The organism is Glaciimonas immobilis (genome assembly GCF_011947285.1).
Classification (GTDB): Bacteria; Pseudomonadota; Gammaproteobacteria; order Burkholderiales; family Burkholderiaceae_D; genus Glaciimonas; species Glaciimonas immobilis.
The window spans coordinates 1-57,671 of sequence record NZ_JAAOZT010000005.1; the positions used below are offsets into that span (position 1 = coordinate 1).

The 57,671-nt window shown below is 49.5% G+C and carries 49 protein-coding genes (1 of these 49 running past the window's edge); 8 read left to right on the top strand and 41 right to left on the bottom strand.

The annotated features are described in order from the left end of the window. From HAV38_RS08575 to HAV38_RS08585, 3 genes are all read right to left on the bottom strand, one after another. Positions 1 to 600: Rossmann-fold NAD(P)-binding domain-containing protein (locus tag HAV38_RS08575; protein ID WP_483413861.1), on the bottom strand; the 600-nt coding region annotated here is incomplete at its 3' end. 11 nt (positions 601 to 611) lie between these two features. Then, complete coding sequence (epsL, locus tag HAV38_RS08580; RefSeq protein ID WP_245182277.1) at positions 612 to 1,898, bottom strand: XrtB/PEP-CTERM-associated polysaccharide biosynthesis outer membrane protein EpsL; 1,287 nt, start codon at positions 1,896 to 1,898, stop codon at positions 612 to 614. Between the two features lie 2,375 nt (positions 1,899 to 4,273). After that, on the bottom strand, positions 4,274 to 5,401 hold the full coding sequence (locus HAV38_RS08585; RefSeq protein ID WP_168054441.1) for an acyltransferase family protein: 1,128 nt from the start codon (positions 5,399 to 5,401) through the stop codon (positions 4,274 to 4,276). A 1,566-nt stretch (positions 5,402 to 6,967) separates the two neighbouring features. Here HAV38_RS08585 and HAV38_RS08590 point away from each other — a divergent pair. After that, the gene (locus tag HAV38_RS08590) at positions 6,968 to 8,248 is read left to right on the top strand and encodes a TIGR03862 family flavoprotein (RefSeq protein ID WP_168054443.1); all 1,281 of its coding nucleotides are present in this window, start codon (positions 6,968 to 6,970) and stop codon (positions 8,246 to 8,248) included. Positions 8,249 to 8,823: 575 nt separating this feature from the next. Here the strand turns inward: HAV38_RS08590 and HAV38_RS08595 are convergent. The 3 genes from HAV38_RS08595 to HAV38_RS08605 form a co-directional block, all read right to left on the bottom strand. After that, on the bottom strand, positions 8,824 to 9,063 hold the full coding sequence (locus HAV38_RS08595; protein ID WP_168054445.1) for a hypothetical protein: 240 nt from the start codon (positions 9,061 to 9,063) through the stop codon (positions 8,824 to 8,826). A gap of 80 nt (positions 9,064 to 9,143) precedes the next feature. Continuing rightward, a complete protein-coding gene (locus tag HAV38_RS08600) occupies positions 9,144 to 9,770 on the bottom strand; it encodes a hypothetical protein (protein WP_168054447.1) in 627 nt (208 codons plus the stop codon). A gap of 11 nt (positions 9,771 to 9,781) precedes the next feature. Beyond that, complete coding sequence (locus HAV38_RS08605; protein ID WP_168054449.1) at positions 9,782 to 10,036, bottom strand: hypothetical protein; 255 nt, start codon at positions 10,034 to 10,036, stop codon at positions 9,782 to 9,784. Between the two features lie 480 nt (positions 10,037 to 10,516). On the opposite strand from HAV38_RS08605, the gene mutS reads away from it, so the two are divergent. Both mutS and HAV38_RS08615 read left to right on the top strand, forming a co-directional pair. Next, complete coding sequence (gene mutS, locus HAV38_RS08610; protein WP_168054451.1) at positions 10,517 to 13,387, top strand: DNA mismatch repair protein MutS; 2,871 nt, start codon at positions 10,517 to 10,519, stop codon at positions 13,385 to 13,387. A 77-nt stretch (positions 13,388 to 13,464) separates the two neighbouring features. Then, positions 13,465 to 14,385 (top strand): hypothetical protein, encoded by a 921-nt coding sequence (locus HAV38_RS08615; RefSeq protein ID WP_209216681.1) that lies wholly within the window; start codon positions 13,465 to 13,467, stop codon positions 14,383 to 14,385. 533 nt (positions 14,386 to 14,918) lie between these two features. Here the strand turns inward: HAV38_RS08615 and HAV38_RS08620 are convergent. Then, complete coding sequence (locus HAV38_RS08620) at positions 14,919 to 15,458, bottom strand: FKBP-type peptidyl-prolyl cis-trans isomerase (RefSeq protein WP_168054455.1); 540 nt, start codon at positions 15,456 to 15,458, stop codon at positions 14,919 to 14,921. Between the two features lie 189 nt (positions 15,459 to 15,647). Between HAV38_RS08620 and HAV38_RS08625 the strand changes: the two genes are divergently transcribed. Both HAV38_RS08625 and HAV38_RS08630 read left to right on the top strand, forming a co-directional pair. Continuing rightward, positions 15,648 to 16,769 (top strand): cupin domain-containing protein, encoded by a 1,122-nt coding sequence (locus tag HAV38_RS08625; RefSeq protein ID WP_168054457.1) that lies wholly within the window; start codon positions 15,648 to 15,650, stop codon positions 16,767 to 16,769. A gap of 422 nt (positions 16,770 to 17,191) precedes the next feature. Further along, positions 17,192 to 17,440, top strand: coding sequence for a hypothetical protein (locus HAV38_RS08630; RefSeq protein ID WP_168054459.1), 249 nt, complete (start codon positions 17,192 to 17,194; stop codon positions 17,438 to 17,440). A gap of 183 nt (positions 17,441 to 17,623) precedes the next feature. Here HAV38_RS08630 and HAV38_RS08635 read toward each other — a convergent pair whose 3' ends face one another. The 10 genes from HAV38_RS08635 to HAV38_RS08680 all read right to left on the bottom strand — a co-directional run bounded on the left by HAV38_RS08635 (position 17,624) and on the right by HAV38_RS08680 (position 28,050). Further along, entirely contained in the window at positions 17,624 to 18,424 is an 801-nt protein-coding gene (locus HAV38_RS08635; RefSeq protein WP_168054461.1) for an MBL fold metallo-hydrolase, read from the bottom strand. Between the two features lie 182 nt (positions 18,425 to 18,606). Then, positions 18,607 to 19,779 (bottom strand): outer membrane protein assembly factor BamC, encoded by a 1,173-nt coding sequence (gene bamC / locus HAV38_RS08640; RefSeq protein WP_168054463.1) that lies wholly within the window; start codon positions 19,777 to 19,779, stop codon positions 18,607 to 18,609. A 58-nt stretch (positions 19,780 to 19,837) separates the two neighbouring features. Next, entirely contained in the window at positions 19,838 to 20,716 is an 879-nt protein-coding gene (gene dapA / locus HAV38_RS08645; RefSeq protein ID WP_168054465.1) for a 4-hydroxy-tetrahydrodipicolinate synthase, read from the bottom strand. Positions 20,717 to 21,020: 304 nt separating this feature from the next. Then, positions 21,021 to 21,626, bottom strand: a complete 606-nt coding sequence (locus HAV38_RS08650; protein WP_311734907.1) for a class I SAM-dependent methyltransferase — start codon at positions 21,624 to 21,626, stop codon at positions 21,021 to 21,023. 92 nt (positions 21,627 to 21,718) lie between these two features. Beyond that, a complete protein-coding gene (locus HAV38_RS08655; RefSeq protein ID WP_168054467.1) occupies positions 21,719 to 22,921 on the bottom strand; it encodes a tryptophan--tRNA ligase in 1,203 nt (400 codons plus the stop codon). 112 nt (positions 22,922 to 23,033) lie between these two features. Continuing rightward, positions 23,034 to 23,714 carry a site-2 protease family protein gene (locus HAV38_RS08660; protein WP_168054469.1) on the bottom strand — a complete coding sequence of 227 codons (681 nt, stop codon included), beginning with the start codon at positions 23,712 to 23,714 and terminating at the stop codon, positions 23,034 to 23,036. A 185-nt stretch (positions 23,715 to 23,899) separates the two neighbouring features. Continuing rightward, positions 23,900 to 24,523, bottom strand: coding sequence for an L-threonylcarbamoyladenylate synthase (locus HAV38_RS08665; protein ID WP_168054471.1), 624 nt, complete (start codon positions 24,521 to 24,523; stop codon positions 23,900 to 23,902). A gap of 154 nt (positions 24,524 to 24,677) precedes the next feature. Continuing rightward, complete coding sequence (gene htpX, locus HAV38_RS08670) at positions 24,678 to 25,562, bottom strand: protease HtpX (RefSeq protein WP_168054473.1); 885 nt, start codon at positions 25,560 to 25,562, stop codon at positions 24,678 to 24,680. A gap of 515 nt (positions 25,563 to 26,077) precedes the next feature. Continuing rightward, a complete protein-coding gene (locus tag HAV38_RS08675) occupies positions 26,078 to 26,914 on the bottom strand; it encodes a 3',5'-nucleoside bisphosphate phosphatase (RefSeq protein ID WP_168054475.1) in 837 nt (278 codons plus the stop codon). 245 nt (positions 26,915 to 27,159) lie between these two features. Then, positions 27,160 to 28,050, bottom strand: a complete 891-nt coding sequence (locus HAV38_RS08680; RefSeq protein ID WP_168054477.1) for an alpha/beta fold hydrolase — start codon at positions 28,048 to 28,050, stop codon at positions 27,160 to 27,162. A 347-nt stretch (positions 28,051 to 28,397) separates the two neighbouring features. Here HAV38_RS08680 and HAV38_RS08685 point away from each other — a divergent pair, with 347 nt between their 5' ends. The 3 genes from HAV38_RS08685 to HAV38_RS08695 all read left to right on the top strand — a co-directional run bounded on the left by HAV38_RS08685 (position 28,398) and on the right by HAV38_RS08695 (position 30,489). After that, complete coding sequence (locus tag HAV38_RS08685; protein ID WP_168054479.1) at positions 28,398 to 28,742, top strand: zinc ribbon domain-containing protein YjdM; 345 nt, start codon at positions 28,398 to 28,400, stop codon at positions 28,740 to 28,742. 424 nt (positions 28,743 to 29,166) lie between these two features. After that, on the top strand, positions 29,167 to 29,868 hold the full coding sequence (locus tag HAV38_RS08690) for a TetR/AcrR family transcriptional regulator (protein WP_168054481.1): 702 nt from the start codon (positions 29,167 to 29,169) through the stop codon (positions 29,866 to 29,868). 39 nt (positions 29,869 to 29,907) lie between these two features. Next, the gene (locus HAV38_RS08695; protein WP_168054483.1) at positions 29,908 to 30,489 is read left to right on the top strand and encodes an LOG family protein; all 582 of its coding nucleotides are present in this window, start codon (positions 29,908 to 29,910) and stop codon (positions 30,487 to 30,489) included. 50 nt (positions 30,490 to 30,539) lie between these two features. Here HAV38_RS08695 and bla read toward each other — a convergent pair whose 3' ends face one another. The 24 genes from bla to HAV38_RS08815 all read right to left on the bottom strand — a co-directional run. After that, the gene (gene bla, locus HAV38_RS08700; protein ID WP_168054485.1) at positions 30,540 to 31,433 is read right to left on the bottom strand and encodes a class A beta-lactamase; all 894 of its coding nucleotides are present in this window, start codon (positions 31,431 to 31,433) and stop codon (positions 30,540 to 30,542) included. A gap of 360 nt (positions 31,434 to 31,793) precedes the next feature. Then, positions 31,794 to 33,044, bottom strand: coding sequence for a cystathionine gamma-synthase family protein (locus HAV38_RS08705; RefSeq protein WP_168054487.1), 1,251 nt, complete (start codon positions 33,042 to 33,044; stop codon positions 31,794 to 31,796). A 154-nt stretch (positions 33,045 to 33,198) separates the two neighbouring features. Further along, positions 33,199 to 34,710 (bottom strand): amidophosphoribosyltransferase, encoded by a 1,512-nt coding sequence (gene purF, locus HAV38_RS08710; protein ID WP_168054489.1) that lies wholly within the window; start codon positions 34,708 to 34,710, stop codon positions 33,199 to 33,201. Positions 34,711 to 34,799: 89 nt separating this feature from the next. After that, positions 34,800 to 35,288: a CvpA family protein gene (locus tag HAV38_RS08715; protein WP_168054491.1), complete on the bottom strand. Its 489-nt coding sequence runs from the start codon at positions 35,286 to 35,288 to the stop codon at positions 34,800 to 34,802. Positions 35,289 to 35,494: 206 nt separating this feature from the next. Beyond that, positions 35,495 to 36,505 carry an SPOR domain-containing protein gene (locus HAV38_RS08720; protein ID WP_168054493.1) on the bottom strand — a complete coding sequence of 337 codons (1,011 nt, stop codon included), beginning with the start codon at positions 36,503 to 36,505 and terminating at the stop codon, positions 35,495 to 35,497. 73 nt (positions 36,506 to 36,578) lie between these two features. Next, on the bottom strand, positions 36,579 to 37,907 hold the full coding sequence (gene folC, locus HAV38_RS08725) for a bifunctional tetrahydrofolate synthase/dihydrofolate synthase (RefSeq protein ID WP_168054495.1): 1,329 nt from the start codon (positions 37,905 to 37,907) through the stop codon (positions 36,579 to 36,581). A 160-nt stretch (positions 37,908 to 38,067) separates the two neighbouring features. After that, positions 38,068 to 38,940 carry an acetyl-CoA carboxylase, carboxyltransferase subunit beta gene (gene accD, locus HAV38_RS08730; RefSeq protein ID WP_168054497.1) on the bottom strand — a complete coding sequence of 291 codons (873 nt, stop codon included), beginning with the start codon at positions 38,938 to 38,940 and terminating at the stop codon, positions 38,068 to 38,070. Positions 38,941 to 39,129: 189 nt separating this feature from the next. Next, complete coding sequence (trpA, locus tag HAV38_RS08735; RefSeq protein WP_168054499.1) at positions 39,130 to 39,927, bottom strand: tryptophan synthase subunit alpha; 798 nt, start codon at positions 39,925 to 39,927, stop codon at positions 39,130 to 39,132. A gap of 215 nt (positions 39,928 to 40,142) precedes the next feature. Continuing rightward, the gene (gene trpB / locus HAV38_RS08740) at positions 40,143 to 41,405 is read right to left on the bottom strand and encodes a tryptophan synthase subunit beta (RefSeq protein ID WP_168054501.1); all 1,263 of its coding nucleotides are present in this window, start codon (positions 41,403 to 41,405) and stop codon (positions 40,143 to 40,145) included. A gap of 163 nt (positions 41,406 to 41,568) precedes the next feature. After that, a complete protein-coding gene (locus HAV38_RS08745; RefSeq protein WP_168054503.1) occupies positions 41,569 to 42,237 on the bottom strand; it encodes a phosphoribosylanthranilate isomerase in 669 nt (222 codons plus the stop codon). A gap of 186 nt (positions 42,238 to 42,423) precedes the next feature. Continuing rightward, a complete protein-coding gene (gene truA, locus HAV38_RS08750; RefSeq protein ID WP_168054505.1) occupies positions 42,424 to 43,242 on the bottom strand; it encodes a tRNA pseudouridine(38-40) synthase TruA in 819 nt (272 codons plus the stop codon). 436 nt (positions 43,243 to 43,678) lie between these two features. Continuing rightward, positions 43,679 to 46,546 (bottom strand): motility hub landmark protein FimV, encoded by a 2,868-nt coding sequence (locus HAV38_RS08755; RefSeq protein ID WP_209216683.1) that lies wholly within the window; start codon positions 46,544 to 46,546, stop codon positions 43,679 to 43,681. Between the two features lie 377 nt (positions 46,547 to 46,923). Then, on the bottom strand, positions 46,924 to 48,057 hold the full coding sequence (gene asd / locus HAV38_RS08760; protein WP_168054509.1) for an aspartate-semialdehyde dehydrogenase: 1,134 nt from the start codon (positions 48,055 to 48,057) through the stop codon (positions 46,924 to 46,926). A 101-nt stretch (positions 48,058 to 48,158) separates the two neighbouring features. Further along, positions 48,159 to 49,229 (bottom strand): 3-isopropylmalate dehydrogenase, encoded by a 1,071-nt coding sequence (gene leuB / locus HAV38_RS08765; RefSeq protein ID WP_168054511.1) that lies wholly within the window; start codon positions 49,227 to 49,229, stop codon positions 48,159 to 48,161. A gap of 211 nt (positions 49,230 to 49,440) precedes the next feature. After that, on the bottom strand, positions 49,441 to 50,088 hold the full coding sequence (gene leuD / locus HAV38_RS08770) for a 3-isopropylmalate dehydratase small subunit (protein ID WP_168054513.1): 648 nt from the start codon (positions 50,086 to 50,088) through the stop codon (positions 49,441 to 49,443). A gap of 130 nt (positions 50,089 to 50,218) precedes the next feature. Continuing rightward, the gene (locus HAV38_RS08775) at positions 50,219 to 50,341 is read right to left on the bottom strand and encodes an entericidin A/B family lipoprotein (RefSeq protein WP_168054515.1); all 123 of its coding nucleotides are present in this window, start codon (positions 50,339 to 50,341) and stop codon (positions 50,219 to 50,221) included. 76 nt (positions 50,342 to 50,417) lie between these two features. After that, positions 50,418 to 51,818: a 3-isopropylmalate dehydratase large subunit gene (gene leuC, locus HAV38_RS08780; protein WP_168054517.1), complete on the bottom strand. Its 1,401-nt coding sequence runs from the start codon at positions 51,816 to 51,818 to the stop codon at positions 50,418 to 50,420. 298 nt (positions 51,819 to 52,116) lie between these two features. Beyond that, positions 52,117 to 52,821, bottom strand: a complete 705-nt coding sequence (locus HAV38_RS08785) for a response regulator (RefSeq protein ID WP_168054519.1) — start codon at positions 52,819 to 52,821, stop codon at positions 52,117 to 52,119. 294 nt (positions 52,822 to 53,115) lie between these two features. Then, positions 53,116 to 53,724 (bottom strand): type II secretion system protein, encoded by a 609-nt coding sequence (locus HAV38_RS08790; protein WP_168054521.1) that lies wholly within the window; start codon positions 53,722 to 53,724, stop codon positions 53,116 to 53,118. Continuing rightward, positions 53,711 to 54,091, bottom strand: a complete 381-nt coding sequence (locus HAV38_RS08795; protein ID WP_168054523.1) for a type II secretion system protein — start codon at positions 54,089 to 54,091, stop codon at positions 53,711 to 53,713. Before HAV38_RS08795 ends, HAV38_RS08790 begins: the two co-directional genes overlap by 14 nt. Continuing rightward, positions 54,066 to 54,590 (bottom strand): type II secretion system protein, encoded by a 525-nt coding sequence (locus HAV38_RS08800; RefSeq protein ID WP_184013456.1) that lies wholly within the window; start codon positions 54,588 to 54,590, stop codon positions 54,066 to 54,068. Before HAV38_RS08800 ends, HAV38_RS08795 begins: the two co-directional genes overlap by 26 nt. Further along, on the bottom strand, positions 54,575 to 56,746 hold the full coding sequence (locus tag HAV38_RS08805; protein WP_168054525.1) for a secretin N-terminal domain-containing protein: 2,172 nt from the start codon (positions 56,744 to 56,746) through the stop codon (positions 54,575 to 54,577). The genes HAV38_RS08800 and HAV38_RS08805 overlap by 16 nt, the downstream gene beginning before the upstream one ends. Positions 56,747 to 56,748: 2 nt before the next feature. Further along, positions 56,749 to 57,309 (bottom strand): hypothetical protein, encoded by a 561-nt coding sequence (locus tag HAV38_RS08810; protein ID WP_168054527.1) that lies wholly within the window; start codon positions 57,307 to 57,309, stop codon positions 56,749 to 56,751. Next, positions 57,306 to 57,671, bottom strand: partial view of a hypothetical protein gene (locus tag HAV38_RS08815; RefSeq protein WP_168054529.1) — the 3' portion only. The gene runs 486 nt beyond the window's last position; 366 of the gene's 852 nt are visible here — the last part of the coding sequence; the start codon falls outside the window, past its right edge; the stop codon is at positions 57,306 to 57,308. Before HAV38_RS08815 ends, HAV38_RS08810 begins: the two co-directional genes overlap by 4 nt.

Sequence of the window (57,671 nt, forward strand, 5' to 3'; positions counted from 1 at the left end):
CTTGATTTTTTGCGCCCGCACATAAGCACCGACGTCAGCGATCATGCCCAAATAGGGACGAGGGTGCGCCTGAATGCGATCGACGTGGTCGTCGAAAAAGCCGCGCATCTCAATACCTACGTTGGTGGCGGAGGCCAGACGCCGCAGAATATCTACGCCCGGACCATTTGAGCCAACGATCACTGCCGTGCGCACTTCACGGTCTTTACCAATGTTGAATGCCAGCCGATAAGCGGTCAGGCGACTCAATAAAAGCACAAATGGCGCGAGCGCAAACCAGGTCCATACCACGCGGTCCGAAAATTCATAGCGCAGTCCGGTTCCCTCACCAATTAAGGTCAGGATGGCCACGATGATCCCCCATCCGAGAAAAATATCTGCGGCAAATCCCAACCTGTTCCCAACATGCAAAGTGCGGTAAAGATCGATCTGTTCGTAAATAAAGGAAGAAATAAAGAAGGCAATGATCATCAGTGCCAAATAATTACCAGTGAACGTTTCGTTTTGGATAACGATGATCAGATACAGCAAACCCAGAATGATGGCCGGATCCAGCAAACGCTTGAAGAACGAAACGAGGGGGATATCATTCTCTGTCATTTTGTCCTCGCTTAAAATGTGTAGCGCGTGTTGAGCATGACGCCGTTGCTAACGTACCCACCGGAAGAATGGGCGAGAACTTGGGTACTGCGACGGCCTGATAGTTGCCATTGCCACTTCAGCGTTGGCTGGTAGATCAATGTCAATGCCGCGTCGCGCAGCACGTCATTCTGATCCAATGATCCTATGGTCCCCGATGCCGAGGATTGACTAAAATCTCGCTTTACATATTTGTATTGCCCGACCAAGCGCAATTTTTCGGCGTACTGCCAGCTCGATGCCACACTCGCCCCGTGATTTAATGAGTAGACCGTGGAGAGATCATCGACCGCACCAATCTCTCTCCACGCAGCGACAGTAAAATTGAGGCTTTCGGTAGGCAACCAGTCGGCAGAAATACGAGAATTGAGGCCTTTGAAATCCCGACTAGAAAACGCATCTTGCTTTCTGCCAACCCAACCACCCAAGAAGTGCAGACGTGTTTTGGCCGTTAGCAACCAATCTATTTTGGCCTTTATTTCGTCCTGGTTATATCCGTTGAAGACCGACAACGCGCCGTCCTGTTGAGGGTTCGGAAAATCGGCGCGCGTATGGCGCAATTGCAGGCCAACGGTACTTCCGCTGGCGGCAAGATAATCGATTCCGACTTCCGCTTGATTCTGTGTGTTATTACTCGTTTGCTGCGATGCCAGGTCGTACCATAATTTGCTATGTTCCAGACCGGCGCGCACGCGCCAACTGGGATGAAATAGCCATGATCCATTCACGTATGCGCTCTCTTGCGTACGAATATTGGCTTGCAGCAAATGAAAGTCGATAAAAGGCGTCAGACCTTGAGAATACGTAACACCGGCGTTGCCCTCAACGTGATTGCCAGCGTGCCAATTCCAATTGGCGGATGCATTTTTATCCAGATGGTTGAGTTGATCGAATCGTTCGTATTCGTTCTTCGCGACGTTCACATTAACGGTGAAATGTTGTTGACTAATACTTTTGTCCAACGCCAGGCCAAACTGCGCGCGACGAACGACATCGGATAGGTGACCACCTGCCCCCGCTTGCTGCGCGGCCGCCGAATTTTGCAATCTCAGCACATTATCGTCATAACTTACGCCATAACCGACATAAGGCGAAATCGCATCAGCGGGCGGCATGATGATATCGGGCAGCGGAATCACTTCGGTGGGCACCAGATCGCTAGTATCGGCCAGTGCAGTTAAGCAGGAGCACATGGGTAGCAAAAAAATGACTTGCCAGCGCGCCTGCATCAACCGAGAACGACGTTTAAATTTTTTCATTGCTTATCTTTCTTGACCGTCAAATTTTGTTCCGATTCAGCATCCATACCTTTTACTGGTAGCCCGCAAGAATTTATTGTGAATAGACGGCGGATCTGGCCGGGCCTACTGCAAAGGGTCCGTTGCTAGCATTGCTGGCAAGGAGCAATGCCGCAGAGAGGCGGATAGGACGGGCCAGATATCACAAGAAATTATTGGGCTATTTGGCTATTTACCGAGCTTAAGATGCGAGAGAAATAACTGTTACTGCTATTTATTTAGAAATCGAAGATTCTTTAGTCGAAACAGAAACATGGTTTTTAATATATTTTTTAATGTACATCGCACCAAAATTTAAAAATACAATTAAAATCACAATTAACAAACTTGATAAAAAGTCAGTAAAATACGTATCGATAAAATGTAAAACTTGATGATGGATAGACGAACAGAAAAGTTAAAACTACTGAAAGACAGCGCGGATTGAGGCAGTTATCGAGCATGTTGTGCATTCAAGGAATGCAGACAGTGCTAGACAAAATATTAAGTATGATGATGTATAAGAAACTGCCTTGTACTATTTTTAGGCACTAATTTAGTTATAATAAATATACAAGACGTTAACATAAAATCACATATAAATACTTCCAAAAATCCTCTCGCGACTATCTACTCTCACGGTCAATAGAAATAAAATTTTGAATTTTTTTAGTAATATAATAATGTTGTGCCACAGCATAATGACTCCTCATAATTCGGTAAGTTCACTAAAAATTTAACTTGTTACATTATTTTTTGCGTATTTTTTTGCTGTCTCCGATGAACGGTAAAAATATCGCGCCTAAAATAAAATATCATAATATTTCACCCCATGGATAAATAATTTAAAAGATGAGAGCCATGCTGGTAGCCGTTCCGTGGTTCGAAGACAAAAAATTAGCGAAAATAAAATTAACCAGAAAAAGATTTAAAAAACACTATTTTCCCATATTTTTTTGGCGGTTTTAATAGGTATCTCATAACCTCTATTTTAAATGCTCTCAAGTTGTGCGCCGCACCAATTTTTATCATTTATGCATAAATACTTGTTTTTTTGGGAGCGTTTAATATTTAAATTGGTAAATTTATGATCTTTATTATTAAAATCAACAATTTCAATTGTTACGCTTTTTATAAGTGGCAATACAAAAAAATCAATCAAATGTTTACCTTAAAAAATTATTTGATAAGGAAAGCCGGTTTTTTTAATTTTTCATTACCCAAGAAATTCGACCCGCAATGTGCAAATATCCCACTATAAATAATTGATTGAAACGTACGCTAGAAAATATTGCGGTTATATATCCTACCCACACATTGTCCTGGATATATGCTTTAACAATTAAAAAGGTCGATATTGAAAATCAATTCAGCAACGACATTCAACCTCTGGCGCAGCGAGTTTATAGCGGGCTGGGGCGCAGGAATGCGCAGCTACACCCCCGCGACTAGCCTTGTCGATAGGACGTAAAAGAGAAAGCAATTGCTAATCCGACCGACGCGCCATTGCTGGAACGCGCGCCTTACAATCTAGTGAAGGCTGCGCAGGCATGTGGCATGACATTACGCCAAAGCTACATGCAGGAAGCACCCACTGGAACCGCCGTTAGATCCATGCCAGAGAGTTCAAGCGCCTAAACGGTTTGCTGTGGCTTGCTTGCGTAAGCGGGTAAAACGCGTCCATCGCGCTGCTCAAGTCAACGCTCCGGCTATTGACGCAAAAACCGAAAGACAAAATAAGCTGTCTGCGCTCGATGCACGGGAACCCGCGTTCAGCAGGCAAGACCAGCAAGCGCTGTGAATCTGGCCTCAAAGTGTTGACTGTGACGACACAACGAACCTGATCGTTGATGCGCATTCCATACTTGGCAATCCGTATGACGGTCACACTTTATAGGAAGCATTGGCGCATGCAGCCATCGGGGTCGAGGTCCATGCAGAAATGCCGGTTGTTGACAGCGCCGACCAAAACGTGAACACAGATGATGTACAAGTTTGAAAATCAGGACAGCGTCGTGGCCTACATAAATTAAAGGCGATGATCAAGCGACGTAGCACCATTGCACCAACAATTGGTTGTATGAAAGCGAACGGCAAGCTCGACCTGAACTGGCTTAAAGGGCCGCGGGGGTGAGGCGATGCATGCGGTTTGTGCCATTTGTGCGATGCTAATCACAATTTACGGTTAATCTTTAGAAAGCGCCGGTTTTTATATACGCCTTTTCTGGACAATACATGGTGGCGGTTTCTCATATCGCGTCTGACAACCTGATCGATTTTTTATACACGGAATTATTCATCACTCATTCAAACCGAGGGTGCCTGAAATCCTGAGAAACCGAAGTTATAAAACAAAACTATTTATCATACTTGCAGCCGCCCTGCTGTGGTTTCCCGCCCCTGGTGCTGCCTCTCATGCGGCCAAAGCTCTCTTTCGGCAAGCGCAAGAGGCGTAACATATACACTGCGGGAACGCATAGGAGGATCGCGAAAATACTACTCATCAGACTCCACCCCAACCCATAGTGATATTCATGTGGAATCAAATGCAAAGAAGTAGCGACGCCTCGAATCAAGCTAAAAAAAATAAAGTGCAAAGGAAAAATGGTGAGTGTGTTGGCGGACAGCCATCTGGTTATCCTTGATGAAGGCAATAAACGCGAAATGGAGAACGTGGCAAAAATTCCTAACATAGCGGTGAGCAGGTAAAGTTTCGGAGATAACCCAAAATTCATACTTGCGAGATCTACTAATCCAGTTTTCGATACTGCATAGGCAAGTAACGCTAATGCTATTAAAAAACCGAAAATAAGATGTGCGCTCTTCAGACTGAGAAAATAGTTTTTCGTCCGAGCAGCTTGCCCAAGAGAATAAAACGCCAACGCTATGAGCATTGGCGATAACCCGAAAGGCAGCTGAGGGGATGTGGTTTTCCACAGCAATGAAATAGCAGCTGCCAGTACTACAAACAGCCAGGTTGAGATCGTCGTTGATAATAACTTACGCGACGCGTGATATACAATGACTGTGGAAATAAAGCAGGGAAAGAACCATAGCGGAGGGTCAACATATAAATCGGACACTAACCCCGTGAATAAACCCCAAACCGGAACATACCATGCTGTCCCCACATACATCAATGCCTTAGCACCAATACTGCGCGTACCGAGCCAATATATATACGCAACTATAAAAAATAGAACATAAGGTACCCCTGCGTATTGCAATACTTTTTTGGCATTATCTACTATGCTAGTCTCTAACTTATTAGATTTAATCAAAAAGCCAGAAATAAAAAAGAACAACGGCACGTGAAAGCCGAAGACTAAATGAGAGAGGTACTCAGGCAGTCCTTTGCTATGCCCAAGAACGATAAGTACAATGCCGATAGCTTTGGCATTGTCGATAAAGTCGTAGTGATTGACCACCGCCTTATCCAGTGACCCAAAGCTGGCGCTACGAGACCCTAATGCTATGGCACTCATGATGCTGACCTAGCATTCAAAAACGTACCTGGCACCAATAGCCCATCCACCATCTCAGACGAGATCAAATATATTTTTCCGAGGGGCAACCGGGCTGCCGCCACCGCCCCCCATGAAGCCAGCTGAATTTTATTTGCAAGGTTACTTAATGACTTGCGGAGGCCGGACTTGAACTGCGGCAGGAAATTGTAATGGCAAAAAAAAAGACTAATCGAGCCATATATTCTTAATTCGGCAACTATAAAATTTACGCTAGCGTAGTGGGGGGCCTTGTACCCGTGGGCAATTTTGATTAGGGATGGCATGCTTATGCTCCTTAAGTTAATTCCTGTTTATTGAAATCCCAACCCGGTCCGGAATGTATAAGGTACACAAAACTTGGTAACGCAGTGAGAGCGAAATCTAGTCAAAAGTTTCTTTGGTATATATATGTACCTCCTACAAAACCACAATATCGTCTTTGTTCCCATATCGTACGCATTATCATTATCCAACGTATACGGTCACGAGAATAAGTGAAAGACAGACTTACCTCTTGGGTAAATTTTTAACTTGCCTTACAAATAGGTTTAAAATCGTTTTACCGTCGCTTAACGGACTAGAAAAATTTCTCTTTTGAAATAAAATATCATAATACTTTAGATCACAGAAAATAATTTATAACGCCCAAAGAACGTGTTAATTTGTTATTTTTTTATCTTCAAAAAGTATAAGCCTATGATTAATAATGATTTCTTTTAACCCGCTTCCATTATTAATCGCTTTTATCTTCCCCGGCAGCCAAACGCGACCTCCGTGGCGACCTTTTATAAAAAATAAAATTAACCATAAAATTATTAATAAAATGAATTGTGTTAAAAATTTTGTTATAAGTGTTTAATTTACTTTGTATAAAGTAACTATTTATTATTTTTAGTGGATATATAATGCTATTAGCAAACCCATTAATATATAAAAAATAATAATGTATAATTTGGTTATCTTTTTAAAGTGTTATATTTATTTTATTTGCTGTTAACAGTGAAAATATTTAATAAATTTCACATTAACGACAATGCTTATAACTTTAAATATTGTCCATATACCAACTTAAATGCACCTAAGTAATTTTATATTTTTGTGGTATTTTTACAAATCCGGAAAACTTAAACGTTAATAAGAAACTTGAAAAAAGAGATAACCAGGCGGGCAACCATCCAGTCGCCATGAAGCCACATCGAATTTGATAAATGAACAAAAGGTTTTTGACTCCTGGCGCATGACCAATTCGGCAATTTCGGTCACGCCCTGCCTTCGGTATGAGCCACTCTTTTAAGAGGCGGCGTGCCACGTTCTAACGTGCTGTAGTGTTATGCGTTATGCAGACAGCGATTTATTGGATTTTCGGCTCGAAGCGGCAATCAGTCGCTCGTTGATAAGGAAACGATTTCGCGAATTCTGAAATAATCAGCGCCTTTTTAGTATTGAGGTTACTAAATTGCCGTAACTAATTGGCAGCCGACTTAGCGCAGCGTAGACTACGCCCTCTGTCTATTTTGCGACATCACTACTCACGCTCAAATTGCCATGCCTTCTTCGCCCATTTTCCGCTCCCCGATAGTCGCCGTTATTGGTGGTGGACCAGCTGGACTCATGGCGGCAGAAATATTGTCCTCCCAAGGGGTGCATGTCACTGTTTATGACGCGATGCCAACGGTCGGGCGTAAATTTTTGCTCGCTGGCAAAGGGGGTATGAACATTACCCATTCTGAACCGTATGCTGATTTTTTATCGCGCTACGCCTCGCGGGAGAGTAATCTGGCACCGCTGCTAAAGCAATTTGGTCCCGATTCACTACGCGACTGGATACACGCTTTAGGCATCGAGACATTTATCGGGTCATCGGGGCGCGTATTTCCGGTGGACATGAAAGCCGCACCACTCTTGCGCGCCTGGCTACATGGTCTGCGCATGACCGGCGTGCAGTTTCAAATGCGGCATCGGTGGACAGGATGGAACGATGCTGGCGCACTTACCTTCACATCACCTTCAGGCGAGCAGTCCATTGGTGCGGATGCCGTTGTATTAGCATTGGGCGGTGGTAGCTGGGCGCGCCTTGGTTCCGATGGTGCGTGGGTAGATTTACTCGCCAGGCGACAGGTTTCGGTGGCGCCGTTACTGCCGTCGAATTGCGGTTTCAATGTTGGCTGGAGCGCTTATTTTAAAGAACGCTTCGCCGGGCATCACTTAAAGTCTATCGCGATCACGCTACCGGATTTAAACATTACAAATGACGACAGGCCCGATAAACCGCAAACCTTCCGCAAGCAAGGCGAGTTTGTGATTAGTGCTGACGGAGTTGAAGGCAGTCTGATTTACGCAATTTCTGCACGCCTGCGAGATCACATAACACAGTACGGAAGCGTCCGGATTCACTTGGATTTATTGCCAGACTGGACTTTTGAACGAGTACTGCGTGAAGTGTCGCATCCGCGCGGGGCAAGGTCCTGGTCCAGTCATTTACAGAGCCGGCTGGGTCTTAAGGGGGTAAAAGTCGGTCTGCTCCGAGAGTTTGCAACGACTGCGTTCACCGAGCCGGCCAGCCTTGCCAACGCAATTAAAGCCCTTCCGATACCATTAATTGCTGCACGACCAATTGACGAGGCTATCAGCAGTGCTGGTGGCGTCAGGTTTAACGGACTTGATCAGCAGTTAATGCTACAAGCCCTCCCTGGGGTATTTTGCGCCGGCGAAATGCTGGATTGGGAGGCACCAACAGGCGGCTATTTGTTAACCGCATGTTTTGCATCCGGTCGAGCCGCGGGCTACGGCGCACTTGCGTGGCTAAAATCTTTGACCACGGCCTGATTGGTCCAAGAGCGTATTTTTAATCCACTGACTATATTAAATCCGGCGTTTCTACTGCGCTGTGTGTGAGCAATAACACCCCCTGCTGTAGCAGTCGCACCCTTGTCTAATCTAAACACGCTGCATCGTATAAGTGACCCAAATGCGATGTCGGAGTTGGGGTCGCTAATCTTTGTGTCCGAATTCTCGAAGTTTGACATGCTCCCATCGCTCGCGAGGCTTCTGTAAGGCGGGGCCTCATGCGCGCAAAAGCTACACTTTCAAAGCGACCGGACGCATAGATACCTGCTTGTGTCGCACCCTTGGAAAAGCCCAAGACGAGGTAATCAGGTTCGGATCCACCCAGGTACCGCATTCGTCGGACCCCATTATGGCTCCCCTATCTGCGGCTGGACGACGTCCGGTATGCCCTGTCCGGTATGCCCTCTATATCTGATAGATGATTTTCATCCAGCGTAGCCAAATACGACGTTCGGCAATACCTTGCTCACCGCCATTGATCGCCAGCGTAACCTTGTCCAGATTATCGTGATCGGCCTATTCGTGGCAGCCTTTTGCCCGCCAGACTGACGCGGCTACCGCCATGGCCCACAAGGCTGCGCGTGCAGCTGTTTGAGGTCCTGCATCAGTCCGATATGGGCATATTCAACCGGCAGCTGGGTGTTGGTCCAGTACTGGTGCGCACTGTCAATGCGGTAGATGACAGGACTATCGTCGCTTTGTGTTTCAATGCACTGCATGCCACTGAGTTGGGCGTTCATTGTCACGGCGACGATCAACCCATCGATCCTCCACTCCCGCCTGTTTAAGTCCATGATTTGCAGTCCTGTTTGCTGGTTCGTCGTTGTTTTTTAAGTGAGGAGCGAAGGCTAGAGCGCCCCTCACTTCACGGATATCAGCAGTACTTTTGCGAATCCAGTGTAAACACGAATGCGGTCGCCAACTGCCCCGTACCACCACCGGTCATAGAGATGTCAGCCGACTTCAGGCCCAGCAAGCTCAGTTTGGTAAGACTGCCCTGCACAGTGTCCGAATCCATGACGTCGCCTTCCACTACATCGACGCAGGTACCGATAAACAAATAAGGGAGTAATTCAAACAATGATTCATCGCCGGGTGTCACGCCGCTCTTCAGAGACAACTGCCGACTATCTTTATAAATGGCAATATCAATGGAGCCGATAGCGAGGTCATTGCGCACGGTGACCATGTTCGGGTCGCCAATTTCGCGCGTCTTACTCAGGATAGTTCCCGTCAAGCCCTTGGCGTCGGTCACGGAAAACACATCGCCATTATTAGCGTCTTGCAGTGGCGAATAGTTACCCCATAAGTCAATCACGCTGACCTGCTGCGTCAGTGGATAATCAAACGGATTAAAGTCCCCGATCCCGCAGTTCTCGATCACTTTCCAGGCAATAACGCTTTCATTGACCGATGCGCCTGTATTTTTCTGGAACATGACGATATTATTGTTCTTGACGTCTTGTGACTTATTGTAGAAGGTCAGCTTGATGGAACTCATAGAATATCCTTTTAGTGGTGGTGATAACGCGAGAGACGTTGGCTTTGCTGCAACAACAGTAAAATAATCGAGGCGTCTACGGCAATAGCGCTCAGATGGTTACGCATAACTATGGGGGCGCCAGGAACGACGCTGCGCAGGCGGTGGATGCGCGGGCGACTGCCACCGTGCTTGACCTCGAACGCCTCTCCGCCCTGTGCACGCACCAGCTTGGAATAGTTGCCGAATCCATCGCTCAGGCCGACATTGAAATCAGAGGTAAACATCAGTGGATGGAAATGCCGAAATCGGCAGTTGCGTATGACCTTCCAAATCAGCGTCGACTGGGGTACGACGAGTTCGACGGACTGCTGTGGGACGGCGGCTATCTTATTAGTAACCGAAACCGGTCGATCATAATGTATTGACGAGTAGTCGTTTTCTAAGTCCGCGAGCGGCCACAAATTCCGACTACACGGGATGAGGTTTCGTCACCGCAGTCCTGCCAGTTTATCCTTCCCACTGCCAGTTTACGGGTACAGCTACCCCTGTCCTGCTAAAACGTTTAAAATTCAACGGCCAGTCTGGATGAGAGCCTTAACTATTGGGACTTACAATAGGGCTTACGTAAAACCACTCAGCAACAACGTTGCGCCCTGCTGTCCAAGACAGCCGCCACGGCAATAGTAATCAATGAATTGTATTGAAAGTAGAAAAATGTTTAACCTATTGACCAATGTCCTCGACGACGCTCGAGTAGTGCACAAATGACCGTAGAAAAGCAAAAAATTTCCCCCGGCACAGCCCAATATCTCAACATTAAAGCAGATTATCCGACGACGCTTGTTTTCTTCCGGATGGGAGACTTCTACGAGCTATTCTTTGAGGATGCAGAAAAGGCTTCGCGCCTGCTAGGTATTACGCTGACTGCTCGCGGCACCTACAACGGCGCGCCTATCAAAATGTGCGGAATACCCTATCATGCCGCCGACCAATATCTTGCCAAACTAGTCAAGGTTGGCGAATCAGTGGCGCTGGCGGAGCAAATTGGCGATCCGGCCACTAGCAAAGGTATAGTAGAGCGCAAAGTAGTCCGCGTGATCACCCCAGGGACATTGTCCGACTCCAACCTGTTGCCGGAAAAATTGGAGCAACCTTTATTGGCGCTCTCTTTGACCCAGCATAAGCAACATAAGCAACGCCAGACCGGGACAGTCGGTTTAGCATGGCTGTCGATGGCGAGCGGCGCGCTAAAGCTGATGGAATTTAGCGGCGAAATCAAGTCTATCAACTTGCGTTTAAAACAAGAACTGGAGCGGATAGCCGCTGCCGAGGTGCTGATGGGCGAGCTTGCAGGCCCGTTGTTAAACACGTTGCAGGAACCCACCTTCCTTAATAAATCCACGACGGTTCCGGATTGGCATTTCGATATTCCTGCCGGCGAAAAAGCTTTGCACCTGCAGCTCTCTGTCAGCACCTTAAGCGGCTTCGGCGCAGAAGGCCTGAGCGCCGCTGTTGGCGCAGCGGGCGCACTGCTCCGCTATGCACAATCGACGCAAGGAAAAGGTTTGCAGCATGTCCGTGCGCTGACCGTAGAAACAGAAAACGAATTCATTGGTCTGGACGGTGCCACCCGTCGCAATCTGGAATTGACAGAAACGATCCGCGGCGAAGATTCGGCGTCCGGTGCACCAACCCTTTTCTCGCTACTGGATCATTGCCGCACGGCGATGGGATCGCGTTTGTTGCGCCATTGGTTGCATCATGCTAAGCGTGCGCAATCCGTGGCCCAAGGACGGCATGCCGCGATCGGCGCGCTAATCGCGGCGGATGCGGGGTCGGCCTTATCATCAACGCTCGCAGCCATACCGGATATCGAGCGCATCACGACAAGGATCGCGTTGCTTTCTGCGCGCCCTCGCGATCTCGCCGGACTGCGGGACGGCCTGCAGCAACTGGATGCTATCCGCGCCGATATCGCGCTTTGCAGTACTGCTAGCATCAATGACATCGCGCTTGACGAAGAAAATAATGCCGGTAGTCATCTGGTCCGCTTCAATGAAGTAAGTGCTGCAGCCATCGCGCATACTGATGTGGCACAGGCAGATAACGCATCACTACTACGTACGTTGCGCCACGCGTTGACAACCCCGGTTGTGTGCCTGACGTTAATCCAGCGCGCTATCGCGAGCGAGCCTGCGACGATGGTCCGCGATGGTGGCGTTATTGCGCACGGATACGATGCCGAGCTAGATGAATTGCGCGGACTGTCCGAGAACGCCGGGCAATTTTTAATCGACCTGGAGACCCGCGAACGTGCCAGAACCGGAATTACTAATCTGCGTGTCGAATACAATAAGGTGCACGGTTTTTATATTGAGGTCACGCACGGTCAAACCGATAAAGTACCGGATGACTATCGTCGTCGGCAGACCCTCAAAAACGCCGAGCGCTACATCACGCCAGAACTAAAAGCATTCGAAGATAAAGCGTTATCCGCTCAGGAACGCGCGCTTATAAGAGAAAAAGTATTGTACGAGCAATTACTTCTCGACCTTGCGCCACACATTCAAACCTTGCAATCTATTGCTCAGGCACTGGCACAAATCGATACATTGGTTGCATTGGCGCTGCATGCCGCACGCAACGACTGGCGGGCACCGCAACTGGTCGCAGAACCTGCGATTCAGATACAGCAGGGTCGACATCCTGTGGTGGAAAAGCAGATTGAACACTTTATCGCCAACGATTGCGCGCTATCGGCGGAGCATAAATTATTGTTGATCACCGGCCCGAACATGGGCGGAAAATCGACCTTTATGCGGCAGGTGGCATTGATCACTTTACTGGCTTACGTCGGTAGTTACGTGCCTGCTACTGGCGCAATCATCGGGCCGATTGACCGCATCTTTACCCGTATAGGCGCCGCTGACGACCTGGCTGGTGGTCGCTCTACTTTTATGGTGGAAATGACTGAGTCGGCCGCCATCCTGAACGGTGCTACCGAAAATTCGCTGGTGCTGATGGACGAAGTTGGGCGCGGCACTTCTACCTTCGATGGACTGGCGCTGGCTTGGGCGATCGCCAAACAATTGATTGAGGTAACGCGAAGCTTCACGCTGTTTGCCACCCACTATTTTGAGTTGACTCAATTACCGGATATTCACGCCTCGGCCACGAACGTCCATCTGTCCGCGGTGGAGCACAAGGACAGCATCGTGTTTCTGCATGCGGTTCAGCCCGGACCGGCCTCCCAGAGTTACGGCTTGCAAGTGGCCCAGTTAGCGGGCGTCCCTGCGGCCGTCATTAAAGCAGCGCGCAAACATCTTGCGTTATTAGAGTCGCAATCGGTACAGGCAACACCGCAGTTCGATTTGTTTGCTCCTCCATCAGCGCACTATGACGCGTCTCAGGAAAAAGCCGATTTTGGTGCGAATGCATCACCAGAAACTTCCACACTGGCAAGTGAATTAGTGGAGGCCCTAGCGTTGATTGATCCAGATACGCTCACGCCACGCGAGGCGCTGGAACACTTATATCACCTGAAGCAATTAAGTCTTCCGCCTGCGCCTACTATCACTGAAGCAGCGGTTCCGGCGACAAAAGCATTATCAGTAACGGCGGCGAAGGCCGCATGAGAGTCGCCTTCTTTAACAAGCCTCATTTAACCATTCGCGCAAAATTCTCTGGCAGACAATCCTACCTGAGGGCGGTAATGCTGTTGGCAATATTTCTCTTCGTTGCGCCATTATCCCCCGCCACGATTGCAACCGAACTGACGGATGCCGAGACGTTCAGTTTTGCGGTGATCGGGCACCCGTTTCGCACCGGGTCAGACGAGTTGGCATTGCGCACCGCGATTGCGCAGACGGATGACGAAAATTTAGCATTCGTCGTCGCAAACGGCATCAAGTCCGAGCTAGAACCTTGTTCGGACAGACTTTATCAGCGACGAAAAGCGCTTTTGAATGGTGCGAAAAATGGCCTGATTGTTTCTCCAGCCGGAAGCGACTGGGTAGGTTGTAAAAACGACGTTGGCCGCTCTACGTCGTTTGAACGATTAAATCGAATACGGGAATTATTTTTTGCGGATGAATTTTCATTAGGCGACACAAGAATTCCATTAAACCGCCAATCGACCTCTCCAAAATTTCGTGCCTACGTCGAAAATGCGCGCTGGGAAATCGGCAATATCATGTTTGCTACCCTCAATCTGCCGGGCCATAATAATCACTACAATGCTGAAGGGGGACGGAACAGCGAGTTTGAGGATCGTCTGATCGCTAATAAGGAATGGTTGCAGCGCATCTTCGTCATTGCCGGGCAGAAGAAATCGGATGGCATCGTTTTATTTTGCGATGGTGATCCGCTGGCCGTGCAGCGTCGACGCGTATTTGATTTCAACGTAAAACGCGATGGTTTTGTCGAAATGCGTCGCGCCATTAATGCACTGGCGTCTACATTTCCGGGCAAAGTGTTGCTGATACATGGGCCGCCTGCGAACACTGCGTCGGCCGTGACCGAAGTTGTGTGGAAGAAAAACGTGGGGGATATGGAGATTGCTTCGTCTTGGGCTAAAGTGACTGTTGATGAGCGTACGGCTAATTATTTTTTTATTGATAAGCAGCGTAATTAACTGGCGTGCTTGTTTAACCACTGTCGTTATGGCCTTTGCATCAGGGCGTCAACCGGGTGGTTTAGTCGTATCAATGTCAAAAAACCGTAAGCATGGATAAATGACGATTACGATTTTTTTGATCTGACGTTCGATATTTTAAACTGGATGCGCTCCGTGGATGCTGGTCGGGAGTGGGCGACAGCGTGTTACTTGGTTCTTGCTTCGGCTATGCGCAGTAAAAGTAACCAAGTAGAAGGTGACCGCAGAAGCGTGGCCCGCCGTTAGCGGGTCCCCAGTTATTTCGACTATCAGTCGGATCGAAATACTAAGTCGCTAACGCTTAAACGTGTATTCCGACAATTCCCGAATGACAGCCAAAATAACCAGCAACACCTATGACGTGATAGGTCAACTTAAACTACCACAGCCACTTTAACTACTCCTACTAATTTAACGGCCACTGCGTTTATCGTTGATGTAATTCAGTTTTTAATGAACGCATACAAACGTTTAACGCGCTTTGACTGTTTTTCGCAAACTTAATTTGCTACTTAGTGAATGGGGTGACTGCGGAATTCATCGCCCGATTCGTCGTCGTGATCGTCGTGACCATGACCGTGTGCGCCGTGTACGTGTTGATGAACGATTTCTTCGTCTGTTGCTTCTCGCACCTCACCGACCGTCAGGTCAAAACGTAACGCGATACCCGCCAGAGGATGGTTACCATCTAGCACGACTTTATCATCTGCAATATCGGTAACGGTAAAGACCAGCGCTTGTTCGTCTTCATCTTCGCCATCTGGCGTCCCTTCAAACTGCATACCAATTTCTAGCGGTGTTGGGAGACGATTCCGAGCTTCGATCTTTACGAGGTTCGAATCGTACTCGCCGAAGGCATCGTCCGGCTCAACTTGCAGTTCAATATGGAAGCCAACGTCCTTACCATCCAACGCTTCTTCAATTTTGGGTAAAGTACCCTCATAACCACCGTGCAAATACACCATCGGCTGGCTACTCTCTTCGATCAGGTTGCCTTGAGCATCCGATAGTTTGTAGTGGACAGTCACTACAGTATTTTTGGCAATCTTCATGATCATTCCTTTCATTTAATAACCGTTCAGATTATACCTGCCCGTCCGTTCCTCCACGCGTAAGCAAAGAAAAAATTATCCGTTCCATGAACGGCTTCAGATAAATAAGCGGATTTCATCAATACCTGCAAAAACAGCCACAATATAAGAGCAGTCTCCCGTACTTGCCAACCCGATATAATGGCGGCTATGAAAAATTTTACCTTACTGGGCGGCCTTTCGCCTGCGCAATTTTTGCGCGATTATTGGCACAAAAAACCTTTATTGATTCGCCAGGCATTGCCGGGTTTCAGACCCCTTCTGTCGCCAGACGCGTTATTCGAAATGGCCGCTCGGGACGATGTTGAATCGCGTCTTATTACGCATTTTAAGCAGGAATGGAAAGTCGAAAACGGACCAGTTACCAGCGTCCCCGACACCGCAAAAAAGGATTGGACCCTACTGGTCCAAGGCGTCAACCTGCATGACGATGCGATAGATGCCCTACTTCGGCAATTTCGCTTTATTCCTGATACGCGGCTAGATGATCTAATGATTAGTTATGCGACGGACACTGGCGGAGTTGGACCGCATTACGACTCTTATGATGTGTTTTTATTACAGGCGCATGGTAAGCGCCAATGGAAGATCGGAGCGGGCCAAGATTTAACGTTGGTGCAAGGCAGCGCACTCAAAATTCTGAAGAACTTCGCACCCGATCAGGAATTTATTCTCGAACCGGGTGACATGCTTTATCTTCCGCCGCAATACGCCCACGAGGGTACTGCAATCGGTGAATGCATGACTTACTCGATTGGCTTCCGCGCGCCGGTTTATCAGGAACTAGGCGAAGCTTTTCTTCAGTTCATGGCCGACTCGATCGATTTGCCGGGACGTTACGCGGACGCTGATTTAGTCCCCACCAGGCATCCCGCAGAGATCAGCAAAAATATGCTCTCGAACATTTCCGATGCGCTCAATAAAGTACGCTTTACCGAAGACGATATCGCCATTTTTGTTGGCGAACACCTGTCCGATCCAAAGGCAAATGTATTTTTTGAATCCCCAGCCCGGCCTTTAACCTTACCGCGCTTCACCGCATCTATCGCCAAACGCGGAGTGAGCCTGTCGCGCAAGACGCAAATGCTGTATCGCGGAAAACATGTGTTTATTAACGGCGAGTCATTCGCGGCTGGACGTGAGGATAAAATATCACTTTGCGCGCTCGCTGATCAACGCAAACTGGACGGCGCCGCCGCAAGTGCGGTCTCGGCCGATGTTTTGGAGGCCCTGTACACGTGGTATGAGGATGGCTGGATTAATTTGGGCTGATACAAATTATTGAATCCCCAAGAGCTGATGAGGGAATTCAATACACTTTGATTTATGTTTGGAGGCATAACGGTCAATCGGCAATGCCTCGTAAAAATCACAATGCAAGATTGCTCGAAATAGTGCGAAAAAACGCTGGCGTTGCCATGGCCTATGAAACATGAACATGTCTATTGTACAGAGATCACTGACGCCAACTACCGATGAACGAATTGTTCTTCGTTGTGTTGATACAAATGCTTACCAAAATGCAAACCTACTATATCATATTTGACAAAATCCGCTATAATTCGCAGCTGGAAAGTTTTTGTTGTTGTGCAATGCATCAAGTTGGGGCAAAGCCTTACAAAAACATCCTTAGAGCGATAATTACCGGTAATTATTCATCGCAAAATTTTGGTTACTACTGAAGGAATATACCCATGAAAAAAACACTATTGATCGCCTCCCTGTTAGCTTTGGCTTTGGCTGCTTGCGGTAAAAAAGATGAAGCACCTGCTGTTGATGCTTCGATGACTGCTCCTGCTGCTGCGTCAACTGAAGCCGCTACTCCAGCTGCTACTCCAGCACCTGCTGACGCTGCTGCTCCAGTTGCTTCGACACCTGAAGCTGCTGCAACTGCTCCAGCTGCTTCGACACCTGACGCTGCTGCACCTGCTGCTTCTAAGTAATTTTAGTTGCTTAAAAAAAGCCGGCCTCTGGGTCGGCTTTTTTGTTGTGAAAATACACCGGTTTGCCCCTCTTTAAAAAGATATTCGCTTGCTCAATGTCGTTATTTGTAACGAGATGTTACAAACTTTTATATTTATTACCGGTATTTTTTACCCATTCACACCGTTGGATCCTCTCCCCCATCAAATTTCTACCCAGTCGAATCCGTCCTCCTGACACGCTACTATCAGTTCGGTATCGCTGGACTTTCTACCTCGATATAACGCAGCCAGTGCAAGCTCTGGCGTATTGTTTCGCACACTTAAATGCGCGGCGATTACCTTTTTTAGCAACGACTGATCCAACGCCGCCAGAATATCTGCGGCCGAATCGTTAGAAAGATGGCCATAATCGCCGCCTATACGGCGTTTTAAAGAAGGAGGATAGGCGGAATCGCGCAGCATCTGACTATCATGATTACACTCAAGCACCAATGCGTGACATCCACTTAATGCACTAATAAGATGACTAGTTGATTTCCCCGCATCGGTCAGAACGCCAAGCCTCAATGCGCCATCGCTGGCGACATATTGGACTGGCTCCCTTGCATCGTGCGGCACCGTGTATGGCGTAAGTTGTAGATCCCCGATTACCAACTCTTCACTATCGCGGCAAAAACGCGTATCGACATCGCTGCAATTTTTGGGAGTGAGAGAGACCGCGGCGTAGGTGCCACGTGTAAGCCATACAGGCAATCGGTAGCGCCGGGCAAACTTGAATACGCCGCCTATATGATCCTGATGTTCATGCGTTACCACGATGCCGGATAAGTCGGTTGGACTGACACCCAACCGTAGAAGGCGACGTTCGGTCTCTTTAATGCCAAAGCCACAATCCACCATGACGGTGGTTGTGGCTTTGGAGAGGATAGAGGCGGACGCGGGGGCCGAAGAAATTAATAGTGCATTTCCTTCGCTACCGCTTCCAAGACTGGCAAATTTCAAGTATGTAATCCTTTGTTGCAGTCGCCTCTGCTTAAAACAAAGTGGTCACTGGTTACTTACGCTCATAACCAAATGACTACTAAGGGATTAACGAAGATATTTAATTTTGACTAATCATTAATTATTAGTCATCAAGTAATGATCATCAATTAATAATCATCAAACAACGGTCAACATTACAATTACTTAAGTTGCTCATTTAACAAAGAAAGTATCCTGCCGCCGACGGGCGAAGTCTCGGGCTGACCCGCATTGTTTTGGATCGCTACTTGACTCGCTGCACCGTCTGCTTTGACCGCTACGCGATAACGCGCGGCAGTTTTATCTTCTTTTTTGGTGCTAGAGAACATTTTGGAGAGGAAACCGGTAGGTTTCTTGTCCTTAATATCTTCGCTCTGATCTACATATCGAACAAAATACACGCCTTGGGTACGATCCCGATCTTCTACGGTAAAACCAACGCGATCCAGCGCCAAACCAACCCGGCGCCACGCACGATCAACGCTTTCATCTACGAGAACGTAGCTGCTGCCCGCTGGTCCCGAAACAATCTTAGAGCGCGCCTGCAACGACGGAGCGGTAGCGACTGCAGCTTTTGCTTTCACTTGATCAGCGCCTAAACGTAACATCAAGCGTGACAAGAACTCGGCTTCTAATTGCGGATCTTCCGGGCGAGCAGTCCATATGCTGGTTTCTTTCGAGGAGCCAGTGAGGACCTCTTCTGCGCCACGATGGCTTATATACACTTCAGTCGTGCCGTTTGGTCCGCGCTCAAGACGCGTACGGAACTTATCGCGCTCGCCCGTAGAGTAAATCGAGTCAAACACTTTACCCAATGTATTACGCAAAAAATCCTGGGGTATCTTTGCGCGATTTTCAGCCCAATCGGTTTCCATTACACCGGTTTCAGGATTTTCAGTATTGATCAGGAAACCAGAATCTTGCCAAAAGTCTTTGATCTTTGGCCACAGCTTTTCAGGCGTTGATTGAATCACTAACCAGCGTTGCGAACCGTCGCGTTCGATGCGCATGTCCGGAGCGCCGTTTGGCGCTATAACCGCGGCGTCCGCTGCAGGTTTAAGGCCTTGCTGAAGATTGTAGCCAGACGCGGTTGCGGTGCCTTGATTGGAATCGGGTATAGCGTAACGATTTTCACGTTGCAGTTGTGTCAAGTCCGGCGGAATATCAAGTTTTGGCGTCTTGACCTTGTCCGCACTTTTATAGTCAATACGATCTGGCTCCATAAACGAGGTAACGGAGCTGCAACCTGCCAAGCTGGTCAGCGCCAGCATGAAAACAAGATTACGTTGAATAACACTACGTGATGCCGAAGGAAAGTTCTTGCGAATAGTCATGTGAATACAGAATGAATGGAACGAGAAAAATTCTAGAGAAAACGCCTGTTAGCGTAGCTTATTTTAATACACCCGATTCGTGCAGGGCTGCCCTGACAGTGGCATGGCATTCCGACGATAACGGCACCAGCGGCAAACGGATACCCGGAGGCATCATACCCATTTCGCACAACGCCCATTTAGCAGCTACTGGATTTGGTTCGATAAATAATTGAATATGCAACGGCAACAATTTATTATTTATTCTGACAGCTTCCGCTACGTCGCCTTTGATCGCAGCCATGCAAAGGAGATGCATGTCGCGCGGGGCGATATTTGCGGTGACGGAAATATTGCCGCTTCCGCCGCAGAACATTAGTGCCATTGCAGTAGCATCATCACCCGAATAAACGGCAAAATCGTCTGGAACTGAACGTAACAGATCGGTAACCCGGCCTATATTGCCCGTCGCATCCTTGACACCAATGATGCCGGGTATTTGCGCCAAACGCACAATGGTCTCGTTGCTCATGTCCGCAACGGTCCGGCCCGGAACGTTGTACAAAATGACAGGCAAATCGACGGACTCAGCAATCTTGCTGAAATGCTGGTACATGCCTTCTTGCGTCGGCTTATTGTAATAAGGGACAACTTGCAGCGATGCATCCGCCCCGACTTCTTTCGCATAGCGGGTTAAACTAATTGCTTCAGTTGTCGAGTTGCCACCCGTGCCAGCAATGATAGGGATGCGTTTTGCGGCGTGATCAACCGCGACCTTGATCAACTCACAATGCTCGGCAACGGACACTGTCGGCGATTCGCCTGAAGTACCGACGATCACAATCGCGTCAGTGCCCTCAGCGACGTGCCAGTCAATAAGCTTGCGAAGACTCGGCAAATCTAAGCTGCCGTCCGAATGCATAGGAGTAACGATTGCAACGATGCTACCTTGGATCATGATAGGTCAGTACTGAAGAGATAAAAACCTGATTGTAGCGGATCGCCGCGACTATGGGGAAATTCCACTCGCTAATCAGATTAAAAAACATATTAATTTACAGAAGCCAGCAGCTCGCGCAGGCCAATATACAGTGCAGAAGATTAGCGCTATTGCGGCATAAACTTGCCCCACAAACCGCCGTATGATGTCAAGCGACCTCGGATTTTCAATGCGTCTCAATGACTTCATTAATCACGCGTTTTAATCGATCCCAATAAATTTCCGAGGTAGGCGGTTCCGATAGCCCCGATAGCCAAACAATTCATTCGAGTTGTAGACCGGCAAAAGCGGTGCCAGTTCCTTTTTTTGCAAAAATCCGCTGTATCATCGCAGGCTTTGGTGTTTCCACATAACCTTCTTCATACGCTAGGACCTGCCAGGTTTGCCCGGCATCGGCGATTAACCACTGCAATAGCTCACCAGAATTAAGTAGAAAATCGGGGTTGCTCGGCCTGCCAAATTGTTGATTGCCTTCGGCAAACGTCTCATAAAGCAAAACCCCTTGGTCGGCTATGCTATTGAGCATCAGTGGTACCAAGGGGCGATGCAGATAATTGGTAACCACTATTCCGGCGAAACTGAGCGGCTTGAGCAATTCTGCCAACCTTGCCGTATCCCCTGCCTCCAAATCAATTTGGCGTGTCGCGATTTCTTTGGCGGCGATGCGAGCCAGCATGTCAGCATTGCGATCGACTGCCAGTATCGTCTTGCCCATTGCTGCCAAATAAAAGCTGTGACGTCCCTCCCCGCACGCCAGATCCAATACCGGCCCCGCCGGGATTGCCTTCGCAAATCGTCGGATCCAGCTTGATACAGGCAAGTCCGGCGATATAGAGGGCCGGGCAACAACATCGGGCGTAATGATCACCTGAAGATATTCCTTATTTTGAATCAAAACCCACTATGATTTAACTATTGTTGCGTGGTTTGCCGGCGTTTGCATGGCGCAGACTCATGGGATCAGCCGTAACTCAGACCCATTGCCTCGCGTACATCACGCATCGTGTCCTGCGCCAACTTGCGGGCGTGATCGGCACCATCGGCAACAATAGCGCGCACCAGCGACGGATCGTCCAGATACTGCTGCGCGCGCTCATGCATCGGTTCTTGTTCGCGAATAATGGCGTCAATGACGGGCTGCTTGCACTCCAGACAACCGATGCCAGCTGAACGACACCCTTTTGTTACCCATTCTTGCGTCACCGCATCGGAATACACAACATGGAATTGCCATACAGGACATTTGGCAGGCTCGCCAGGGTCGGTCCGCCGTGCGCGAGCAGGATCGGTTTGCATGGTCCGTACCTTCTTGGTAACGACGTCTTTGTCATCGCGTAAAGCGATAGCATTTCCATAGCTTTTTGACATCTTTTGACCATCAAGACCAGGCAGGCGTGAAGCATCTGTTAACAATGCCTGAGGTTCGGAAAGAATTAATTTTCGGCTTCCCTCAAGAAATCCAAACAAACGCTCTCGATCGATCATGGAAAGATTCTGTGCGTCGTCCAGCATCGCCTTGGCTTGCTCGAGCGCCTCTGCGCTTCCCTTTTGCTGGAAATCGACGCGCAACTCGTTATACAACTTGGCGCGCTTGCTGCCTAATTTTTTGACGGCGTCCTGCGCTTTTTCTTCAAAGCCTTTCTCTTTGCCATAAAGGTGATTGAAGCGGCGCGCAATCTCGCGCATCATTTCAATATGCGGCACTTGATCGTCACCGACCGGCACCTGCGTGGCGCGATAAATCAGCACATCGGCAGCTTGTAATAGCGGGTAACCGAGGAAACCGTAAGTCGCGAGATCGCGATCGGCTAGCTTCTCTTGCTGGTCTTTATAAGTCGGCACCCGCTCAAGCCACCCAAGCGGTGTCGCCATAGAGAGCAATAAATGCAGCTCTGCATGTTCTGGCACTTTTGATTGAATAAATAAGGTGGACTGCGAAGGATCGACTCCGGCGGCCAGCCAGTCAATCAACATATCCCAAGTGCTGGTTTCGATCTGACCAGGATCGTCGTAATGTGTCGTTAACGCGTGCCAGTCAGCGACAAAAAACAGGCAAGGCAACTCGGATTGCAACCGAACCCAGTTTTTTAAAGCGCCGTGATAATGGCCCAGATGCAAAGCGCCGGTTGGACGCATGCCAGAAACAACGCGATCAGGATACATAGTGAATGTGAGAAGTCAAAGGTGCAAAATAAAGGGGCATCAGACGCGTTACTTCAGCGTTTCTTCGGCTTTAGGGCCGTCAATTCGGCGTCAATTAAACTTTACCGCAGCATCACCGCAGCAGCATCAGTAAAGGTGTAACGATCCATTGTAAAACATTCTGTGCGATATCTATCAACGGCGTTATCCATAATTTGTATAGCACAGGCTCGCCGCCGGTCTTGATGAGTAATAACGCCAGGACAATAAAGAATCCATAGGGTTCAATTTTGGCAAGCTGAAATGCGTACTTGTGGGGCAACAAACTAAACAGGATCCTACCGCCATCTAGAGGCGGCAGAGGAAACAGATTTAACGCAAAAAGCACAAAGTTGATGCGGATACCGGCGAGCGCCATCATGAAGAAAAAATCCTTCTGGTTTGCGCCATAAGCTGCCAGTCCAATCAGCAACAGCATCCAGCCGAGTGCCATCACTAAATTTGCGGCAGGCCCCGCTAAGGCGACCCAGGCCATATCGCGTTTAGGCTTGCGCAATCCGCCAAAATTGACCGGGACCGGTTTCGCATATCCGAACAAAAATGCGCCTCCGGTAGAAAAATACATCAATAACGGAATCAGCACAGTGCCGAAAGGATCGATGTGTTTGACCGGATTTAGACTCATACGGCCTAGCATATAGGCTGTTGAATCACCGAAATACTTGGCAGCATAAGCATGTGCGGCTTCGTGCAGCGTAATGGCGAAAAGCATCGGCAACGCTAATACTGCAATAGTTTGAATTAGTTCGTTCATTGGCGGGATTTTAACAGAGGGGCATTTCTGCCCCGCACATTGGGAACAAATGACGGCTTAAAGTCATTTATACGAGACAAAAAATAGGCCTGACCGGCGCCTGCAAGGCGCATGAAAGGTGCATAACCTGCAAACAACCTGCGCCTGTCAGACAAGTAAGCCAGACTAGTTGTTTTTTGACATGACTATAAACCAAATACCTTGATATCGCCGCGGCCTTCACGAATTAAAGTGGGCTCATCTGTAGTCAGGTCGATGACGGTGGTTGGATCAAGGCTACAGGCACCGCTGTCTATGACGAGCTCAACTTGTTTTTCCAGTTGATCACGGATCTCTTCGGCCTCGGTTAATGGCAATCCGTTACCGGGCAAAATGAGCGTCGTACCGATCAGGGGCTGGCCTAACTCTTCCAGCAAAGCCTGCACTACAACACTCTCGGGCACGCGCAAGCCTATGGTCTTACGCGATGGATGGCTTAGGCGGCGCGGCACTTCTTTGGACGCTCCCAAAATAAACGTGTATGGTCCAGGCGTGCCGCTTTTCAGCAATCGAAATTGACGGTTATCTATCTTGGCATATTCAGAAATTTCACTGAGGTCTTTACATAGCAACGTCAGATGATGCTTATCGTCCACGCCGCGGATTTTGCGCAGCCGTTCGACTGCAACTTTATTATCCAGCTGGCAGACCAGCGCATAACAGCAGTCCGTGGGCAACGCAACGATACCGCCAGACTGAATGATCTGGACGGCTTGTTTAATCAGTCGTAGTTGCGGATTATCTGGATGAATGTGAAAAAACTGGCTCATAACTCTCACTGACTTTAAATAAAAACGGCGATAGTCGCAGACTACCGCCGCCCGAAAGGACTCTAAAACGCCGAATGCGATCTAACTGGCAGACATGATACGGTGCTTTATGCCGCTTAAACTCACATAAAAACGGTATCGCCGCCTCAAAGCTCTACAGCGCTGTAACGTGAGGATTGCGTAACGCAGCAATACGTTGCTCAATGGGTGGATGGCTCGAAAATAGCGCCATAAATCCAGGTTTATCGTTGATCCCCATCGCCGCCATCGACTCTGGCAACGAGGCTGCCTGACCGCCGCCCAAGCGCGCTAATGCGCGTTGCATCGGGATACTGCTGCCCATCAATTTTGCGGCACCTGCATCGGCACGAAATTCCCGGTGGCGAGAAAACCAGGCAACGATGATAGATGCGCCTATACCCAGTACGACTTGTGTCACCAGCACACTGACCATGTACCCTATCCCGGGACCATCATTGTTGTTGCGAGATATGGCCCGATCAACCGCGTACCCAATTACACGGGACAAAAATACGACGAAAGTGTTGAGTACGCCTTGAATAAGCGTCATCGTTACCATATCGCCGTTCGCAATATGCGCGATTTCATGGCCGAGGACGGCCTCGACTTCTTCCTTGGTCATACTTTCAAGTAAGCCCGTCGATACCGCTACTAATGCTGAATTTTTGAAAGCGCCGGTGGCAAAGGCGTTCGGTTCCCCTTGAAATACCGCTACTTCAGGCATGCCGATGCCCGCCCGCTGGGCCAATTTACTTACTGTATCAAGCAACCAGACTTCGGTTGAGTTGGACGGCGTCACTATTACATGCGCACCAGTTGAGCGCTTTGCCATCCATTTACTAATCAATAGCGAAAAAATCGATCCGGCAAAACCCACAATGAGTGAGAACACCATCAATTTAGGGATATCTAATCCGCTGCGTGTCAAAAAACGGTCCACGCCCAGCACTGACAGGACGACGCTCAACACCAGCATTACGGCAATATTTGTGGCGAGGAACAGGATAATGCGTTTCATGCGCGGAACTCCTTTAATGATTGGTAAAACTGTACAGTCCAGCAAAATAACGGCTTTCAACACGATTTGACTGACAAGATGAATTACTTTCGGCAGGCCACCGAAGGTCTACTTTATATTTCAAATCGCGTCTAATTGAGACGGCCCGCCTTTTTCAGGCCAGACAATATTACTGGTAATTAATTATTTAAATGCGCCCAATTTGGCAAATTTCAAGGGCGACGCTTTGACCGGGAATTTTCGATAACGTTCTCCCCCATAGCCGCCTCTCTGTTGGGGCGCATCACTCAAATAGCGAGGCCTTTTAATTTCATCGAAAACTTATAAAACGCTCGAATCACATTGGGCAGGAAAACTCTGCAGACGCCCTATCGGGAGAGCGATCTGCAGAAGCCAACATCAAGAATCAGTTTGTAAATAAGCAAAGGACGAGATTATCGCTGAGCAGTCCAGTACCAAAGACCACTTTTAACCAGCGCATAACTATCAACGGTTGAAATCTGTATGTTCTATAGTTATAGTGCCCAGTCGTGCCAGACCGGCACCACATTATCGGGCAACGGCGGCAATGCACCGAGATCAATCCGGGACTCATCGGGGCTGTGAAAATCGGATCCACATGAAGCCAAAAAACCATAGGTAGCGGCCAATTTAGCGTACTCAACATATTGATCTGGCGAATGGCTACCAGTATTCACCTCAATTGCGGTTCCACCAAGCTGTTTGAACTCATCAAAAAAAGCGCCCAAGGCAACCTCGTTCAGATGATAGCGGCCAGGGTGGGCGACTACCGCAATTCCACCGGCACCGCGTATCCAGCCGACCGCCTCGGTCAGACTGGCCCAGCGATGCGGCACATATCCTGGCTTGCCTTCTGTTAAGTAATTCCTGAACACTTCATGCGTGTTCGCGCAGCGTCCGATATCTACCAGATAGCGAGCAAAGTGGGTGCGTGAAATCAGATCGGGGTTACCCACGTGTCGGAGCGCGCCTTCGAAAGCGTCGGGAATTCCGATTGCAGCCAATTGGGCAGCCATGTCACGCGCGCGACGCTCGCGTCCACCGCGGGTTGCCGCTAAGCCCTGTATCAAATCCTGACTGGTTTCGTCAATCTTCAGACCAACTATGTGGATAGTATGCCTGGCCCAGGTAACTGAAATTTCAACCGCAGGAACGTAATACATTCCGAGTTCACGCGCAGCGGCGCGCGCTTCAGGTACACCGCCGATTTCATCGTGATCAGTTAATGCCCACACGTCAACACCGTTCGCTTTGGCGCGTGCAGCGACTTCCGCTGGCGTTAAAATTCCGTCGGAAACGTTCGAGTGGCAATGGAGGTCTACATTCAACATTTAAAAGCTATTCAGAGATAGATATCAAGCTTAGATTGTACGCCCGATACCTATATTCTGTTAGGCGTACGCATAGGCGCATCTGCTGCGACATCGTTGTCATGCGGTACATGGCACCCATGCCGAGCCAACATTGCCATGCTCTTACCGTGCTTGCGCCAGGTTATTACCGTATTGTTACCGTTTATTGGTCACCGCTGGTCGCGCCCCCAAGATCGGCTATAGTCGGGGTAGCTGATAGCAAATCACGCCGCCAAGTGCTCGCTCAAGAAATCCTCGATAGTGCGTGCCAGTAACCGTGGCTGATCATGATGCAGCATGTGACCCGCCGATGCGATTGTCACTAGCCGCGCATCTTTAATATTGGCAACACGCCGATCGATCTCGCTGCGCATCGCCTCAATACTGCCCATCCATTGCCAGATATTGGTTTCAGACGCTTCGACACACAGCACGGGGGCTGTTATTTGCCGCCAGCAAGCTAACATCTCTTCAACTTTAGGCAATACCGGATTGACACGTTTATGGGCTGGATCGCCCAGAACCTCCCAACATTCCGGACTACTTTCAGAGGCCCAATACTGCACTAAAAAATTAGCCCGCTCACTGGTCAGCCGCGGATTATTCTTCTTTAAACGATTCGCGACCGCGGCCTGCGTCGGGTAAGCATGCATTACTGGGGCTAAGCGCAACTCATTGAGCCATTTTGTGTAGCGCCCCGGCGCCTGCTCCGGCTGCGTGACGGGGGGACCGAAACCCTCCAGATTAACTAACTTCCTAATCCGCTCTGGCCTGATGCCAGCGTATAACCCAGCGACATAACCACCCATACTGTGACCCAGTAAATTGACCCGCTTATCCTCCGCATAGTGCTGCAAGATAACGTCCAGATCTGCCAGATAATCCGGAAACCAGTAAACCTCCGCCGGACTGCGTTGCGTGAGACCAAAGCCGCGCCAGTCGGGCGCGATGATTTGCCAATCCTGCGCCAGTTCATCCACGACAAACTGAAACGACGCTGAAACATCCATCCAACCATGCAACATGACCAGCAGCGGCGCATCTGGCGAACCCCATCGGCGGATGTGATAACGCAGCCCGCGAACGTGGATAAAATCGGATTGAGAAGGTTTCATAGCGCCTAAAGTATCAAGAAAAGGGGGTAAGTATTAAGAAGGAAACTGGTCGATATCAAACGAGGAACGCTCCAGGCAAATGGCCCGATTTTACCCTCCAGAGGCAGCATGAAAGTCTGCCTCTTGCAGTGCTCAGGTTATGGCTTTGTTTTGCATGATAAGAGTTTTTAAGAGCGTTCTGCGCAGTAAGCTTTATTTTATAGCGAATAAGCCGCAGGACGATTTTTAGCTTTCTTCGAGTCCAAACAACCCGGCAAACCTCCCAGACAGCTGGGCCTTGTGCCTCTAGTAGGCGATATACTATGACACTTTTTTATGGCTCTAGCCCTATCCGCACAGGAATCTTAATGATCACTTTACCAGCATGCCCAAAATGCAACTCGGAATTTACCTACGAAGATGGCATCCTGTATCTGTGTCCCGAGTGTGGACACGAATGGCAAGCCCACGCCAATGCCGAGTCGGCTGACGACACGACCAAAGTGTATCGCGACTCCGCAGGAAATATTTTACAGGACGGCGATACGGTCAGCCTGATCAAGGATTTGAAATTAAAAGGTTCGGGCGGAACGCTTAAAATGGGGACCAAAGTTAAAAATATCCGGCTGGTAGACAGCGATCACGACATTGATTGCAAGATTGATGGATTTGGCGCGATGAGTTTAAAATCGGAGTTCGTTAAAAAAGTTTGAGATGCTATGGTTTATTGCAGTAAGCCTGGCGGTAGCAGAGTTGAAACGATACGGCCATGCGTCAGCCGGTTCTGCAGGCCGGAGAGTCGCCTTGTTTATCGGAATAACTGGATTAATGTGCTCCCCGCCTATCGCTCATTATTTGGCAGGCGCGATTGCATTTGATCGAACTGCACCCACAGGGCTCGCCACACCACTCACCACAGCACTCACTACCGCACTCCCCCATCATCTCGCCTCTATCTGAGCAAAAATTCGCCCCAAGCTAGATAAAAAGAAAATAAATTCGCATATCCCCGTGTGAATGTAGTTTGTATGCAATAGTCCCTTAGAAACAAGATACAATCTTTAACAACAAAATTAACAATGATGCGACATCCAGTCTCCGTCAACCAGCTGCACTGAAATTTTCGGAAAGATAGTCATGGATCAAAAGGTGCCACGTCGTACGCGCGAGAAAATTCTGGACCTGTCATTGCGGCTTTTCAATGAATTCGGCGAGCCGAATATCACTACCACCATCATTGCCGACGAGATGAAAATTTCGCCGGGTAATTTGTATTACCACTTTCGCAATAAAGATGACATTGTCAACTCGATCTTTGCTACCTTTGAGGAAGAAATGAGTCGCATGCTGACAGTTCCTCCCGGAAGCAAACCGTCGATGTACAACGTCTGGAGTTACCTGCACCTGATGTTTGAACTGATCTGGCGCTATCGCTTCTTTTATCGGGATTTAAGCGATCTGCTGTCACGTAACCGAATTCTGGAACTACACTTTAAAAAAATATTCGGTCATAAGATCAACGTCGTTAAGGAAATGTGTGTCGGCTTACACGCGGATAAAACCCTGGCCGTCACCCCGTTCGAAATCGAGACTCTTTCAACGAATATGGTGGTTACGGCAAGCTACTGGCTATCGTATCAATATGTATTGAATCCACGTAAATATACCGAGGAAGCATTGGTTGAAAAAGCACTTAACAGCGGCTGCTATCAGGTTCTTTCACTAATGCAGCCGTATCTACGTGGCGAAACACTCAAACACTTTGAAGAACTCACTATCAAATACTTAAAAAAGAATGGTGATAACGTCTTTCCTGTTCCGAAAACTGCACCGCTGTAACTAATGTTAACCCCAAAAAATACTTAACTCTAAAAGCGCATGAAATCACTTTGCATCTATTGCGGCTCATCACCCGGGTCGTCACCAGCGTACGCCGAAGCCGCTCGGTTATTGGCGCAGCACATGGTCAACGATAATATTGCGCTGGTGTATGGCGGTGGCAATGTCGGACTGATGGGAATTATTGCGGACGAGGTAATGCGCTTAGGCGGCGTCGCCACCGGCGTCATCCCGACGGCATTGATGGAAAAAGAGCTGGGCCATAAAGGCCTGACCAAACTCCATATCGTCAAAGATATGCATGAGCGTAAAGCGACGATGGCGGAGCTATCCGATGGCTTTATCGCCATGCCCGGTGGCGTGGGCACCCTGGAAGAATTATTCGAGGTATTTACATGGGCACAATTGGGGTTTCATCAGAAGCCAATTGGGCTATTAAATGTTAACGGCTTTTACGATGGTCTCGTCCATTTTATTGCACATATGGTGTCGCAACGGTTTTTGAAAGCGGAACAAGCGGAACTGCTAATCGATGCGCCAGATGCTCCGACCTTGCTGACACATTTCAAAGCGTTTGTGCCGCACCCCGTGACTAAATGGCTAGATCGTACGACTATTTAAGCTGCGTTTACATTGCCGAGACGCTGATCGTGCATCACCATCGTCAAGCTTCAGCGCTCACCAAGCCACTCCACTACCACTCGCGTAGCAGAGGCGATAATATCGCTACGAGAAGCAATCTCCTTGGCATGTTGGGTAGTGTAAATTGCGACAATAACCGGTGCACGTTTAGGTGGCCACAATACGGCCAAATCATTGGCTGTGCCGTAATCACCGCTACCGGTTTTGTCCCCGATCAGCCAGTCGCCCGGGATGCCCGCCTTGATCCTTTGTGCGCCGGTCGTGTTTCCTGACAACCAGCTCCGCAGTTGCTCCCGGTGCGCGAATGACATGGCGTCACCTAGCAATAGACGGTTGAGACTCTGACACATAGCAAATGGCGTCGAAGTGTCCCGTAAATCACCTGGAATAGCGGTATTGAGAGCCGTTTCCCAGCGATCAAGGCGAAATGCTGTATCACCGATAGTGCGGGCATAAGCGGATACAGCGGCTGGACCACCGATCAGTTTGATCATCAGGTTTGCCGCCGTGTTGTCGCTGTATTGTATGCCCGCAGCACAGAGATCGGCAACGGTCATACCGGTGTCAACGTGCTTCTCGGTGACCGGTGAGTAAGTAACCAGATCGCTCTGCCTGAACCTGATCACCCGCTCCATTAATCCTGGTACCTGCACGCTTTTGGTCAAAATCGCAGACGCTGCGATGACCTTGAAAGTGCTGCAGAATGGAAAGCGCTCATCTGCGCGATGACCGAGCTGTCGGCCAGTGGCGGTATCCCGTACAGATACGCCAAGTCGGCCGTCAAAATCCCTCTCGATTTTTTCGATTTTATTCTTTGCGCTCAATGTGGGTGGTCTGGTGGCGCTACTCGCCAACGCCACGGGTGCAGAAATAATTGCGGCGGTTGCAAGCAGAAAATTTCTGCGATTTCCTATTAATTTCATTGATAGCAGGTGCGATGAGCAGGTTGGGCATGATGGGCAAAACGGATACGATGAAACGGATACGACAGGCGTGATGAATGCGACTGGTGCGGAGGAACTGTGCAAAAGAACGACGCATAAAAGCACGTTTTGTCGTTACATGCAGTACTCCTTTAACACCACTATCCACTCAAAAAAATAAAAAAAAGCCAGGATACCGGGAGGGTCTCGTGGCTTGTTTGATGGTTGCTCTTTACAAGAGTTCCCTCTCGTCACTCATCAGTGATAATTATCATGACAATTCACTGCATTAATACGTGCCCATTACTTGATATCGGATTTATGACCATGAAATTTGTCACAAAATACCCAGCACTAGCACTATTGCACGTCCAACGCCTGCTTGAAATCTGCCACTAGATCAACGGTATCCTCAATACCAATCGATACGCGAATCAACGACTCTGAAATCCCCATGCGGGCACGGGCTTCCTGGCCCATTTCATAAAATATCGTGTGCGCCACAGGTAAAACTAACGTCCTGTTGTCACCCAGATGCGTCGCTGAAATACCGAGCTTCATCCGGTTCAAATAGTCGAAACAATCTATCTCCGGCTGCAGTTCAAAGCTCAACAAATAGCCGAACGAACGAAATAACTCAGATGCTAAAGCGTGCTGCGGATGCGATTTCAGGCCGGGATAATGGACGACTGATACCCGCGGATCAGCCTCCAGCATTTGCGCCACTGCCAAAGCATTGGCGCTACTACGATCCATCCGGAGCGCCATGGTTTCTGCGCCAACCGCAATATGATGGGCTGCTTCCGGGCCAATCGCAGCACCGAAGTCCCGCAAGCTTTTTGCACGAATCTGGGCCATGCCCCACTGCACGGGTGGGAATTTTTTGTAGCTATTGAGTATATTTGGGTATTGAGACCACTCAAAAATGCCAGTATCAGTCAACGCACCGCCCAACGCGTTGCCATGACCGCCAATTGATTTGGTCAATGAGTTGATCACGAGACTAGCCCCGACCGCCTTTGGCTGGAACAAATAGGGCGACGTCATAGTGTTATCAACAACAAACAAAATGCCACGTGAAGTGCACAACGCGCCTATACGCTTTAAATCTGCAATCTGAGTGCGGGGATTAGCGACAGTTTCAACAAATACCACACGCGTGTTAGCAGTCAAAGCGGCCTCTACCTGCGCCACATCGGTAACATCGACCATCGTAACGCCAATGCCCTGGCCCTGAATAGTTTGCCAGACGCTGGCAGTATTGCCAAACAAGAATGCCGACGATACAACATGATCGCCCGCACGCAGTAAACCCTGCACGACGGCACCAATCGCAGCCATACCGGTAGCAAAGCAAATAGTTGCAGAGCCGCCTTCCATCACATTGACTTTATCTTCTAGCGCCGCTACCGTCGGATTGCCCTGCCGACCATAGCGATACCCTTGCGCACGGCCCTGAAAAACCTCTGCCAACTGTCGCGCATCCTGATAACCGTACGTTACCGACGTATGCACCGGCTTATGCAATGAGCCATGCTCAATGATTTTTTGGCGGTCGCCGTGAACGACCGTGGTGGTGAATCCGTATTTGTTTTTTGTCTCAATACTCATGGTTTGCCATCATTTCTGGAAATGCTTTGCCCGCACTTGCGAGAACTTGCGCTCTCTAAAAATAAGGACGCCCAACTTAGTCAAATTGAGCGTATTTACCGTAAGTTTCGCTAAACAGTGTTGCCCTGAATGCAGGGCAAATATTCACCACATCTTAGTCGAAATTTGCAAGATTTAGTTGCGAGCGCACGCCATCTTCGACTTCCGCTTTGGGGTTATTGCGAACATATTCGATATGGTCCAGATAATCGCGAGAGATGTCCCCTGTGATGTAGTGACCATCGAAACATGAAGCCTCAAAGTTCTTCAACGCTGGATTGACATCCGAAATCGACCGTTTCAGTGCATCGATATCTTGATATACCAACGCGTCAGCCGTGATTTCACGACAAACTTCTTCATCGGTACGGCCGTAAGCGATCAACTCCCCACGGGTCGGCATGTCGATCCCGTAGACGTTGGGAAACTTGACCGGAGGTGCCGCCGAAGCGAAAATCACCCGTTTTGCGCCAGAGTCACGTGCCATTTGCACGATTTCACGACTGGTCGTGCCACGCACGATCGAATCATCCACCAGCAACACGGTCTTGCCTTTGAACTCAGAAGCGATAGCATTCAGTTTTTGACGTACCGACTTCTTGCGGATCGCTTGTCCTGGCATCAGGAAGGTGCGACCGATATAACGGTTTTTGATAAAACCTTCACGATATTCAATATTTAGTTTAAGTGCCAACTGAATCGCCGCTGGGCGCGATGAATCCGGAATCGGCATCACCACGTCAATATCACCGCTTGAAAACTCACGCTTGATCTTGTCGGCCAGATATTCGCCCATTTTCAGACGCGTAGCATACACAGAAGCGCCATCAATGATCGAGTCAGGACGGGCCAGATAAACGAATTCAAAAGCGCACGGATTAAGGGTTGGGTTATCGGCGCATTGCTGGTTATACAAGTTGCCTTCGATATCAATAAATATCGCTTCGCCGGGCGACACGTCACGCAAAAAGCGGAATCCTAAACCTTCCAGCGCTACTGATTCACTGGCGATAACGTATTCGGTGCCTTTTTCGTTTTCGTTAACGCCAATGCACAACGGACGAATCCCGAACGGATCACGGAAAGCCAATAAGCCATGTCCGGCGATCTGCGCCACCACCGCATAGGAACCACGCACCCGTTGATGCACCACCGCGACCGCTTTGAATAACGCATCGGGATCGAGCGAATAGCCGATAGTTGCCTGCTGGATTTCGTGCGCAAGCACGTTCAGCAACACTTCCGTATCAGACTCGGTATTGATATGACGACGGTCGTTCTTGAACATCTCAATTTTGAGTTGTTCTGCGTTAGTCAGGTTACCGTTATGCGCCAAAATGATACCAAATGGTGCATTAACGTAAAACGGTTGCGCTTCCTCCGCGCTGGCGCTGCCTGCAGTTGGATAACGTACCTGACCGATGCCGAAACTACCGGGCAAGGAGCGCATGTTGCGGGTCCGGAAGACGTCGCGCACCAGACCGTTGGCCTTGTGCATGAAAAATCCGTTTCCGTGGTTAGTTGCAATTCCCGCAGCGTCCTGACCACGATGCTGCAAAAGCAGCAATGCATCGTAAATCAACTGGTTGGCGGGGTTGTGAGAGGCGATGCCGACTATGCCACACATGGTGGACTCCTAAACAAAACATTTCTGGGAAGCAATACAAGCTATGCAAGTAATACAAATACGACAAATTACAAAAATAAAATCGGTGTTTAAAATTTCACGTATTGCGCAAACGCGTGCGGCAAAAACGGTAAAGCGGTTGTCGCGGCAGTTTCCGCCAGCGGACTGAACATCGCATCGCGCCAAAATTGCTGCTTTGGTACCGCAGTGGTTCCACAGAGCAGTACTACGGCGATAACGATAGCGATCCCGCGTGCTACCCCGAACAAGCCTCCGAGACCGCGATCGGCAAAACTTAATCCGGTCGCCTGAACCATACTCTCTAGCAGCATACTTAACAGTTTCATTAACAGTCTTACACCGAGGAACAACGCAATAAATGCCACAATCAAGCGCGTTACGGTACCCGGAACAACTGCCGGCAGCAACGCGGCTAGTTTTTCGCCATAGGCATTAGCAACGAAGAGGGCAACCACCCAACTTGCAAGAGACAAGATTTCTTTGACCAATCCCCGCATCATGCTTATGAGCACGGAGCAAATTAGCACGAACAATACCAGATAATCAAAAATCGTCACGCGGCTTCAACCTTTATTGACATCGCTTGCCCGGATTTGCAAGGAGATGTTGCGTTTGCGGTCTCAATCCTTCTTCGACCTCTGACCCGGGTTACCCGATGTTGCTGTAAACTGCTTAATTTACTAGGAAGCACTGCGGCGAAAGTAATACAACAACACATCCAACATTTTCTCACATTCACTATATGAGGTTGCAGCGCATCAAATCAAGCTGGCACCAAACTACCTGACAGTCCCAACGGTGCTAACTTAGTACGGGCCTTCTCCGCGTCTTCCTTATTTGCAAAAGGCCCTACCCGAATCCTGATCCTGTCGCCCAAGGAGGTCTTAATCTTTTGCGTGTAGGAACGAATTCCGGCTCCGGTTAACTTTCCTTGCAGCTCATCGACTTTTTCCTGCGATGCCAAAGCCGCAATCTGAATCACAAACTTACCGGATTTTTTTTCTGCTGCAGGCGCTGCGCTATCGGTACGACCGTTCAAAATCGCCGCGGCACGCGCCGAGTCGCCTTCCGAATCGTTAACTGAAGGACGATCCTCTGCGCTCACTTCACTTTTAGGCTCGGGACGCGGCTTCCGCTCCTCCTTTATCGCCACCTTGGGTTTGGTTTCTACTTTAGCTTTAGCTGTCGTCTTTGGATCAGCTTTGGCTTCCGCAGCTATCACCGCCTCAGGCGGCGGCGCGACAACGCCATTCTCTACAGGCATGGTCGCATTGGAAGCTGTGTTTTTTACAACATCCGATGGAGAAGATAAATTTGGTTCCCCTGTACTGGCAGGGTCAATAATTTCTTCCTGTTTGTCTAAACCGCTTTTATTCAAGCCACTTATTGCATGGGGAGAATCGGATGCGAATGAGGATGCGGAAGCCGGAGCTACAGTAGATGCTGGCTTTTCACCCGGTTTTTCAGCCGGTTTTTCACGCGACGGTATCTGGATCGCAATATCGGACGGTAGTGGCTTGGGTTCCGAATCAAGCACCATCGGTAACACGATTACCACTGCAAGGACTAATGCGACGGCACCGACCAAACGACGCCGCGCACGTTTTTTTTCCGGCAGAACCGGGTCTTCTGGATCGTTGCTTTGATTATTACTGGTCTTGCGTTTTCTGTTGGCACGTAGTGCGCCGCTATCTTCCTCGGCGCGCGAATGGTAGGCGCTCTGCTCAGAGACAGGCTTTTGCTTATTTTTACCGAAGAAAGAGAAAAAACCCATGCGATATCGTTTTAATTTGAGAGTGCGCTAGTAAAGTAATGACTGATATGCACCGCATTGCAGCGCATATCGGTCAATGAAATCCAGATTTTCTGGCTTTCATGACACCGGCAACGGTCACAAAAGATCCAAAAACCACAATTCTATCATTCTCGCCCGCCCGACTCAGCGCATTTGCATAGGCTTGCGCAGGATTAGGAAACATTTGAATGGTAGATTCTGCACCGGCGGCCTCTTGCGCCACTACACCAACCTCTTGTAATTGCTGTTTTAATTGTTCTGCTGTCGCAGCGCGAGGGAGCGGCAGATCAGTGACGCACCAGTGATCAATCCTGCCTTTCAGCTGCGTAAGAATGCCGTGAATATCTTTGTCCTGCATGGCACCGAATATCCCGAACGTGTACGGGTGAAACCCCATATTATCGAGATTTTGTCCCAACGTGGCCGCCGCATGCGGGTTGTGCGCCACGTCCAGAACGACCAGCGGCTGCCCCGGCATTACCTGAAACCGCGCCGGCAATTCGACCGTCACCAGACCGGTACGTACTTCCTGTGCACTGACCGGCAACTGAAAGCGTAACGCTTCCAGAGCTGCCAAGGCCGCTGAAGCATTAAGTAGTTGATTAGCGCCACGCAGGCTGGGGTATCCCAAAGAATTGCGGCGCTGACTGCGTCCGCCGTAATTCCACTGTTGTTTATCGCCCGTATAGTTAAAGTCGCGTCCCAGCAACCATAAGTCAGCACCAATCGCATTAGCATGATCGATCAGCGATTGCGGCGGGACCGGGTCGCTGCAAATAGCGGTTTTACCTGCCCGAAAAATCCCAGCCTTCTCAAAGCCAATTTTTTCGCGTGTATCGCCCAGATAATCAGTGTGGTCGATGTCGATGCTGGTGACAATGGCGATATCCGCATCAATCACGTTGACGGCATCAAGGCGACCACCGAGACCCACCTCCAGAATCACGACTTCCAGATTGGCAGACGCCAGTAAATGCATGATCGCCAGCGTCGTAAATTCAAAATAGGTAAGAGAAATATCGCCGCGCTGTGCCTCGACGGCTTCAAAACTGGCGATGAGTTCCTCATCCGTGGCTGACACGCCATTCACTTGCGCGCGTTCGTTAAACTTTAAAAAATGCGGCTTGATGTACAGTCCGACTTTATACCCAGCGCGCAGCAGCATGGACTCTAGCATCGCGCAGGTTGAGCCTTTACCGTTGGTCCCCGCCACCATGATGACCGGGCAGGCAAACTGCAGGCCAAGACGCTGTTTAACCAGTTGAACCCGATCCACCCCCATGTCAATGGTTTTAAAATGACGCGACTCGAGTAACGCCAGCCAATTATCAAGTGGGGTGGGAGAACTTGCATCGACGGGTGTGTTCGACGTGATAGACATGGCATGCTCATTCAAAAAAAATAACCCGGACAGCAAGCAATGCGGGCTATAAGGGTTCAGGCAAAATCAGGACCTACGTTGCTGGCTCGCTAAAGCTCGCCTGCCTGGGCAGCGTCTGTAAGCCCGGTGCGAAAACGATTTTGCGTAAGTTTGAAACTTATCAAGCAAGCGTTTCTGCGGGTTGATTTTGTAATAAAGCCAGCAACCGCGCGATTTCTTCACGCATCTTGCGACGATCAACAATCATATCAACTGCGCCTTTGGTGACCAGAAATTCAGAACGCTGAAAGCCTTCCGGCAATTTCTCACGTACAGTATTTTCGATCACTCGCGGGCCGGCAAAGCCGATCAAGGCTTTTGGCTCCGCTATTACGACGTCACCCATAAACGCGAATGAAGCCGAAACCCCACCCATCGTCGGGTCAGTCAGGACACTGATAAATGGCAATTTTTTTTCTGAAAGCTTGGTCAGCATTGCAGTGGTTTTTGCCATTTGCAATAGAGACAACAAACCCTCTTGCATGCGGGCACCACCAGTTGCCGTGATGCAGATGAACGGTACCTTTTGTTCCAGCGCCGCTTGTGCGCCCCGGACAAAACGCTCACCCACGACAGACCCCATTGATCCGCCCATGAACTCGAACTCAAAACAGGCAACCACCACAGGGAGCGTCATGATGGCGCCGCCAAGCACAATCAGTGCGTCCGTCTCACCGGTGGCTTCCATCGCCGCCTTGAGGCGATCAGGGTATTTCTTGCTATCTTTAAACTTTAGCGTATCGATCGGTAATGTTTCCTGACCGATTTCATAACGACCGCCAGCATCCAGTAGCGCGTCAAGCCGATCGCGCGCGCGAATACGCAGGTGATGGCTACATTTTGGGCAAACATGGATATTGGATTCAAGATCGGTGCGGTAAAGCACTGCCTCACAGGACGGGCATTTTACCCAAAGTCCTTCAGGAATAGATTTGCGTGTCGCAGAATCGCTACGCTGAATCCGCGGCGGAAGTAGTTTTTCGAGCCAACTCATAGAGCGACCTCCCTCATATTTTTTTCTTGCCGAATTGTACCTTCAACCAAAAATCAGCGATAGTGAAACGATGATTGCAACGTTTGCATCGCTTATTGGCAAAAAAATACTTTTTACTTAGTTTTTGTATCGACCCTTGCGTGAAGCGATCCATCGACCAAATTCACCGACGTCTGCTCGCCAACGACTTTATTCGTCTAAAGCTCTACGTATACCACTGATAAAAGTTTGCACGGCCGCGACCGCATGCTCACGCGGTGTGGTCTCCAGTTCCTGAATAATGCGACTGCCGATGACAACTGCGTCCGCGACTTGCGCCACCGCTTTCGCTGTCGCAGCATCGCGAATCCCAAAACCGACGCCGATGGGTAACTTAACATGCTTACGTATTGCTTCAATCCGTTTAGTCACGTCAGCAATGTCGATATTTGCGGCGCCTGTGACACCCTTCAGTGACACATAATAAGCGAACCCACCACCGACATGGGCAACTTGTTTAATGCGCTCTTCAGTAGAAGTCGGAGCCAATAAAAAGATAGGATCCATACCGTTGATCCGCATCTTTTGTGCAAATTCTTCGCATTCTTCGGGCGGATAGTCCACCACAATCGTACCGTCAACGCCCGCTTCTTTTGCTGCGCTAATAAATGCATCCACGCCCATGCGTTCAAGCGGATTGGCGTATCCCATTAATACGACGGGTGTATGCGAATTAGTCTGACGAAACACGCGCACATAACCTAAAACGTCATGCAGGCTGACATTAAATTTAAGCGCGCGTTCACAGGCGCGCTGGATAACCGGGCCTTCCGCCATAGGATCAGAAAACGGCACGCCGAGTTCCAGAATATCAGCGCCGCCCGCTACCAATGCATGCATCAAAGGGACGGTAAGTTCTGGATCGGGATCGCCAGCAGTGATAAATGGGATCAGGCCTTTTTTATTATTCGCAGCCAGATCGGCCATCGTTGTTTGGATTCGTGACATGGTTTGTCTTTGTAAGGTGTTCTTGTGCTATTCATTGCGCTGGGCAAAAAATTATCAAAATTTGCGCAACAAGATAAACGGAAGGATTGCGCTAAACAGGTAAAGAAATATGGTCAAAATACGTGCCACCATCGCTATTATTTCAACAAAGAGGCGGCACGCAGCGGGCCACTACCAGTCAAAAATCTACCGGTAGCGCCAGATTCGTCATCGCGTCACGGCTTTAAACGCTCAGCCACGGTATGCATGTCCTTATCACCGCGACCAGAAAGGTTGGCTAGAATGATCTTATCTTTCGGCAAAGTTGCCGCAAGCTTGGCGGCGTAAGCCAGTGCATGGCTGGATTCTAACGCGGGGATAATTCCCTCAATAAGGCAGCAGGTATGAAACGCCTCCAGTGCCTCATCATCGGTAATCGTCCCGTAGGTTGCCCGCCCAGAATCTTTTAACCACGCGTGTTCCGGACCGACGCCAGGATAGTCCATTCCGGCCGATACCGAATGGGTCTCAATGACCTGACCATTTTCGTCCTGTAACAAGTAGGTGCGATTACCGTGCAACACGCCAGGTGAGCCAGCAGTCAGTGACGCTGAGTGCTTACCACTAGCCAAGCCCTCGCCCGCAGCTTCGACGCCGACCAGCTTCACGTCATGATGATTGATGTAGGGATAAAAAATACCCATCGCATTGGAGCCGCCACCGACGCAGGCCACGACGTAATCCGGTTGACGGCCTGTCATTTCCGGCATTTGGGTCAGACATTCTTCACCGATCACCGATTGAAAATTGCGCACCATCATCGGATAAGGATGCGGACCGGCGACTGTGCCAATGATGTAAAACGTATCTTCAACGTTGGTGACCCAATCACGCATCGCCTCGTTAAGCGCATCTTTCAACGTCTTGGAGCCGGACTCGACCGGGATCACAGTAGCCCCCAGCAGATTCATCCGATAAACGTTCTGCTTTTGGCGCTTGACGTCCTCGCTACCCATGTACACCACGCACTCCAGACCAAATCGTGCGCAAATTGTGGCGGTGGCAACACCATGCTGACCGGCACCGGTCTCCGCGATGACACGCGGCTTGCCCATGCGTTTTGCCAGCAATGCCTGACCGATAACATTGTTAATTTTGTGCGCGCCGGTGTGATTTAAATCTTCGCGCTTAAAGTAAATCTGCGCGCCGCCCATCTGCTCGGACCAGCGCTTGGCGTGATATATCGGACTTGGACGACCGACGAAGTGTTTTAGTTCGCTTTCAAATTCAGCGACAAATTCTGGTTGATATTGATAGTGTGCGTAGGCTTCGGTTAATTCCTTCAATGCCAGCGTCAGCGTTTCTGACACAAAACTTCCGCCATACATACCGAAGTGACCGCGGGCGTCGGGCAGGTTGTAATGGGCGCTTTGTTCCAAGTTGGCCGTGACCGGTGACTGACGCTCGGCATAATGCTCAAGCGGATTAAGTTCTTTCATGATAATTCTCTCTCAAATGGCTGGTTTATTGCTGATTAATTCCTGCTTGATTGCTGCGTCTGCTGAGTGACTGCTGCATGACTTTTGAGATGCATGGCATCCAGAATAAGCCTCACGTAAAGCAGCAAATGTTTCAGCAAAATAACTCGCAATCAATCAATAATTAATCAATAACTGCGTCCGCTCGGCGTACCGCTTCAATGAAGGCATGTATCTTTGCGGGGTCTTTGATGCCCTTTTCTTGTTCCACACCGCTGCTGATATCGACGGCAAAAGGGCGCACGCGTACCACCGCGTCAGTCACGTTTTGTACGCTCAAGCCACCACTTAAAACGACCTGAGGCGCGAGTTCTTCTGGAATGAGAGACCAATCAAAAACCTTTCCGCTACCACCGTAACCATCTACTAAGGTATCAAGCAACAAACCGGCGAAAAGCCGACTCCCTGATCGATAATCAAAATCGTATTCTATCAAATCGGCAGCAACCGTTGCGCTTCCTATGCGCATAGCGCGTAAAAAAGGACGATTTACCCTGGCCGCCGCTGCATTACAGTTAACTACCGTCTCATCGCCGTGAAATTGCAACAAAGACAATGGTGCAACAGCAACCGTGGACGCAACCTCTTCTTCCGTTGCATTAACGAACAATCCGACAGCGGAGACAAAAGGCGGTAACGTGGCGATCAACTCGGCAGCCCTTAGCGGCGTCACATAACGCGGACTCTTGGCATAAAAAACAAAGCCAATGGCGTCTGCTCCGGCTGCAACGGCGGCCGCCAGATCCTGCTCTCGAGTTAAGCCACAAATTTTGATACGCGTACGATGGTTCATAGTTGCCGATATAATAATATTACAGGGCACTAACGTTAGCTAAGCCCCTCCAAAATTCTTTATATTGCGATTGCCTCATCGGACGTTCGCTCTGTTACCGATGAACAAACTACAATAGGTAAAAGAATCATTGCGCCTGGATAGTTCGTCATCATTTTTGTGATGTGACACCATTCTGCTACTTATTTAAAGCCACGGTAAAATTTTACTGGTCTGCTGTGGCAGGTTCCATTTGGCGCTATAACTAACAGCCGCGAGATATAACCCGTCTGGCATAAATGTGGGCGCGGCACGACTTCGGTCTTTCTGCAGCAATAAATCGGCTATCCAATCGGGAGATTGTTTTCCGTTACCGACAAAAATCAACGAGCCGATCATGTTACGCACCATATGATGAAGAAAAGCGTTTGCACGTAAAGTAAACACCATTAGATCACCACTGCTTTCGATACTCACTTGATGCATGGTCCTGATCGGCGAGCGCGCCTGACATTCGATGGCCCGAAATGCAGAAAAGTCATGGGTGCCGACAAAATGCGCCGCCGCCTCTTGCATAAGCACCAGATTGAGAGGCCGAAAGGCCCACCCTACCTTATTCACCAACAATGGCGAGCGCACCGGATGGTTGTAAAGCAAATAATGGTACGTGCGCTCAGTTGCACTAAAACGCGCATGAAACTGCTGATCGCCATCCACGTGCGCGCTCACCTCAGCATGCGGTACCTCGCAAGCCCAGCGCACCGCAATTGATGCTGGTAAAAACGCATTTAGCCCACGCACCCAGGACGCCATATCGCGCGATAATGGCGTGTCAAAATGCACAACCTGCTCCAGCGCATGAACGCCCGCATCAGTGCGACCGGCACATATGGTCGATACCTTCCCTTGGGTGAATTTTTGCAAAGCTAGCTCCAACCTGTCCTGAACGGTTTTGCCGCTCGGCTGGGTTTGCCATCCTTGCCAGGGAGTGCCATCATATTGCACGCCGAGAACGATTCGCTTCAAATCAACTCCACAATTAAAAATTTTGCACACTGATGCTCAATGCTGAATGCTGAATGCTCCCATGCCGTACTTTAGTGTCAGCCAGGCCGAGGGCAGAAAATATTTTTGCCGCACATAACGAGCCATATACAAGGCAAGCCATGGGTGCTGAAACTGGTCTCATATGACGGAAGGAGATTTTACGGTTATGCAGGGGCTACAGAGCACTTTAATTCTGCATCCTCCAGGCACAGCGCCGATCACCTAGCAATATCTATGTTCAATATCTTTGTTGCATGCCAACGATCCATCCTGCTAAAGGCGCGATTGTACGCCAACGTGAGCAGTGTTCAACTTTCCCTAAAACACAAACGGACGCCAGCAAAACGCCTACGCCCGTCAGTTATTACCTACCGCGAACCATGCCTTTAAGCGGTAATTTACCCATCAAATAGTTCTAAACAATCTTTGCCATCAAAGTCTTTGCGGCCGCGACCTGCTCCGCATCACCACCTTTTAATACCTCTTCCAGCAATTCACGCGCGCCTTCGCTGTCGCCAATTTCTTGATAGGCTTCCGCAAGTTCAAGCTTGGTCGCCATCTCTGCATTAGGCACAGTAGATGCACCGAGTGGTCTGTGTGTGCCCTGCGCGGCTGGTATATGCGTTTCGGTAGTACCGCCGAGGTCAAACGTCATGCCAGCCAGCTCAAGCTCCAAAGGTGAAGCCGTCGGGATAGCCGGTGCAACCATAGGGGTCGGTGGTGGCGCTAATGCGGGGACTTTTGGTAGTCCAGCATGCTCCCCTGCTATTTGGAGTCCACCTGCTACGCCGGAATCGGCCGCTACCGTTGGCTTGTCACCGAGGTCAAAATCCAGCGCATCCATCATTGATTTTGCGTGCGCGGGGGTAGGAATCGCCGCAACCGGCAGTGACGTTGCAATACTGCCGTCCGCCTCGTCAAGGTCAAAGTCCAGATCTGGCCGACTATTTGCGGCTAACGGTTTGTGCGCCAGCTCTTCGGCGCTAAGCGGAGCAAATAATAGTGGCACCCCATCGTCTTCGTCTTTATGAATGCTACTTTGCGGCTTCAGCGGTTCGGTCAGCGCATGCAATGCATTAAAATCAAGCACGCTCATTACCTGCTTGGGCGCACTCTCTGGCAAAGGCTGTGCCACTACTGGCTCTGGCGAATGACCACTTGCATAGAGCGGATTGGCAGGATTGACGACCGCGCCTAAGGCAATCGCCTGAGCCCATTCATCACCCGCGCCGCTGGTCAGGCTAAATAGTTCACTTGCCACCATGTCGAATGCGCTTACGTCTTTACGCGTCGCGTATATTTCCAGCAATTTAACCCGAATGGCCAAGCGAACAGGCTGGCTGCGCAATGCTTCTTTTAATATGTCTTCCGCCTGCACGTCACGACCGTAAGCAATATACACATCGGCTTCTGCGACCGGGTCAACGTTGGTGTCAAGGTTGCTGACCAATGGGGCAAAGTTGGAGTCAAATACGCTGTTTTTTGTATCCGCGCTTTGTGCGCCCGTGGATGTAAATAAGGCGTTCGTTTTCAAACCCGATTTTGAAAATGGTGAACCGTCGCCAGCCAACAGGGCTGCTCGCTTGTTTTTACGATAGCGCGTAACGCCCAGTGCTGCCAACAGCAATGCCAGCAAGCCCGCCCCTGGCAAAACCAATGGATTATCCAAGAGGCCGCTAAAGAAGCCGGGCGCCGCGGTGGGCGCAGGCATATTACCGTCGGCTGACTTAGTCGCGGCTGCAGTGGCTATGACAGGCGCTTTGGGCGCAATGCCACTAACAGGCACTGTATCAATGGGTTGAACTGCGGGCAACGCCGGATCTGCTATGACCGAGCCACCATTCGGCACTGCCAAGACAACTGCGGGGGCCGGGGTTGCACTCGATGTAGTAGCCGAAGCTGGCGTCGATGTAGTGGAGGAAGGCGGCGTCGGTGCGGTAGCTGCAGCCTGCGTCGCTGCCGTCGGGCGCCCGGCATCCTGCGCCTTGCCCGTTGCTAATGCCTGCTTTTGCAGTTCGTCTATATTTTTTGTTTTTACATCCAGAACTTTTTGTAAATCGCTCACATTTTTCTCAAGCTCTTTAACCCGTGCATCGACTTCAATGCTTGCCTTTTCGCGCGCGACCTGCTCCTCTGTTGCAGCAACCGACTTTGCATCACCTTTGCCCGCGCCGCCAATGCCACCCGAGCGAGACAATTTCAGCTTATCTCTGGCATCGTTGACCGGGTTCGCTTGTTCTTCGACTTTTGCGGTAATCTTTCCCCCGCCGCTTTGTTTGGTCTCACTTGTATCGCGCGCCGCGCCCTCGGTCGCTTTACTGGCTAGCGCGTTACGATAGCCGTTAAAATCCCGGGACATTACCAAGACCATACTTTTAGCTTTGCTGCGACTGATCCCGTTCGCGGCACCCGCACTCGGAATTGTGAGGACCTGACCGCTACGCAAACGGTTAATATTTTTGTTGATAAATGCGCTCTCGTTACCGAGATACATCGCTACCAACATTTGATCGATTGACACGCCAGTTGGTAAATTAGCTGACGCGATGCGGTATAGCGTCTCGCCTTTTACCACTTCATGATTAACATCGCCCTTGCTGCCTGTTGCGGCCGTCGCGCCTGACGGTTGTGTAGCTAAGTTGTCGCTACGTCCAACTTTATCAGTTTTTTTTTCGGCATAGCGCGGAGTCGGCCGATCATTGCGCGCGCCAGCTAAAAAGGCGGTCGAACCGCGACCGGAACCAGTTGTTGCAGAGGGGGGCACTACCGGTGCAGATTCTGCGCGAATGGGCGTTGCGATTTGCGAACTTTGCGCCATGCGCACAGTGGCTGGGAAATTTCCTGGCGTACCGGCAGGATCGAGCAATACATTAAACTCTCTTACCACGCGCGTCTTGGTGCCGCCCAATTCCATTAAGACGGCCACAAACGGCTCATTGATGGGTTGCGTGGAAGTAACTCGCACAAATTTGCGCTTACCGCGTTGGTCGATTGAGAATTGCAGAGATAATAAAGCCGGATTGAAGTCGAGATTCGCCTGCTTATACGCATCAGCCGAAGCTAATTTCGCCACCAGTTGGGATTCTTCCTCCTTGGCGACAGAAGTTAATTCAATTTCCGCCCTTAGGGGCTGCCCCAAAGAAGATAAGACCGTTATTTTGCCGAAACCGGCAGCATGCGCGCCGGCTATCAAAACCATGGAAGAAATTACCACCGAAGTAACCGTCTTTACACTAGCGGATAATAACTTACTCGATGAATTCAAACGCTTGCTTGGTGGCATAGAGGACGTTCCGTTGACGGTAGTTGAAAGATAAATCTTGCGTTTATCAATGTTATTCCAAAAGTTTATAATTCGACTACGCGCATATTGCGCTCAGCAACTCATAAAAGGTAACGCGCGCTAAGATAGATAGTTGTTGGCTGAAAGTTGCGAATATAGCCGAAATTTACGGTCGAAAATGCGCTAATGCTTAAAGCGCACAAAGTAAGAAAGATAATCAATACAGACTGATCATTTGGTAAGAAAAGCAATATCAAATAAAATCAGTCAGTAGTGACTGATTATTTCAGCCACAAAGCCCCAATTACAAATCATCGACCACTGCAATCGATTTTGATTAACGTTCGAGGAGGCCGTGTAGTTTTATCCTTATATTATTACTTATCCAGAACAATCCGCAACATCCGGCGTAATGGCTCAGCCGCACCCCAGAGCAACTGGTCTCCGACTGTAAAGGCTGACAAGTAATCGCCGCCCATTTCGAGTTTACGCACGCGCCCGACAGGTATCGTCAAACTACCTGTAACGGCGGCGGGCGTCAAATCGCGCATGGATGCCTCGCGATTATTTTCGATCAACTTTACCCATTGATTATTGCTCGCGATGATGTCGTTTATTTCATCCAGCGGCACGTCTTTTTTAAGCTTGATAGTCAAAGCCTGAGAGTGACAACGCATCGCTCCGATACGGATACACAGACCATCGACCGGAATCGGCTTTTTACCAGTACTAAATCCTTCGCCACGACCAAGAATTTTATTGGTCTCTGCGCCTGCTTTCCATTCTTCTTTGGACTGACCATTGCCCAGGTCTTTATCGATCCACGGAATCAGATTACCGGCCAGTGGTGCGCCAAACTGCTTGGTTTCTTCAGCCGAAAAACTATGTTGTCGCGCCAGTACTTTACGGTCGATTTCCAGAATCGCCGCCGCCGGGTTATCCAGCAATGACTTGACCTCGGCATTAATCGCGCCGAATTGGGTGAGTAACTCACGCATATGCTGCGCGCCACCACCTGATGCAGCCTGATAGGTCATGGAGGTAATCCACTCTACCAAATCATGCTGAAACAGTCCGCCTAGTCCCATCATCATGCAAGAGACGGTGCAATTACCACCAACGTAGTTTTTGATGCCACGTGTCAGGCCGTCTTTAATCACATCCAGATTGACCGGGTCCAATACAATGATCGCATCATCCTTCATGCGCAAGGTCGAGGCTGCGTCAATCCAGTAGCCGTTCCATCCCGCCGCCCGCAGTTTTGGGAAAATTTCGCTGGTGTAGTCGCCGCCTTGACACGTAATAATGATCTCGCATTTTTTTAATGCTTCGATATCATTGGCATCTTTTAACGTTGTTTCGTTTTTTGCCAATGCGGGCGCAGTTCCGCCCGCATTTGAAGTTGAAAAAAATACTGGTTCAATATGGGCGAAATCGCCCTCTTCCTGCATCCGCTGCATCAAGACCGAACCAACCATGCCACGCCAACCGACTAAACCAACCAACTTCATTGTCATTCCCTATAACATGGCGAGGTATTCCCGCAACTTGGTTATTAATTATTAAAACTCATGCCACAGGCATCGGGGTGTGCGTTACTGACCGCTCAACGTTACGCCAACGCCTTTAATACCGCCTGGCCCATTTCACTGGTGCTGACCTTGGTCGTGCCAGATTCATGAATATCCGTGGTACGTAATCCCTGGCCGAGCACTTTTTTGACTGCCGTTTCGATACGATCAGCCTGCTCCGCTTTATTCAGCGAATAGCGCAACATCATCGCAGCCGAAAGAATGGTTGCCAACGGATTGGCTATGCCCTTACCGGCGATATCCGGTGCAGAACCATGCGACGGTTCATACAAGCCTTTATTGTTTGCATCTAATGATGCCGATGGCAACATGCCGATTGAGCCGGTCAACATCGCTGCAGCATCTGACAAAATGTCACCGAACATGTTACCGGTGACAATGACGTCGAATTTTTTTGGCGCGCGTACTAATTGCATTGCGGCGTTATCGACGTACATATGCTCCAATGCGACGTCAGGATATTCTTTATGCACATCTGTCACAATGTCGCGCCAGAACTGAAAAGTCTCAAGTACGTTGGCTTTATCAACGCTGGTCAAGCGCTTATCGCGCTTTTGAGCAGTTTGAAACGCTACATGGGCAATACGACGAATTTCTGTTTCGGCATAACGCATAGTATCAAAACCTTCACGCTCGCCTTTAAATGCGCCATCAGGCGCAGTGCGCACGCCGCGCGGCTGACCAAAATAAATATCACCTGTCAACTCACGGATGATCAAAATATCCAGCCCTGAGACAACCTCCGGCTTCAGGGTGGAAGCCCCTGCCAGCTCGGGATACAGAATCGCCGGACGCAGATTGGCAAACAGTCCCAGCTTCTTGCGCAAACCGAGAATAGCTTGCTCAGGACGCAACGAACGCTCCAATGCGTCATATTGGTAATCACCGACCGCACCGAACAGAATGGCGTCGGCTTCCTGCGCCAGCTTGAGTGTCGCATCGGGCAACGGATGACCGTGCGCTGCGTAACCGGCACCGCCAACGACCGCCGTTTCCATTTCAAATTTTTCACCGAGCGCGTTCAGGACATTCACCGCTTGCTCAATGATTTCGGGACCGATGCCGTCGCCGGGTAAAATTGCTATTTTCATGTTTTGTAAATAATAAAATTCAAAAGAAACTTCAAAGATTTCAAGGATGTATTAAATCTTAACCCGGCCTTGACGCGTCTTGTGAGAATTGATTAAGCGTCGCTATGCGGTCGGACGTAGATACATGATCGCTACAGAGACGACTGAATCGCAATATCGGGCGCTATCAACCATTATCGATGCGCCGACATCAACCGCACGCCTAAGCCGATTAAATCGTATTTGCCAGCCAAGGCTGTTCAAACAAATGACGATCTTCAAACGCATGAATTTTGTCCGCTTGACGCAATGTCAGTCCTATATCATCAAGACCATTCAGCAAGCAATATTTACGGAACTCGCCCACTTCAAATGGATAGCTGACACTACCATCGGAGGTTGCAACGATCTGCTTTTCCAGATCAATAATGAGACGAAAACCTGGGAATGCTTTCACTTCGTCAAACAATTGGTCGATTTGGGTTTCTGGCAAAACGATCGGCAACAAGCCATTTTTGTAGCAATTATTGAAGAAGATATCAGCAAAGCTCGGCGCGATTACTGCGCGGAATCCATATTGATCCAGCGCCCACGGTGCGTGCTCGCGGGAAGATCCACAACCAAAATTCTTGCGGGTCAACAAAATTGAAGCGCCTTGAAAGCGTGCCTGATTCAGCACAAAGTCAGGGTTAAGCGGACGTCTAGAGTTATCCATACCCGGCTCACCATGATCCAGATAACGCCACTCATCAAATAGATTCGGCCCAAATCCGGTACGCAGGATGGATTTCAAAAATTGCTTCGGTATGATGGCGTCAGTATCTACATTGGCGCGATCGAGCGGAGCCACCAAGCCATCTAGTACGGTAAATTTATTCATGACATTTATTCCAAAATTAAGCGCATAAGATCGGGCAAGGGCAAGGGCAACAGATAGCTGCGGCACACAGCACAACCCGAGACAATCAGGCAGCAACTGAACCAAATAATGGTCAGCTTGTACTACACGGCTACCTACCCTGTATCTTCTCGCCTACATGTTCAACATCTTTGCCGAAACCATGAAACGTATTGCATCCGACCATTAACGTCACCACGGCAGCAACGAGACATACATGGATAATTTTTTTCATATTTCTAAGTCTTAGATTCTAAGTAAAGGCTTTAACCTGCAAATGAAACGCATTGACGAATTAAGATATTTACCGATTAAAGCGACCGTATATCCACAAAATGGCCTGCGATACCCGCGGCCGCGGCCATGGCCGGACTGACCAGATGGGTGCGACCGCCATTGCCCTGGCGACCTTCAAAATTGCGGTTCGAGGTTGATGCGCAACGCTCGCCAGGCTCAAGACGATCCGCATTCATTGCCAGACACATCGAGCAGCCCGGTTCGCGCCATTCAAAACCGGCATCTCTAAATATTTTATCCAGACCTTCACGCTCAGCCTGCGCTTTTACCAGGCCGGATCCAGGTACGACCATTGCTAATTTCACATTGGAAGCCCGGAATTTACCGCGAACTACCACGGCGGCAGCACGCAAATCTTCAATGCGTGAATTTGTACACGATCCGATAAATACTTTATCGATCCGAATGTCTTCCATCAGAGTGTTAGGTTTCAGCGCCATGTAAGCCAGCGCTTTTTCCATACCATCGCGTTTGGTAGGATCCTTTTCTTTATCCGGGTCCGGTACGCGGCCATCAATCGGCACGACCATCTCAGGCGAGGTACCCCAAGTGACTTGCGGTTTGATTTCTGCAGCGTTAAGCGTGACAACCATGTCGAACCTGGCACCGACGTCCGAATGCAGCGTACGCCAATAACTGACAGCGCGCTCCCAGTGAGGACCTACCGGCGACAATGGACGCCCTTTAACATAGTTAATCGTCGTGTCGTCTACCGCAATCATACCGGCTCGCGCACCCGCTTCAATCGCCATGTTACAGACCGTCATACGGCCTTCCATCGACAACGAACGAATAGCAGAACCACCGAACTCAATAGCATATCCGGTTCCACCAGCAGTCCCGATTTGGCCGATCACCGCCAGCACCAGATCTTTTGCGGTGACGCCATCAGGAATCGCACCATCAATCTGGATCAGCATTGATTTAGATTTTTTGGTCAGCAACGTTTGAGTTGCCAATACGTGCTCAACTTCAGAGGTCCCGATGCCCTGCGCCAGACAACCGAACGCGCCATGCGTAGAAGTATGCGAATCGCCGCAAACCACCGTCATGCCCGGCAACGTAGCACCTTGTTCGGGTCCGATCACATGCACAATGCCTTGACGCAGGTCGTTCATCGCAAAGTAGGTCAGGCCGTATTCCTTGGCATTCGCATCCAACGTTTCAACCTGCAAACGCGATACAGGATCAACGATGCCGTGTGCCCGATCAGTAGTGGGAACGTTATGATCGGCAACCACCAGGTTGGCGGGTACCCGCCAAGGGGTGCGTCCAGCCAGCTTCAGGCCGTCAAATGCTTGAGGGCTTGTCACCTCATGCAGTAAGTGGCGATCGATGTATAAAATTGCCGTGCCATCCTGTTCGGCATGGACAACGTGGGATTCCCATAATTTATCGTAAAGCGTTTTTAGCATGATCAATCGCGTATCAAGACGCGTTAAACAGTGAGATTAGCCTCTGATTATGCCATAAATGCGACTATCAAATTCGGGTGAAAACATGGGGGAGCGTATAAAAACGACACGATCTTGACCATTCTGCGGACAATATGGGAGATTCGAAGGCTTCCCCATGGTTTCTACGCGGTGAGAACGTGCGATTGAGGGGGGTGTTAATTAATAAAAGACAACCTTTTATTTGACGCTGTAAAAATTCAATAGTTATAGAACTTACAGCGCCGTTTAAAAGACATTTTGGTATCCAGGTTGCGATTCAATCAGCAATCAAGGGAAGGAGAGGCGTTTTGTGTTCTTGTTCAGGTGGCGCGATATTGGTGAGGCCTACCTGAGAATTGAGCAAAAAAAGCTCAGCATCATTAGCGCAGGCGAGCTTTTGCATACCCATGCGCTTCTGATTGCTGATGGTTTTACCGCTGCGCCGAAAGTGATCCGCAATTGCCTGCACCGACATACCGCCCAGATATAGCCGCAATACCTCCAGCTCTTTTTTGGATAACAGTGCGATTTTATCGACGTCTGGACGCGTACTTTGTATCGCCAGCATAGCCGTCAGGCTGTTGCTTAAATATTTGTAGCCATCCGCGACACGGCTAATCGCTAGCGGTATTTCGTTCAGATCGCTGCCTTTATTAAGCAGTCCGTGCACGCCAAGCTGCACGATCTTGCTTAATAGTGCTGGATTGGTTAAAACAGTCAACACTATAAGCGCCACGTCAGGGAAACGACTTTTCAAGCGATCCAGCATTTCCAGACCATCACCATAAGCGCCGCCGGGCATAGCGTAGTCAGTCAACACCATGTCCACGCGCGCGCTGTTGAGCAATGCAAAAAGCTCGGTCGAATTGAGCGCTGTGCCGATCAGATTCACCTTAGGGTGGTCTTGTAAAATCGACTGAATTCCTAGTAGCACAACCGGATGATCATCGGCGATGACCAAATTGCGTTTTTGACCATGCATGCGGGTTTCCCATAAAATGTGCCGCTCTCGCTACATGCTGATGCTAGCAATGACGTTGACGAACATTCTATAGATTATATCGCGTTGTTACGCAGAAGAAACAAATGGCCCGCGCCAATAACCTCAGGTAAGGCCATTGGTACCAAAATCGTAATCATATTTCGATTTGTAGTCGTTTATCTTGTTGTCAAGTATGCTAGCGACCAATTTAGCGGTAATGCTAACGCTGTTCTGCGGCCGGGCCTGCCGGAGCAGAACGCCAGCCCCCCTTAATCCCTCGTCACTAGCGCAAGGCTAACGCGATTCTTGCGCACATACCGCTGGGGACGCTGGCTTGACGGTGCTCTTTTTTACAGTGAATATCCATTCCGCATATTGGGTTTTGCCTTCGAAATCCTTGCGTCCATTTGGAAAATTGCGCTGTTTAAATGGTTGCTGCGTACTTTTACTGTGGACGCCAATGATTCGGTCGCTTTCATTCTTCACAATTTCCCACCCACCATCGGCGATGTCGGTTATTTTTATAGGTGCCACACTTTCGGCGCTGCCTGCGCTATCACTCCCTGCCTTAGCGGTCGCACTGGACCACATCGGATCGATGAATATTTTCCGCAAATGCCGCATTACATGAAAATCGCGACGATCCTCCAGTAAAACATTTAAATTGGGTGGATAACAACCGCGCACTGGTCCGCTCTCGTAATAGCTCAAAATTGCGCTGGCGATCTGATCGCCATTGAATAGCAGATCGGCCTCTTTTTCCCTCGCCAGACGCACCGACAAATCGCCCGAAAGCTTAAAAGCCATGATGCTCATGACGGCAACGATAATCAGAACTGAGAGATAAGCAAAGCCGCGCTTCTTATCATGGTTATACGCCTGATATCGCTTACCATTGCGCATACGCCTCTCCTCCCAGCGAGGTGCCGGGTGCACCGCTTCGTACCTCCTGGATCAGCGCATCGTCATCAACCTCGGTGACCCACGAGTCACGGCGGCCGGTGACAGGATCTAGCGGTACTTCTTTTAAATAACGTCGACTTACAAGATCGTCCAGCGTTTGCGGTCCGGCCGCGAGATCTTGCCGATAGTTATCGATTGCTTCACGTAATCCGCGAATATTGTGTTGTAACACCACCTCTTTTGCACGTTCTGTCTGCTTGAAGTATTTAGGCGCTACCAAAGTCATTAACGTTGCAATGATCGCCATCACCACAAGTAATTCAATTAAGGTAAATCCTTTTTTACCATTGGTTGTATGGAATGCCATTCAGTCCCTCTTTAATATTGGTGGACGTAATATCAAAAACGTCCGCGCCAGACTGTGGCGCATCGTATGCACTGTCATAACTACGCAACTGCCAGGTATCCGCTGCAGGGGTGTCCGGGCAATTACAGGTCGGATCGCGCGGCATGCTGCGCAAAAACAAACGCTTTCCGCCGTTCAGATTATTTTTATCCGGTACGCCCGTCACCAACACCTCCAGATTGGGCGGATAGCCACTTTCGCCCATTGGCTTTGCAATATCGCCAACGTCGGATGCTTGCTTATAAGCATCGATTGCGCCGCGAATTGTGCGCAGTCCTTCGCGCAGCTGCTGCTCCTGACTACGCCGCGCCATCAACTCGGTCATTGGCAATAAAGCCCCTGCCAATGCTGCAAGAATTGCAAGCGACACCATTAGTTCAATCAGGGTAAAGCCGCGCATCCTTTCAAAAATCACAGCTGCGCTGCGTGTACCCGGTGCGCTCCTCAGCCGAAGCGCCATGTTCTCTCCTTTTGCGAGACCGTCAAGGCCGATTTAGCCCGAGGCGCACCTGTTCCGATTGCACCATTTCCATTAACGACCTCCACGTTCTTCAACTCGGTAAAATTAACAGACGTGGCTGGAACCTCAGGCATAGTCTTTGTGAATGCTACTGTCATCTGGCGGCTGATATCCATGCGGTTAGAACTCACTTTTTTTTCGGTAAGCGGCGGCGGTATCAGCGCTGGCGCGCCCTGCTCGGCAGGTGCATCAAGCGGTGGCAACTCCTCCAGTTCGTGCACTTCAGGTAAATCATGTACTGGAGCAGGCTCGATTTCACGCGGCATCACAGACGCTGCGCCTCCAGATGTCAAACGCGCGCCGTCTGTATTGCGAAGCACCAGACTGTCCTGACTGACCCGCGATTCGGTACCCGAAATAAAGGTTGTCACATGCGCACCCGGCAACTCAAGCTTGCGCTCAATGCGCGGGGTAATGACCAGAACCAGTTCCGATTTTGCTTTATTACTTTCGCGATTTCCAAATAAACGATCAAGCAATGGCATCTGGCTGACACCCGGCAAGCCGGTTTTGTTATCCATATCTTCGCGATTGATCAAACCGGCAAGTATTTGCGTTTCATTGTCCTTGGCCGTTAAAGTCGTCTTGGTCTTACGCTGATTGACGCGGTAATACTTAGCGCCCTTCGGCGAAATTTCGGGCGTGCCAAGGCTGGATACTGTCAGGTCAATGTCAACACTGATTTCGCCATCCAGACTGATCGTCGGCAACACATCAAATTTAAGCCCGACATCCAGCATTTCGACTTTTTCTGATGTTGCGCCGGAATCTGTCATCAAATTGGTGATAACGGGCACTTTTTGTCCGATCTCAATCTGTGCTTTTTTGCCGTTTTTCACACGTATTTTTGGATTTGCCAAAACCTCCATGTGCGTCGCTTTTTGCAACAGGTTTAAGGTCACACCTTTTTGCGCGCCTAAATTGACGAACACGTTATTTTTTGTCATGGCGGTGAGCAAATTAAGCGGAATATTATTAGACTGGTTGGCCCCAACTTCCCCGTTCGTGATACCGACGCCCACTGACTCAGGATATTTCACGCCTAACTGGAGGGCGTCCGAACTACTTACTTCAAGCACCTGTACGTCAAGCGTTACTTCGGCCTCGGGACGATCAAGCGCCTGGACCAGGCGACTTGCCAGTTCGAGCGTCTCCGGCGCGTCACGGACGACGATGGCATTGATTCGCTCGTCGATATACACGTCCCTGGTCTTCAGGGTCATCTTCAAGGCACCGCTGACTGCTTTTGCGCTGGCATGACTAAGAAAGAACGTTTTTACCGCCATGTCGCGATATTCTTTGTCTTTACTGGCGCTAGCTGGATAGATCAACAACGTATTATGATTCAGCACCTTTTTACGCAAGCGATTGGTTGCCAGCAAAAGATTAATCGCATCTTCTGCTGTAGTCTTTTTCGCGGAAATACTTGCAGTAGCCGTTTTGGACACGTCTGCATCAAAAATAAAATTAACGTTCGCCAGTTTTGAGATGTTCTCAAAAATATTGATCAGATTATGTGAACGGAACGACAGCGACACCGGTTTCTTCAACGACGCGTCCAGCGCCGGTGCCAATGTCTTGGCTTCGGCCACCCTGCGCATCAGAACGTCACGTATCTTTATGGCGTCCGACCAGCCGGGGCGCTCTTCCAGTACTTTCCAGATTATTTGCAGCGCATCCTCAGGGCGACTTTCCGCCAAAACATGCGCTTCAACCAAAAGCTCCTTCAAATGTCTGCGGTTGTCGATCTGGTCGATCGCCTGACGTGCGCGCATGTTGCCGCTATCGTATTTGAGTACAGATTCAAATCGCTCAAGCGCCGTCTTCTCATCATTGACTGCCAACGCTTGTTCGCCTTCCTGATAGTATTTCCCCACAAGTTTGTCGACTTGTTTATACATTGCGCCGTCAAGCCGCATATCGCCTGGATTGTCTTTTTTTGCTTCGCGCAAAACGTCAATGGCTTCTTCAAGATGCCCTTGATTCGCCAACTCTTCGGTATTCTGAACGGCACGAGGAACCGCGCAACCTGCAATGACTGAAACCGCAGCAGCCATTAAGAGACTTTTAGCGATACGGTGTTTTAATGTAGACATGATTAGTTCCCTGTTCCGCTCATTGCTCTGTCAATGTCGACTGACTGCGCAAGCTGTAACGGTAAATAAGTAAAAGTAATACGTTCGTTTTCGATTTTGTCGAGGCGGTAGTTTGGCACCAGTACATCGCCAACCTGCGGACTTTCCAACTTCCCGCATCCCTGACACAGAATGATGGTTTGCTCGCCTTTGGATAAGATGATTTTGCGTTGCGCCCCATCGACCCAGACCCCGCTAACCGTGAACGGGATAGGCGGTGCGCGAACAGGTTCCGGCGGCGGCTGGATTACTGCAGCACCGCCTGCGCCCATGCCTGCATCGGCATTGGCGACCGGCGCGATAATCGGAGGTCCTTGATAGGGAAATAAATTGCGCGACGCAAGCGCAGTGAGCTCGGGCAATCCATCATTTTTTGCGGAGCCAATGGCGCGCTGCGGCTTGACTTTAGGCGAACGCGTGTCGACATGGGGCGGATCTTCCTGCGCATCTTCGGTCAACATTGCATAACCGCAAGCGACAATGGTCAATGGTAAGAGTACCCGAAGGTAAAGTGGTATTTTCATTTGATCATCCCCTTGCCCGCTTTCATAGTCTCGGCCGTCATATCGACCGCGCCGGCCTGATTTACGTTGGCCCGTACCGGCTGCGCAGGCGGTTGCGCGGCGCCTTTTGCTGGGTCACGCACGGCAGCATTGTGCTGCCCGGCATCCTTCGGCATAGACAACCGCATCTCAATTGACAACATTTTTTCTGAAGGATTTTTTCTGGTCAATGAAAACGATTCCGCTTCAACACCGGGCATATTTGCCAGTTCATCCATCATCTGCCGGAACTGCGGATAACTCCCCACCGTAGGCAGCGTAATCAGCACGCGTCCTTCCGATTTAGCATCTTTCCCGCGCTGCATCTGCTGGTATTTCACTTC

Excerpts from the sequence above, each read along its gene's own strand:
- HAV38_RS08805 (WP_168054525.1), bottom strand. The coding sequence starts at position 56,746 with ATGTCTACATTAAAACACCGTATCGCTAAAAGTCTCTTAATGGCTGCT.
- HAV38_RS08625 (WP_168054457.1), top strand. The coding sequence starts at position 15,648 with ATGAAAAATTTTACCTTACTGGGCGGCCTTTCGCCTGCGCAATTTTTG.
- HAV38_RS08630 (WP_168054459.1), top strand. The coding sequence starts at position 17,192 with ATGAAAAAAACACTATTGATCGCCTCCCTGTTAGCTTTGGCTTTGGCT.
- HAV38_RS08800 (WP_184013456.1), bottom strand. The coding sequence starts at position 54,590 with ATGGCGCTTCGGCTGAGGAGCGCACCGGGTACACGCAGCGCAGCTGTG.
- HAV38_RS08755 (WP_209216683.1), bottom strand. The coding sequence starts at position 46,546 with ATGCCACCAAGCAAGCGTTTGAATTCATCGAGTAAGTTATTATCCGCT.
- HAV38_RS08785 (WP_168054519.1), bottom strand. The coding sequence starts at position 52,821 with ATGCATGGTCAAAAACGCAATTTGGTCATCGCCGATGATCATCCGGTT.
- epsL (WP_245182277.1), bottom strand. The coding sequence starts at position 1,898 with ATGAAAAAATTTAAACGTCGTTCTCGGTTGATGCAGGCGCGCTGGCAA.
- htpX (WP_168054473.1), bottom strand. The coding sequence starts at position 25,562 with ATGAAACGCATTATCCTGTTCCTCGCCACAAATATTGCCGTAATGCTG.
- HAV38_RS08745 (WP_168054503.1), bottom strand. The coding sequence starts at position 42,237 with ATGAACCATCGTACGCGTATCAAAATTTGTGGCTTAACTCGAGAGCAG.
- purF (WP_168054489.1), bottom strand. The coding sequence starts at position 34,710 with ATGTGTGGCATAGTCGGCATCGCCTCTCACAACCCCGCCAACCAGTTG.
- HAV38_RS08590 (WP_168054443.1), top strand. The coding sequence starts at position 6,968 with ATGCCTTCTTCGCCCATTTTCCGCTCCCCGATAGTCGCCGTTATTGGT.
- HAV38_RS08655 (WP_168054467.1), bottom strand. The coding sequence starts at position 22,921 with ATGTATCCTGATCGCGTTGTTTCTGGCATGCGTCCAACCGGCGCTTTG.
- HAV38_RS08605 (WP_168054449.1), bottom strand. The coding sequence starts at position 10,036 with ATGTTTACCTCTGATTTCAATGTCGGCCTGAGCGATGGATTCGGCAAC.
- leuB (WP_168054511.1), bottom strand. The coding sequence starts at position 49,229 with ATGAAAATAGCAATTTTACCCGGCGACGGCATCGGTCCCGAAATCATT.
- HAV38_RS08620 (WP_168054455.1), bottom strand. The coding sequence starts at position 15,458 with ATGAAGATTGCCAAAAATACTGTAGTGACTGTCCACTACAAACTATCG.
- HAV38_RS08705 (WP_168054487.1), bottom strand. The coding sequence starts at position 33,044 with ATGAGTATTGAGACAAAAAACAAATACGGATTCACCACCACGGTCGTT.
- HAV38_RS08775 (WP_168054515.1), bottom strand. The coding sequence starts at position 50,341 with ATGAAAAAAATTATCCATGTATGTCTCGTTGCTGCCGTGGTGACGTTA.
- leuC (WP_168054517.1), bottom strand. The coding sequence starts at position 51,818 with ATGCTAAAAACGCTTTACGATAAATTATGGGAATCCCACGTTGTCCAT.
- dapA (WP_168054465.1), bottom strand. The coding sequence starts at position 20,716 with ATGATCCAAGGTAGCATCGTTGCAATCGTTACTCCTATGCATTCGGAC.
- HAV38_RS08600 (WP_168054447.1), bottom strand. The coding sequence starts at position 9,770 with ATGAGTTCCATCAAGCTGACCTTCTACAATAAGTCACAAGACGTCAAG.
- HAV38_RS08665 (WP_168054471.1), bottom strand. The coding sequence starts at position 24,523 with ATGAGCCAGTTTTTTCACATTCATCCAGATAATCCGCAACTACGACTG.
- asd (WP_168054509.1), bottom strand. The coding sequence starts at position 48,057 with ATGAAGTTGGTTGGTTTAGTCGGTTGGCGTGGCATGGTTGGTTCGGTC.
- folC (WP_168054495.1), bottom strand. The coding sequence starts at position 37,907 with ATGTCTATCACGTCGAACACACCCGTCGATGCAAGTTCTCCCACCCCA.
- HAV38_RS08690 (WP_168054481.1), top strand. The coding sequence starts at position 29,167 with ATGGATCAAAAGGTGCCACGTCGTACGCGCGAGAAAATTCTGGACCTG.
- HAV38_RS08615 (WP_209216681.1), top strand. The coding sequence starts at position 13,465 with ATGCTGTTGGCAATATTTCTCTTCGTTGCGCCATTATCCCCCGCCACG.
- HAV38_RS08675 (WP_168054475.1), bottom strand. The coding sequence starts at position 26,914 with ATGTTGAATGTAGACCTCCATTGCCACTCGAACGTTTCCGACGGAATT.
- bamC (WP_168054463.1), bottom strand. The coding sequence starts at position 19,779 with ATGACTATTCGCAAGAACTTTCCTTCGGCATCACGTAGTGTTATTCAA.
- HAV38_RS08795 (WP_168054523.1), bottom strand. The coding sequence starts at position 54,091 with ATGGCATTCCATACAACCAATGGTAAAAAAGGATTTACCTTAATTGAA.
- HAV38_RS08790 (WP_168054521.1), bottom strand. The coding sequence starts at position 53,724 with ATGCGCAATGGTAAGCGATATCAGGCGTATAACCATGATAAGAAGCGC.
- HAV38_RS08685 (WP_168054479.1), top strand. The coding sequence starts at position 28,398 with ATGATCACTTTACCAGCATGCCCAAAATGCAACTCGGAATTTACCTAC.
- HAV38_RS08680 (WP_168054477.1), bottom strand. The coding sequence starts at position 28,050 with ATGAAACCTTCTCAATCCGATTTTATCCACGTTCGCGGGCTGCGTTAT.
- HAV38_RS08695 (WP_168054483.1), top strand. The coding sequence starts at position 29,908 with ATGAAATCACTTTGCATCTATTGCGGCTCATCACCCGGGTCGTCACCA.
- trpA (WP_168054499.1), bottom strand. The coding sequence starts at position 39,927 with ATGTCACGAATCCAAACAACGATGGCCGATCTGGCTGCGAATAATAAA.
- accD (WP_168054497.1), bottom strand. The coding sequence starts at position 38,940 with ATGAGTTGGCTCGAAAAACTACTTCCGCCGCGGATTCAGCGTAGCGAT.
- mutS (WP_168054451.1), top strand. The coding sequence starts at position 10,517 with ATGACCGTAGAAAAGCAAAAAATTTCCCCCGGCACAGCCCAATATCTC.
- HAV38_RS08585 (WP_168054441.1), bottom strand. The coding sequence starts at position 5,401 with ATGAGTGCCATAGCATTAGGGTCTCGTAGCGCCAGCTTTGGGTCACTG.
- trpB (WP_168054501.1), bottom strand. The coding sequence starts at position 41,405 with ATGAAAGAACTTAATCCGCTTGAGCATTATGCCGAGCGTCAGTCACCG.
- leuD (WP_168054513.1), bottom strand. The coding sequence starts at position 50,088 with ATGAATAAATTTACCGTACTAGATGGCTTGGTGGCTCCGCTCGATCGC.
- HAV38_RS08595 (WP_168054445.1), bottom strand. The coding sequence starts at position 9,063 with ATGGACTTAAACAGGCGGGAGTGGAGGATCGATGGGTTGATCGTCGCC.
- bla (WP_168054485.1), bottom strand. The coding sequence starts at position 31,433 with ATGAAATTAATAGGAAATCGCAGAAATTTTCTGCTTGCAACCGCCGCA.
- HAV38_RS08660 (WP_168054469.1), bottom strand. The coding sequence starts at position 23,714 with ATGAACGAACTAATTCAAACTATTGCAGTATTAGCGTTGCCGATGCTT.
- HAV38_RS08720 (WP_168054493.1), bottom strand. The coding sequence starts at position 36,505 with ATGGGTTTTTTCTCTTTCTTCGGTAAAAATAAGCAAAAGCCTGTCTCT.
- HAV38_RS08810 (WP_168054527.1), bottom strand. The coding sequence starts at position 57,309 with ATGAAAATACCACTTTACCTTCGGGTACTCTTACCATTGACCATTGTC.